This is a genomic window from Halococcus sp. PRR34 (genome assembly GCF_028617175.1).
GTDB lineage: Archaea > Halobacteriota > Halobacteria > Halobacteriales > Halococcaceae > Halococcus > Halococcus salifodinae.
In genome coordinates this window covers 166232-223902 of sequence record NZ_JAQJDA010000006.1, presented here as the reverse complement: position 1 = coordinate 223902, position 57671 = coordinate 166232, and the positions used below count along the sequence as shown (strand labels likewise).

The window sequence follows — 57671 nt, the reverse complement described above, 5'->3', positions numbered from 1 at the left end:
AGTTGTTCGTCCCGTCGATCGGGTCGACCACCCACGCCGGCCCCTCCTCGGGGATCGTCTTCGATGCACCTTCCTCTTCACCGATAACGGGGTCGTCGTACTCCTCGTGGATGGTCTCGACGACGCGACGCTGTGCGTCGCGGTCGATCTGGGTCACCACGTCGGTCTTGTCGGCCTTGGTCTCGACCGTGAGTTCCTCACGGAACGATTCGAGCGCGACTCGCGCGCCCGCGTCCGCCGCTCGTGCCACGAGATCGGCTCGTGCCTCGGTGTCGGTCATACGCCACCGTCTCGCCGCGCGGGCAAAAACCGTCGGGCGGATGGCGTTCGGCTGGACGAGTGATGACCGAACGAACCGATAGCGCCGTCGATTCGGTCCTCGTGGTGCTGTTCCGACCGAGCATGGTGGGTTCGTCTGATGGAACTCTGCACTCGTGCGGGACAAATGAGAACCGCAGGCCACGAGCCTCCCCAGCCGACTCCCTCGCTCCGTTCGCTCCGCTCACTCCGCTCAGTCATCCCTCGCGCGAGTCGCACCTTCGGTGCTCCCGCGCGCCAACCACAGCAGCCCACACGAGCCACAACCACCACTACCGCCACGTCATCACACCGAATCACCCTGCAGGATCGGACTCTCGCTCGAACTACCAAACCATTAGGCTGCGGGGGACGACACGCCGGCATGGCACTTCGAGAACCGCCGCTGGCCGCGGCCCACGACGCCCGCGGCGCACAGACGACCGAGTTCGGCGGCTGGGCGATGCCCGTCGAGTTCGATTCGATCCGTACGGAACACGAGAGCGTCCGCGAGTCCGCCGGCAAGTTCGACGTCTCGCACATGGGCGAGATCGAAGTCTCGGGGCCGGATGCCGCTGAACTGCTCGGGCGGCTCACGACCAACGACGTGAGCGCGCTCGATCCCGGCAACGCACAGTACGCGATGATCACCGACACCGAGGGCACGATCCTCGACGACACGGTGATCTACCGACTGCCCGAAACCCACGACGCCGACTTCCTGTTCGTCCCGAATGCGGGCCACGACGAGGAAATGGAAGACCGCTGGACGACCCACCGCGACGAGTGGGGGCTCGACGCGACGGTCGACAACCGCACCGAGGAATACGCGATGTTCGCGGTCCAGGGTCCCGACGCGGTCGATCTCGTCGCAAGCGCGGCCGACGACGCGAATGCAACCGCCGACGCGGACGAACCGCTCGCCGACCTCGGGCGGTTTTCGGCGACCGACGCCACCGTCGCCGATGTCGACTGCCTCGCGGCGCGCACGGGCTACACCGGCGAGGACGGCCTCGAACTGATCGTCCCGTGGGATGGAGCCGAAGCGGTTTGGGAAGCGTTCGACTGCCAGCCGTGTGGGCTCGGCGCGCGCGACACCCTCCGGATCGAGGCGGGATTCCTGCTCTCGGGCCAGGACTTCCACCACGAGGAGAACCCTCGCAACCCCTTCGAGGCCGACGTCGGCTTCGCCGTCGATCTCGACACCGAGTTCGTCGGCCGCGACGCGCTCGCCCAGGTTGCAGAATCGGGCCCCGACGAGCGCTTCGTCGGGTTCGAACTCGAAACCCGCGGCGTGCCTCGCCACGGCTACGACATCACCGACTCCGAGGGGACGACCATCGGCACGGTCACGAGCGGAACGATGAGTCCCACCCTCTCGACCCCGGTCGGGATGGGGTACGTTCCGACCGAGTACGCGGAGCCAGGGACCGCGGTTTCGGTCCGCGTCCGGGGAGAGCCGAAAGAGGCACGTACCCGGGCGCTCCCATTCCTCGAACGATGAGCTTCGAGATCCCCGACGAGTTGCGGTACATGGAGAGCCACGAGTGGGCCGACCGCGAGGACGGCACGGCACGCATCGGCATCTCCGACTTCGCCCAGGACGAACTCGGCGACATCGTGTTCGTGGAGTTCCCCGAGGAGGGCGAGGAAATCACCCACGACGAGGAGTTCGGCGTCGTCGAGTCCATCAAGGCAGTGTCCGATCTCTACTCGCCGGTTTCGGGTACCGTGACCGCGACCAACGACGCACTGCTCGACGCGCCCGAACTCGTCAACGACGACCCCTACGGCGAGGGATGGATGCTCGAAGTCGACCTCGACGACGCCGACGAACTCGACGACCTCCTCGACGCCGACGCGTACCGCGACCAGATCGAGTGATCGGCTCGGCAGTCTACCGTCCACGCGTGGTTTCGTCGCCACCGGCGCGAGATCAGCGCAGTCGATGCACGGTTCCGGCTCGAAACGGTGCAAACGATGGCCTGATATGGCCGCCACCGCAACATTTGTCAATGCCGTTCCAGTCCAGTGGAGGGCGGGTCCGTGAGTAGCGACGAGCACCGAGAGAACGGTCGCGGCAGCCCGTTCGCGCCGCATACGGCGGCCGAAACCACGGCGATGTTGGACGCGGTCGGCGTCGAGAGCGAGGACCACCTGTTCGACATTCCCGAGGAGATCGAGTTCGACGGGAGCTTCGACATCGAACCGCGGAGCGAGCGCGCGATCCGGGAGGAGATCGCGTCGATGCTCGGTCGTAACGAAGACCTCGTGGAGTTCCTCGGCCGGGGCCACTACGACCACTACGTCCCCTCGGCGGTCGACCACCTCGCCGACCGCTCGGAGTTTCTGACCTCCTACACCCAGTACCAGCCCGAGGTCGCCCAGGGGTTCCTCCAGGCACTCTTCGAGTACCAGTCGATGCTGGTCGAACTCACCGGACTGGAGGTGGCGAACTGCTCGATGTACGACGCCGCGACCGCGCTCGGCGAGGCCGCGACGCTCGCGGTCCGAGTGCGCGCGACGAGCGGCGATCGCGTGTTGGTCCCCGAACAGCTCCACGACGGCCGGCGCGCGGTGCTCGACAGCTACCTCGCCGGCACCGACGCCATCGTCGAAACCTACCCGATGGACGATGGGATCGTCGACCGTGACGCGCTCGCCGATGCGATCGACGAGGACTGCGTCATGGTCTACACCGAGAACCCCACCGTTCGCGGCACCATCGAGGAGGGTCTCGGGGCGATCGGCGAACTCACCGACGACCACGACGCACTCTTCTGTCTCGGTAGCGATCCCGTGGCGCTCTCCTTGCTCGAAGAGCCCGCGAGCGTGGGCGCCGACGTCGTGATCGGCGATGCCGCACTCGGGCTCGGTGCGGCCGACGGGATGGGGCTCGGGCTGTTCGCCACTCGCGAGGCGTTCCTCCGCCAGGTCCCCGGACGGCTGGTGGGTACGGGCGAGGACAGCGAGGAGCGGCGGGCGTACACCCTCACGCTCCAGACCAGAGAACAGCACATCCGGCGCGAGCGCGCGACCTCGAACATCTGCACCAACCAGGCGTGGGTCGCGCTCCGGGCCGCGATGCACGTCGCGTGGCTCGGACCCGATGGACTAACTGATCTCGCGAAGGAGAGCGTCACCCGCGCGAACGAGGTCGCCGAGCGGCTCGACGCGATCGACGGCGTCACGGCCCCGATCCACGACCGCCACCACTTCCGGGAGGTCGTCGCCCGCACCGATCGCGAGGCATCGGCCCTGAAAGAGGACCTCGAAGCCGAGGGGTACGCGATCCACGCGATCGACGATCACCTCGTGCAGGTCTGTGTGACTGAGACGAATGCCGACCGGATCGACGATCTCGTGGCGGCCGTGGAGGCGGTCGCATGAAATTTAATCAAGCCCGCTGGACGCGCGAGACACCCGAAGAAGGCGGCGAGGTCTACGAGCCGCTGCTCGTGGAGAAAAGCTCGCGTGCGGTCGAGACCGACGACGCACCGCTGCCCGACGATCTCACGCGGGACGGGATCGAACTCCCCGATCCTGCCGAGCCGGAGCTCGCACGCCACTACACCCGGCTCTCCCAGATGAACTACGGCGTCGAGAACGGTCCGTTCCCGCTCGGGAGCTGTACGATGAAGTACAACCCGTCGTTCACCGAGGACGTGGCGGCGCTTCCCGCGGCCGCCACCCACCCCGACCGATCGACCGACAGCGTTCAGGGGAACCTCGAACTCCGCCACAAACTCGCCGACTCCCTCGCGCGTATCGGCGGGATGGACGCCGTCACCCTCCAGCCGCCTGCCGGAGCCGCCGGCGAGTTCACGGGGATCTTGATCGCGAAGGCCTACCACGAGCAGAACGGCAACGACCGAAACGAGATCGTCGTCCCCGAGAGCGCGCACGGAACGAACTTCGCGAGCGCGGCGCTCGCGGGCTACGAGGTGGTCTCGCTCCCGAGCGCCGACGATGGACGAGTGGATGTCGACGCACTTCGGGCCGCGGTGAGCGACGACACGGCAGCGCTGATGCTCACCAACCCCAATACGTTGGGACTGTTCGAGCGCGACATCGAGGAGATCGCCGACATCGTTCACGACGCCGGTGGGCTGCTCTACTACGACGGCGCGAACCTGAACGCGCTCCTCGGCCGTGCTCGCCCCGGCGACATGGGGTTCGACGTGATGCACTACAACGTCCACAAGACGTTCGCGACGCCCCACGGCGGCGGCGGGCCAGGCGCGGGCCCGGTCGGCGTGGTCGAAGAGCTCGCGCCGTATCTCCCGACGCCCCAGGTCAGCGAGGTCGATTCGGACGAACCGGACGACGAGGAAGCGGCGAGCGACGATGCGAGCTACGAGCGATTCGAACCCGAGCACTCGATCGGGAAGGTCCACGGGTTCGCGGGCAACTGGCTCGTCCTCGTCAAGACCTATGCGTACATCGCGCGGCTCGGCGATCCTGGACTCAGGGACACGAGTGCGAAGGCCGTGCTGAACGCGAACTATCTCGCCAGCCAGATCGACTACGACATCCCCTTCGAACCGTTCCATCACGAATTCGTCGCGAGCGCCGACCGTGACGCAGCGAACGTCGCGAAACGGATGCTCGACTACGGGGTGCATCCGCCGACCACGAAGTGGCCCGAGATCGTCGACGAGGCGCTGATGACCGAACCCACCGAGTCCGAGAGCCGCGCCGCGCTCGATCACCTCGCGCGGGCGTTCGACCGGGCCGCGGCCGACGACGACGCGACCCTCGAAACCGCTCCGGAACGAACGGCAGCGCGCCGGATCGACCAGGCGAGCGCCGCCCGGAACCCGCGGCTGTCGTGGCACGCGCTCGACGACGAGTAGTTCACAATCGAATCGAGTGCGGCCCGATTCGTTGCTAACCTTTAGTATCGGCCCGGTCGTGGATTCACACATGACCGTCGTCAGCGTCTCGATGCCCGAAGAGCTCTTGGATCGGATCGACGAGTTCAGCGACGAACACGGCTACACCGGCCGGAGCGAGGTAGTCCGCGACGCCGCGCGCGAACTCCTCGGCGAGTTCGAGGACGCGCGGCTCGAAGACCGCGATCTCATGGCGGTCGTCACAGTCCTCTTCGACTACGAGACCACGAGCGTCGAGGAGCGGATGATGGGGCTTCGTCACGAGCACGAGGACCTCGTCGCGGCGAACTTCCACAGCCACGTCGGGAGCCACTACTGCATGGAGCTGTTCATCCTCGACGGCTCGCTCGAAGCCATCTCGGCGTTCGTCGGCAAGATCCGCGCGACCCGGGACACCCTCAGCGTGGACTACTCGGTGATGCCGGTCGACGACTTCACCGCGGCGGCTGTCGGGGACTGACGCCCACAGTGGCGGCTGGCTCTGCCGATGGTGGATTCGTCTACCCCGTCTCGTCGCGTAGTTTCCGATCGGTCCGTCGGAGCTCCGCCGGCGTGTTCACGTTGACCAGCCAGCCGTCACACCGGACGGCGGCGATGGTCGCGCCCGCCTCGATCCGGATGCGGATGGCGTCGCTCATCTCGTACTCGCCGCGCGGCGAGCGCTCGACCCGCCGACAGGCATCGAACAGCGCCGGCGTCGCCGTTTGAACGCTCGCGGCCACGAGGCTCGGATCGGGCGGGTCGTCGGGTTTCTGTCGACGCGCAACGATCTCGTCGCGCTCGTTCAGGACACAGACCATTTTCTCGCGCGCCGCTGCGGCCGAGACTTCCTCGACGAGGACGGTGCCGTCGATGCTGGGGTCGCGCTGGCGGTCGACCAGTTCCTTGAGGTCACAGCGAACGACGCTATCGCCGTCCATCAGCACGAACGGTCCGTCGACGTGGGCCTCGGCGGTCAGAAGCGCGTGGGCCATCCCCTCGCGCTCGCGTTGGTGGGTGTACGTGATCGGAACGCCCGCGAACGAATCGCCGTAGCGTTCGATGATGCGCTCGCCCTCGTAGCCGACCACCACGATCAGCGTCTCGACGCCGAGATCGACCAACTGCTCGAAACAGTGTTCGATTATCGGCTTCCCACCGACTTCGAGCACCGCCTTCGGCGTCTCGGCGGTGAGCGGACGGAGTCGCGTCCCCTCGCCCGCTGCGAGCACGACGGCCTTCATACGCCGGCGTGTGTCCGCTGCGGGCAAAGTCGTTGGGGCGAGCGTGATAGACGAGCACAGGCCGATCCGACGGTCGTCGGGGACAGCGTAGCGGTGGCCATCGACCGATCTCGGAACGACCCACGTGGTTGGTGTACCGACACGAGCAGTAATTTTATGTACTCTTAGCCACACCATCTATGGAATGAACTCGTGCCCGATCTGTGACGAGGGCGTTACCGAGGAGCGGCCCCGCCACCAGGTGATCCTCGAAATCGAGGACGAAACGCGCTCGACCAGCCAGTTCATGGGCGACGAGACGGGAATCAAGCGGGTGTCCATCGATCGGCAGCTCTGTGCCGACTGCTGGCAAGACCTCCGCGAGACGCTGTCGACGTAGCGCCCGATCGTCCCGCCCTCGGTCCGCTGCCCGCCGTTTCTTCTCCTTCAGCGCTAGTTTCGAAGCGTAACATCGGTGGCTAGCGCGACGAGCCTCCATCGCTGTTGTAATCGACGCTACTTCGATCGTATCTGGTAAGAACGAAATTACGGTGTCGGCTAACAGTGCTTTCAACGTCCACTGACGGTTGGTTTGTCCCAAATTCTCCCTACATCGTCTTTCTCACCGCTTAATACAGTAATAATATTTTTATTAGTAATATCGAATACCTTCGAAAATATTCATATTGAGTCCGCACATTGTGGGTAGTGTGATGTCCGACAACAACATCGACGTCCGATCCGAGCTCAAGAACCACCCGAAAATCCTCAGCGCGCTGTTCGGCCTGCTGGTCCTGCTGTCACAGGCAGGGACCGTGGCTGCCGGCAACAATGCTGGATGGGCCGGACCCTAATCAAAGATTATCAAAATTCATTCCAGTAGACCATAGTAGTTTCCCGTCCATCTTCACGGGTACGTTTTCGAGATTTAGAAATTCCTGTAGTTCATTTCCTGACAACTCCGAAAAAACAATCCTACCTGGTGACAGATGATATGTATCGTTTTCGATTAGCGGTATGACGATACTCCCGACTCCTCTTCGTGAGGTTGGGTATATTTCCATTTCAACACAGAATAATTCACTATTCCGTTCTATTTCCAGAAGATTCGGGTGAGCACCGGCTGGCTGCGCAATCGCAAGCCCACCATCACCGACCACGAGGTACTCGTCGCCCATGATGCTCTCGCCGCGAGCAATGTTGAGAGCAGACTGAAGCGGGAAGCCAGCATTGAGCAGGCGTGCGAGCGTCCGCCCCATCCGGACCGCCTCGGAGTTGAGTACGTCGGTGAGGGTGGCGATTCCGCCGATGGAGCCTGCCTCGATCAGCGCCATTCCCTGTCGGTAGGACTGGCAGGCGTTGAGCAGGAACGCGTCCACACCGACGGTGTCGAGGGTGTTCACGTCGAGAGCGCCGTTCGCACACTCGAAGCCGCCGTCGTCGACGTGGCCGATGTAATGGAGGAAGTCCGTCCGAGCCGAGAGCACGTCTTCGAGTTCGGCGGTCGTGAGATCGCGGTGAAGTGAGACGTCGAACGGCAGTTCGTCGCGGTCGCCGTAGACGTCCTCGATGAGGTCGCGCTCCTCGGCCATGTCGGCGTCGTTGCAGACCACCGTGATGTCGATGTCGCCGTCGACGGGCGTCCTGTCGAGGCGGTTCCGGTAGGCCTCGACCGAGGCCTTGCTCGCGCCGAGGGGCATCCCCGCCCCGACCCACGCCTCTTCGAGTGAATCGGTGGTCTCGGGACTCACGAACTCGAGGTCAGCGTCGGTGTTTGGGTCCGGGTTCGTGCTCCGCGTGGTGCTTGCAGTCGCGCTCGCTCCCCGAGTGAATCCCGCCTCTCGCCTGGCTGCCTCCACGCCGTCGTCGAACATCAGCGCGTTCGAACGTTCGACGGACTCCGTGCTCGCCGACCGAACAACTGCGAGATCGTCGACGACGAACGGGAGCGTTTCGACGCTCGTCGGCGTGGGTTCGACGTGGGAGGTGAGTTTCCACTCGGGGAGGTACTCCTCGATGGCCGCGAACGGCACGTCGAGGTACGCATCGAGCCGTTCGGCCAGCGGTCGATCGTAGAGCGCGGCGAAATCGAGACCGACGTCGGCCTCGACCGCTTCGCGCTCGTGGAGCGCCACGGGGTAGAGTCCCTCGGTCCGTGCGAGACAGTCGAGGAAGAACGTCTGCTTCAGCGTCCGTTCGACGGTCCGCTCGAAACCGCTTGGGCCGTCGAGCGAGTATTCGAGCCCGTGATCGGTCCGAATGCGGGGCTCGTCGCCGGGGCGAACGCGCGCGCCGAGGTAGTACGCCAGCGGGGCGACTACGAAGATCGAGCGGTACTCCGGCGGCACCTCGATCGTCACCCCCGTTTCGGGCGGTTCGAGCCCCGCGAGATCGAGTTCGTCACCGAGTTCGATCGTGGGTGGATGACCTCGAAGGGTGGGATAGGAGCGCTCGGGCGAGGTCGTCTTGAGCGCGGAGCCGAACGTCGAGATCGCGGCCATCAGGTCCTCGGGGTCGGTCGTGGCCGTGACCGTCGCGGCGGGGCGCTCGTGGTGTGAGCGCGCGCCCACCACGACCTCGGTCGCGTCGTCGAACTCGATCGTCATTCCCTCGATGTCGGCGCGCACCGAGACGGTGCTCTCGACCCGGCAGTAGAGCTTGATCGGCGCGCTCAGCTCGATCGTGTACTTGCCGTGTGGCAGCTCCTCACTCGCGAAGTGCTCGGCCTGGGCCACGATGGCCCCCGACTCGTCACGAGCGTGGACCGAGATCACGCTCGGCAGCGAAATGGCCGACGTCCGGATCGCGACCGCGTTCTCGACCGGGAACCGAAACCGATCGGTGTCGGCCGGTCGCGGCGCGACCGACTCCGGCGTCGTCAGCGCGTACCGATGGCGCTCTATCGAGTCCACCACCGCGATACCCGCGCCGCCGTCGACCGGTTCGAACGACGGGTTCATCCGCGATCCCCGCTCTGGGTCGGGCGTCCGTTGGCCATGTCTACGGTACTATCTATAGCCAACGCGCTCTAAAGTAAAAACCTATGGATGGTAGATCATCATATTTCCCGTCTCTGTATGTCTTCGATTCGCTGGCGGCGATGGGTGTGAAACGGACTGCTCACGACGGCCGAATGGGTCGATGGTGCAGCCGTGGTTGGTGTCGACATGGAACACTAATTAGCCGCTGGGGCTCCGTGCCGACCCATGGACGATCCGAGTACTACCCGTAGATTCGAATCCAAGCGCCGCTAAGCACGCGGCTGCCGACATCACAACCCTGATGGACGATGGTGTCGTACACCAGTTCATGGCACGAGCTTCCATCGTCGGTGCGGGAATGACGAAGTTCGGCGTTCACGAACGGCCGTTGCCGGACCTGTTCGCCGATGCCGCGTTCGACGCGTTCGACGATTCGGGGATCGAGCCGCCCGAAATCGAGGCGCTCTACTTCGGTAACGCGATGGGTGGGATGACCGAAAACGATACTCACCTCGCGCCGACGCTCGCCTCGCACATCGGCTGTACGGGCGTTCCCGCCCAGCGCTTCGAGGACGCGTGTGCCACCTCGGCGACCGCGTTCAAGCACGCGGTCGAGGCGGTCGAGTCCGGCCGTCACGACGTGGTGCTCGCCGGTGGCGTCGAACGCTGCACGCCCGAGACCGGACTCGACACCGGTGCGATGACGAAGGTGTTCGTCAGCGCCGCCCACCGCCAGTACGAACAGCCCGCCGGCCTCACCTTCCCTGGCGTGTTCGCGCTGCTCACGAAACGCCACATGCACGAGTACGGTACTACCGAGGAGCATCTCGCCGAGGTCGCGGTCAAGAACCACTACAACGGGACGCTCAATCCGCGCGCGCATTTCGGCCGCGAGACCAGTGTCGAAAAGGTGCTCGACTCGCCGATCGTCGCCGACCCGTTTCATCTGATGGACTGCTGTCCGTTCTCGGACGGTGCGTCGGCGGTCGTGGTCGCCAGCGAGGAGGCCGCCGAGAGCTTCGAGAACCCGGTCGATGTGGCGGGCGTGGGCCATGCGACCGACGTGGTGCCGCTCGCGGACAAGGACGATCTCCCGGCGACCCAGGCCGCCCGCGATGCGGCGAGCCAGGCGTACGAGCAGGCGAACACGACCGCCGATGCGATCGATTTCGCGGAGATCCACGACTGCTTTACGGGGGCTGAAGTGATGGCGACCGAGGCACTCGGACTCTTCGAGGACGGTGCGGGTGGCCCGGCAGCGGCGGCGGGGCGGACCGCCCTGGATGGCGACGTACCCGTAAACCCCTCCGGTGGACTGAAGGCGAAGGGTCACCCTCTCGGAGCGACCGGCACCGCACAGCTGGTCGAACTCACCGAACAGCTCCGCGGCGAGGCCGGCGATCGCCAGCTCGACGATCCCGAGCGCGCGGTCGCGCACAATCTGGGTGGCGACGCCGCGACCACCGTCGTCACGGTGATGGAGGCACGGCGATGAGCGGTCCCGAACCGAGCGCCGACCGGCTCGATTACGTCGAGTGGGCAGACCGTCTCCGCGACGGCGAACTCCTCGGCCAGGAATGTGCGGAGTGTGGCCACACGACCGCGGCCCCGAAAGCCGCGTGTGCGAAGTGCGGTTCGCGGACGATCGCCACCGTCACGCTGCCGACGACCGGCACCGTCCACTCCGAAACCACGATCGCGGTTGCACCCGAAGGATTCGAGGGCGAGTACCAGGTCGCCGTGGTTCGGCTCGGCGACGCCAAGATCCTCGGCCGGATCGACGGCACGATCGACATCGGCGATCGCGTCTCGTTCACCGACGTCGTGACTGCGGACGACCACCCGGCTCCCGTTTTCACCCCGGTCTGACGGCCAAGCGACGGTTCCACAGCTCGCTGCGTTTTCTGCCGTGTGATGAACTGGAACGGCGAGCGAGTTCAGAGCGTGTAGTCGTGCGTGCCGGTCTCGGTTTCGAGAAACGCCGTCAGAAGCGAGATCGTCGCTTCGATGTCGGCGTGGTGAGCGCTCTCGGTCACGGTGTGGAGATACCGGGTCGGGATCGAGAGCGCGCCGACCGGCGTCGCGCCGTTCGTGTTCTGAAAGCCCGCGGTGTCCGTCCCGCCCGCGGGCAGGATCTCGCGCTGGTGATCGATTCCACGGTCGGCGGCGAGATCCTGGAGTCGTCGGTGGACCTTGGGGGTCGTGATCACGCTCGAATCCTTCAGCTTGATCGCCGTGCCCGCGCCGAGTTCCGTGACGTGTTCGGCCTCGTCGAAGCCTGGGACATCGTTCGCGACGGTGACGTCGAGCGCGACCGCGAGATCGGGATCGAGATCGACGCCGAGGGCCTGCGCGCCACGGATCCCGACCTCCTCCTGGACCGTGGCCGCGAAATGCACGGTGACGTCGGGATCGTCGAGGCGACGGGCGGCTTCGAGCATCGCGAACACGCAGACCCGATCGTCGAGCGCCTTCCCCGTGATGTGCTCGCCGAGGCTCTCGGTCGTCTGCTCCATCGTCACGAGGTCGCCGGGCGTGACGCGTTCGTTCGCCGTCTCGCCGTCGAGACCCAGATCGACGTGGACGTTTTCTACTGTGGGCTCGGATTCGTCGTCGTCCTGCGTGTGGGGGGTGGTCGAGCCAATGACACCACGGAGATCGCCGTTGTCGGTGTGGATCCGGACTCGCTGGGCGCGGAGCACGCGGGGGTCCCAGCCGCCGAGTGCGTCGAGCCGGAGGAACCCGTCGTCGGTGACGTGACGTACCATGAACCCGATCTCGTCCATGTGGGCCGCGATCACCACCGAGTAGTCGCCGTCGCCGACGGTGCCGACGACGTTCCCCATTGCGTCGGTGTGAACTTCGTCGGTCGCGTCGTCGAGTTCACGCTCCACGATCTCTCGAATCGCGTCCTCGTACCCCGGGACGCCGGATTCCTCCGTTAGCTCCGTGAGAAGGTCGAGATCGAAGGCGTAGTCTGGATTCACGCCCACAGCGTGTGGCTCGGTACGCATATACTGTCGGGCAGCGGCAGCCCCGACCGCTCCGACCCCCTCGATCCCAACCGCTATGATCCTCACGACCCTACTCGGAGCACGCGTGAACACCGATCGTGTGGTGCTGGCGACGATGATCTTCGCGGTGCTGTTCGGGCAGGTGGCGCTCTACCCCGGCGTCCCGGAGCTCGTGGCAGCGCTCGGTGCAACCACGACGCTCGACGCGAGCACGTGGTTTCTCGCCGCCGAGTACGCCGGCTTCGTGCTCTTCGCTGGCGTCTGGGGTGCGCTGAGTGACGCCACGGGTCGGCGGGTCCCCTTCATCGTCGCGGGCGCGCTCGGCGGCGTCGTGAGCTACGCGGCGTTGATCGGTCTCGCCGCAGTCGCCGGGATCGGGTTCGGCACGATGCTCGTCCTCCGCTTCGTCGAGGGGAGCTTCACCATCGCGGCGTTCTCGCTCTCGATCACGATGCTGATGGATCTGGAGGGTGGCCACGGCCGGAACATGGGCGCGGCGGGCATCGCCATCGGCTCCGGGACGGCACTCGGCGCACCGCTCGGCGGCCAGCTCTCGTCGATCGGGCCGCTCGTGCCGATCGCCGTCGCCGCCGGCCTCCTCTGTGTCGTTGCGCTGCTGGCGACGCGGGTGACCGACAGAGTTCCCGAGAGCCAGCGCGGCGGTCTCGGGGCCGCGATCACCGGGCTCACCGAACGGCCCGCACTCGGCCTCCCCTACGCCTTCGGCTTCGCCGACCGCTTCACGGCGGGCTTTTTCGCGCTCGTCGGCACGCTCTACTTCCGACAGACGTTCGAGCTCGACGCGGGCGCGGCAGGTCTCGTGCTCGGACTGTTCTTCGCGCCGTTCGCGCTCGGCCAGTACCCGATGGGACGGCTCTCGGACCGCATCGGCCGTCTCCTCCCGGTCGTTGCGGGATCGGTGCTCTATGGGGCTTCGATCCTCGCGGTCTATCTCGCCCCCACGATCGAGATCGCGAGCGCGACGATGATTTTGCTCGGGATCGCCGGCGCGCTCGTCGCTCCGGCCACGATGGCGCTCGTCACGGACCTCGCTCCCGACGACCGGGGGACGGCGATGGGCGGGTTCAACGTCTTCGGCAGTCTCGGCTTCCTCGTGGGCACCGTCGGCGGCGGCGTGATCGCCGACAGCGTCGGCTTCGGCGCGGCCTTTCTCGCCGCCGCCGCGCTCGAAGCCGGGATCGTCCTCGTTGCGCTCCCGCTGCTCGTCCGTCTCGACATCCCCCGAGCGACGCTGTTCGGCGATCGAGAGTCGACCTGACGACGACTTCCACCTGTCGGCGGCTGTCTCGACACCTCGCCGCGAATTTCTCAACACCTGATGTCGGCTCGGTTGCCGATTGATGCATCCATCCGGCATTCATTTCGTCTATTTCGCAGTCATGATGATGGCTGGTGATTTGTTTCGAACCAATGGCGAGCTTCACTGCCGGATCAACGAGACATCAGACAACCGTTCGTTCCACGCGCGCCAGAGCGTCGATTGATTCGGGTGTATCTCGAAACCGAGATCATCGAAACCACTCAGTAGTGAAGCCCAGATTGTCTTTTCTTTGACTTATCATGAAATAATCAACATAGTTTATGTCTGTGGACGTTGTATGACAGGTCGAGATAAGAACATGAGTACAGAATCTAAAACCAATGAGAACAACCTACCAATCACCGAAAGCTGGCGAGTATTAGCAGGCATTGGAGTCCTTGTTTCAGTGTTCGGAATCATCGCGATCTTCTCACCGCTTGTGAGCGGGATTGCACTCTCGCCGATACTCGGTGTGTTGCTCGTCGCTGGTGGAATCGGACATGGCATTCACGTCTTTTCTGCCCGAGAATGGAAGGGCTTCATCTGGCAGGCCCTGCTCGCGGTAATCTATATCGTCAGTGGCGTCACATTGATCGTGAACCCGGTGATTGGACTCTTGACCCTCACGCTCCTCTTGGCAGCGTTCTTCTTCGTTGAGGGTGCCGTCGGGATCGTGATGGCGTTACGACTCCGTCCGGTGTCGGGGTGGGGCTGGCTGCTCGCCAGCGGCGTCATCGGCGTCATTGCTGGCGCACTGGTCTGGACCGGTTGGCCGATAACTGCGCTGTGGGTGGTCGGTCTCGTCTTCGGGATCAAACTACTCAGCACGGGTGCGGCAATGATCATGTTGGCCATCGGTAGCCGCAAAGCCGCACGCGACACCACCTCGTCCGGTAGCACTCCTCGCGGTGCCTGAACTGCGAGCAAGCTTTCAAGTCTTGGAGCGCGTCGGCTGGAAATACTTGATAATGGTTCAAAAGATCTGCTTTTGTATTTTGGAGTCGAATTCTCGCTTTGTCCATGGACGATCCACCTTGGCCCTCGCTCTGATCAAGGGGGGAGGACTGTGGTCGTAATTACCCTTCTCGTGCTCGCAACGCTGATCGGACTGTCCGTGGTCCTCTATTCGAGTCGCGTCCAGAATTCGGGACGCTACCAGGCCATGGTCCTCCCACTCGGCGATATCATGGACATCGGGTTCGTTGCGATGACGCCGATAATCGTGGGCATCACCGGAATCGATTCGCCGCTAACGATGGCCGGTCTCTGCACACTTGGCTACGCAACAGGGTGGGTCATGCGGTACAATATCCGGTATTTCGAGCCCGTTTCTACCGAGAAAGGAATTCTACGTAACTTGTCGAATACTTCTCAGGGAGCATTGATTGTGGCGTCCGTCGTGAACGTTGCCTATTATCTACAGCTAATGGGTGGTGTCGTCATTTTCATCGCCGTCGCCCCGTTTAATTTCGATGGTGGCGCTCTGTCCGGATCGGGAATTGCTGTCGCGGTACTCGTCGCTCTCGGTCTGATCGGCTTTCTCCGCGGTCTGGACAAATTCAACGAGTTGAGTGAGCGGACGACAGCCTTCAACCTCGCAGCTGTCTCTGCGATTATCATTGGATTCGCCGCGTACAACCTACAAGTAGCCGTAGCAGGGAACTGGGTGCTTCCCGACAACAACCCTCCGCTGACCACCCAAGGCGCACGACAGATTCTCGGGTTCTTCGCCCTCGTCCAAGGTTTCGAGGCCTCGCGGTACATCGGTCGAGAATACAGTGCGGAACGGCGTATTCGGACGATGCGAGACGCGCAGATCGTCGCTACGGTCGCATTCGTTCTCTTTCCTGCGGCAGCCCTTCTCCTCTTCGCTCAGGTTCGTCCGAATCTGGGGCCGACCGCGGTCGTTCAGATCGGTGCGGTGGCGAGCCCCGTCCTTCCGTTGCTCATACTGGCCTTAGCGATCGGCAGTCAGGCATCCGCCGCGATTACCACGATTTCCTCGCGCTCCGATGTCCTCTTGGACCTCTCGAACGAGGCGATTCCACGGCGTCTCACCTTCCCGATTCTTGCCGCGGGAGCAATCGCCGTCGTGCTGGTCACCGACGTGCTCACGGCTGTCGCAACCGCTTCACGGGTATTTGCGGTATTCTTCACGCTACAGTGTCTGATCGCGCTGATTCTCGCAAGCCGTCACGAACACTGGAAACAGGCCGTAGGCATCATCCTGGTCGGCTTGGCGATGGTTGTCATCGCGATATTTGGGCTCTCCACCTGAGTTGCGCCTCACGTCTGTTGGATCTCGTTATGAACGTGAGATTAACGTTTATCACTGAAAAATCAGTATTGGATCAGTTGAATCTCGTCGCCGCGCGACATCGAATAATTTAGCATTTTAATCATGTGTCAGAGTCCTCTCAGCCAACATACGATCGTCGAGCGCTTGATTCAGACGCTAATGGTTGCTGTAGAAGACGAGGGCAGCGCGTCAGCGCGTAGCGTTGACAAGCCACTGTCTTCGTTCGACGACAGCGGGCTCCTCGATCACCTCGACTGTTCGAATCCTCATACCAGAATTATTTCAATTTTGGCAAAAGTTATTGTCATTCAAGGTGTGTTATCGATACACTCCCGGGATCGGGGGCAGCGAACCGTGAATGAATGAGCGCTCTATGGTCTGAACGAACACACGACTCGGTTCGAGGCTCGGTCGGCGGGGGCAATGGGGAGCTACAATGGCAGATCAAGAATTTCACGGCCAAATCGGCCGTACGTACAACGAATCCGAACCGTGGTGGCCCGAAGAGACCCGGGCACCTGAAGACGCCCCGAACGTCTTGATGATCGTCCTTGACGACGTTGGATTCGGCCAGCTGGGCTGTTATGGCGGACTGATCGACACGCCGAACATCGACAGATTGGCCGAGAACGGTCTCCAGTACAACAACTTCCACACCACGGCGATCTGCTCACCGACCAGGAGCTGCCTGATGACCGGGCGGAACCACCACTCGAACGGAATGGCCGGAATCACTGAAATCACGACCGGGTTTCCGGGGTACGACGGTCACATTCCCCACGAGAACGGCTTCCTTCCGGAGATGCTCGGTGAACAGGGCTACAGCACCCACGCGCTCGGCAAGTGGCACCTCTCGCCCGTCGAGGCCAACAGCGCCGCCGGTCCGTACGACGAGTGGCCGCTCGGGCGCGGATTCGAGCGCTTCTACGGGTTCCTCGGCGCTGACTCCGACCAGTACACGCCGCCGCTCATCTACGACAATCACCAAGTCGAACCACCGGCGACGCCCGAGGAGGGGTATCACTTCACCGAGGACATCGCCGCCCGTGGCATCGAGTTCATGACCGACGCGAAACAGGTCAACCCGGACAAACCTCTCTTCACGTACTTCTGTCCCGGCGCGTGTCACGCGCCCCACCAGGTCCCACAGGAGTGGGCCGACAAGTACGAGGGCGAGTTCGACATGGGCTGGGACGAAGCCCGTGAGCAGATCCTCGAACGCCAGAAGGAGATGGGTGTGGTGCCGGAAAACACGGATCTCTCGCCACAGAACGAAGACGTTCGAGAGTGGGACTCCCTGTCGGAGGACGAACACCGCCTTTACTCCCGGATGATGGAGGTGTTCGCGGGCTTTCTCGAACACACCGACCACCAGATCGGGAAACTCCTCGACTTCCTCGACGAGCTCGGCGAACTCGACGACACGCTCGTGATGCTCGTCTCGGACAACGGAGCCAGCCCCGAAGGCGGCCCCACGGGATCGCTCAACGAGAATCGCTTCTTCAACAACATCGAGGAGAACGTCGAGGACAATCTCGACGCGATCGACGACCTCGGTGGTCCGGAGTACTACAACCACTACCCGTGGGGATGGACGTGGGCGGGGAACACGCCATTCCGACGCTGGAAGCGCGAGACGTATCGCGGCGGCGCGAGCGACCCGATGGTCGTCCACTGGCCGAACGGCATCGACGCCGAGGGGGAAATGCGCGATCAGTTTGTCCACGCCATCGACCTCGTGCCGACGATCCTGGAATCGATCGGGATCGAGGCCCCCGACGAGATCAAAGGCTACTCGCAGTCGCCCATCGAGGGCACGAGTTTCGCGTACTCGTTCGACGACCCCGACGCGCCGGAACAGCACACCACCCAGTACTTCGAGATGCTCGCGACGCGCGCGATCTACCACGACGGCTGGCGCGCCGTCCATCCCTGGCCGCTGGACGAACCGATCAGCGCGGAGGACCTCTCGGCCAGCAGTCTGGAGGACTCCGGCTGGGAACTGTATCACGTCGCCGAGGACTTCTCGGAAGCCCACGACGTCAGCGACGAACACCCCGAGAAACTGCTCGAACTCATCCAACTGTGGTGGTCTGAAGCCGGAAAGCACAACGTGTTGCCGCTCGACAGCCGCGGCGTGGCACGGCTCGCCGAACCGCGCCCCCAACCCGGCAAGCCCCGCGACAGGTACGTCTACCACCCCAGCGAACAGCACGTCCCCGAGAACGCGGCCGCCAAAGTGCTGAACCGCGACCACAGCATCACCGCCGATCTGTCGATTCCGGCCAGTGGGGCCGAGGGCGTCCTGCTCGCTCACGGCGCTCGCTCGGGTGGCTACTCGCTGTTCATCGAGGACGGTCGGCTCCACTACGTCCACAACTACGTGGGCGTCGAGGAGTACGAGGTCGTCGCCGACGAGCGAGTTCCCGAGGGCGGCGTCTCGGTTAGCATGGAACTCGAGACGACCGGCGAGCCCGATGCCCAGAACGGGAAGGGCGCACCGGCGACAGTCCGCCTCTACTACGGCGACGAACAGGTGGGCGAGGGTGATCTGCCGACGACGATCCCCATCAGCATCAGTATCGTTGCTGGACTGAGCTGTGGACGAGACGCCGTCAACGCCGTCAGCGACGAGTACCGGGACCGATCACCGTTCGCGTTCACCGGCGACATCGATCGCGTGACCGTCGACGTCAGCGGCGAACCGTTCGTCCATCACGAGGCCGAGATGGACCGCATCCTGGCGCGGGAGTGATGCGAACGAGCGTCCGGGAGTCCGCTCGCCCGATGGCCTCCGTGCGCCCCCGTCCGTCGGTCGGGGGGTCAGTCACGGGCTCGACACGAGAGGATTCACCGTGGCGGTAGTCCTCGAATCCCTCGCGCGGCTGTCGGTGCTGGTCTTCGTCGTGACGAGCATGCTTGCGATGGGGCTGAACCTGACGGTTGCACAGATCCTCGCCCCCTTGCGAGACCTGCGCCGAGTCGCGACGGCGCTTTTGGCGAACTTCGTTCTCGTGCCTGTCCTCGCCTACGCCATTCTCGTCGTGATTCCCCTTTCGCAGGCCCAGTCCATCGGACTGATACTGCTGGCGACCGCGGCCGGTGCCCCGTTTCTGCCCAAGCTCGTGGAGACCGCAAAGGGCAACCTCGCCTTCGGCGTCGGGCTGATGGTCCTGTTGATGGTAGTCACCGTCGCGTACGTCCCGGTGGTGCTCCCGCTGTTGCTGCCCGGTGTCGAGGTCGTTCCCCTCGACATCGCGAGTTCGCTCGTGGTCTTGATGCTCATCCCGCTCGCCATCGGTCTGGTTGTCAAGGCTCGCTACTCGGACGTGGCCGACTCCGTCCAGCCTGCAGTCAACCAGACGTCGAGTACGGCGCTGATCCTTCTGGTCGTCCTGATGCTAGTCCTGAACTTTCAGACGGTTCTGAGCGTGATCGGGACCGGCGTGATCCTCGCCCTGCTGTTGTTCATCGTCGCCTCGTTCGCCATCGGGTGGGCGCTGGGTGGGACGGAGGTCGACAATCGGTCGGTGATGAGTCTCGGGACGGCCCAACGCAACGTCTCGGCCGCGCTGGTCGTCGGCGCGCAGAACTTTGCTGACCCGAACGTGCTCGTCGTGCTGATCGTCGGCGCAATGTTGATGCTGGTCGTCCTGTTACCGCTCGGTGGCGAACTCGGCCGACGCACTGCTCCGAGCACCGAGAGCCCGGAGCGTGAGAGAATGACTGTCGAAGACTGAACCGACTGACCACACGACTGTTCGTTGTTCGGTCTTGTCGCTCCAATCCTTCTCGTGGTTCAGCGAGAGTCCCGTCGTTCACGGCACAGGGGATCTCACGATTCGAAAGCGAAAACCTGGTTCCAGTCGTCTTTCATGCTCGCAACGATCCAATCTTTCTCCTCGGCCGTTTCCATCAGCGACGGGGGAAATGCGCCGAGCATGGGGTCCGCCAGTCCTTTGGCCGAACCGTACGCATACTCGCGCTCGTCGTCGTCGTGGAACAGCAACATCATCAACCGCGGACCGCTGCCCGCACCGGTCCATTCGAGCATCTCGCGGTCTCCGGTGGAGTTACCGAACGCCGCGATCGGCCGCCTGCCGATGAACTTGTGGATGCCGATCGGCTTGCCGGCCTCGTCGTCGATGAAATCGATCTCGGGCAAGCGCATCAACACCGGTTCGCCGTCGCGGACCTCATAGCGGGTCTCGATCGTCGATCCCACCACTTCCTCGGGTGGAACCCCGTAGGCCGCCTCGGTCATCGGCCGCATGAACTCGACGCCACCGCCGGAGAAAATGTATGTCTTGAACTCGTTGGCCCGCAAAAACGCGAGCAGCTCGACCATCGGCTGATAGACCAATTCGGTGTAGCGCCGCTCGAAGCGTGGATGGCGCGCCTCGTCCTGCCAGTCGGTCACGATCTCCTCGAACTCGGCCGTGCTCATGCCAGCGTGCGAGGCCACGATCAGTTCGATCAGTCCTTTCTTCCCCCCCGCCGCCAACGCCTCGAGATCGTCGTCAAGCACCGCTTTGAATGGCTGTGTGGTCTTCCACTCCGGGTGCTGGGGTGCCAGCGCTTTGATCCGGTCCATCGCGAAGGCGAGTTGGGTGTACGTCGGCTGCTCCACCCACAGCGTGCCGTCGTTGTCGAACGTGGCGATGCGTTCGGCGGGCGGCACGAAATCGGGGGAGTCCGTCGTCGTCACCTTCTCCACGAACGTGAGGATGGACTGTTTGGCTTCGCTGTCATTCCAAGACGGAAGCGGACGTGTAGACTGATCGTTCATCTCGTTCGGTTACTGGTTCCGAAAGTTAATAATCACGCTCGATTTGTTTCGAACTAGTTATGGTGGAATGAAATACTTCTGATTCGGATTCGATACGTGGATCAGCACCCTTTCACGCCTCATCGCTGATATTGTACACTAGATAATTGTTCCACCGAACACACTAAGCCTCAACACAGTCATGGGTATTGGTACAGTATGGCGTCCGACCAAATCACTCTCAGCGAGGCACTCTCGATGGCCATTGGTGGAATGGTCGGCGGTGGGATCTTCGCTGTGCTCGGGGTCGTAGCTGTCGAAGCTGGTACCGCTACGTGGATCGCGTTCGTCGCGTCGGGCGTCGTCGCCATCTGTGCTGGCTACTCGGCGTTACGGCTCAACGCGCGATCAGAAGGCCAGTTGAACCCGATCGCCTATATCGAGCAATTCACCGGTAGCACGACGCTCGCGGGCATGACCGGCTGGACGTTCATCGCCGGATACGTCGGAACGATGTCGCTGTACGCCTACTCGTTCGGAGGATATTTCGCCGAACTGATCGGTGCGGACGCGGTCGCAGGCCTTCCGCTCCAACCGGTCATCACGCTGCTCGTTATCGTCGTGTTCGTCGGTCTCAACCTCGGCGGGGCACACGCGTCGGGACGCACCGAAAACATACTCGTCGGTCTCAAAGTGCTCATTCTGCTCGTTTTCGGTTTCGGCGGGCTCTATTATGGGTTCCAGCGAGGACTGATCAGTTCCGGTCTCGAGGACCTGCAAGTGAGCACGCTGCTGGCTGCCAGCATCGGCTTCGTCGCGTTCGAAGGCTGGGAGCTCCTGTTGTTCGACCAGGAAAACATCGAAAACCCCCAGGAGACGATCACGAAGGCGATCTACGGCTCGATCGTGTTCGTGACCGCACTCTACGTGATCGTGGCCGTCGTGACGACGAACCTCGTGAGCACGGAGGTCATTCAACGAAACGCAGAAACCGCGCTCGCGGTTGCTGCGGAACCGTTCCTCGGCCAGTTCGGCTTCGTGTTGATCTCGATCGCGGCACTGTTCTCGACCGGGAGTGCGCTCAACGCGACGCTGTTCAGTGCGTCCCGACTGACGCGGATGCTCGTTGCGGACGATCTGCTCCCGAGCCAACTCCGTGGCGTCGACGACGACCCGACCCGTCCGCTGCTCGTTCTCGGCGTACTGACGGCGTTGCTGAGCGGTCTCGGTGGTCTCGACGGGATCAGTTCGTTCGCCTCACTGTCGTTCATCACGATCTTCGGCGGATTTAGCCTGCTGGCGTTCCTCGAACGGACATCGTTCGTGTCGGCACTAATCCCCGCGATCGGCTGTCTGGGTGCGATCGCCACCATCGTCGGGCTACTGTATAACCTCGTCACAACCGAACCGGAGGTGTTCGTGGCAGTGGTCGGGATCTCGATTGCAGCCGTCGCCATGGAACTGCTGTATTTCGACCGGGAGCCGATTCTTGCTGAAGCACGGAATGTCAAGCAGCGACTCTGAGCGAGGTGCTGTTCTTCGGCAGGGTAGTTGCCCGCTATCCGTCGAAACACTCCAAACGGCACTATAACTGGCGTCTGTATGTGGTCTTGCTCCGTGCCATGGTGAAGAAGGCGACCACGTATGGAGCATCATTGATGACCCATGGAGAATCCACCGATGCGCTGCCAGCCGCCCCACCTATCCCAGAAGGCCGTTCAGGATGCTGGCGACGAAAAAGAGGATGACTACCTCGCTGACGATCCACGAGTTCGTGTTCATCCAGTCTCGAATCTTTGGGAGGATGGCTTCCGCGCGTTCTCCGAGCACTACCATACCGAGTGACGGAGACGCCAGCAACACCAGCGTGACGAGAACGAACGGAATGGCGTCCGTCAGCGGAAAGTCGTGGGCGGCGAGATAGGAGCCGACGGTGACGGAGGTGATGATGTCGGTTGGAAAGAATCCGAGCAGCAAGAAGCCGAGCCGGAACGAGAACTGCGGTGTGGCCGCCTGGAGTCGCCCCATCCACTTCGGGGGTTCCGATTGCCCACGCCCTAGGAACGTGCGGACCATGGCGATCAGGAGGAGCACCAAGATGATGACGTTGAGTGTTCCCCCCGACAGCCCCTGACCGGTAGCGCCGACCCCCAAGAAGAACGTAGCAGCGACCACGAGTGATATCGAGAGCGCTGCACCTAAGACGAACGCGCCGGAATTGCGCTGCCATCCCTCACTCGTGGCGAGGAAGATGGCGCTCAGAATCTGTGGGCCGGCAATCATCACGACCGCCAATGGGAGAACCGTGAGGAAGCTCACGACGGTACTCCCTCCTCGCGTCGCCACCGATCGATGGTCGACGCGATCGTCTCGTCCTCGCGGACGCCACCGAGTTCCTCGTTCAAGCCGACGGCATTTAGCATTTCCACGACCTGTTCGTTCGCACCCGCGATGCGGAGGTCGATCCCTTGGGAAGCGAGATCGCTCCGGAGATCGCCGAAGAACTCTGCGGCCGCGTAGTCCACGATCGGCGAGGAGAAGAGATCGAAGACGACGAGATCGACTGGCGAGTCGTGTGCTTCGATGCGCGCTTCGAGGTCGTTCTGTACGACGTTCGTGTTCGCGTAGAACAACTCGGCGTCGACGCGGTAGACGAGCACGCCGGAATCCTCGACCGCTTCGGGATGTCTCTTCGGGTTGATGAAGTGGTTGCTGTCCGGAAATCGACCGAGAGCCTCCGTCTTTGGGTTGCTGACGAGCGAGATCATGTGAAGCAGTGACAGACCGACGCCGATGAACACGCCCCAGACCATCCCCAGCGCGAGCACCCCCAACAGCGTCGCAGACGCGATGGCGAACTCGCTCCGGGTGACCTGTTGGAGTCGCTTCATCTCCGCAACGTCGATGAGACCGAGGACGGCGACGGTGACGACCGCTGCCAGAGTGGCGTCCGGGAGTGTCGTGAACACTCCCGTGAGAAACAGGAGAACGACGACGAGGACGGCGGCGACCACCGCGCTGACGACCTGGGATTTTCCGCCCATGGAGTCGTTGAGCGCCGACCGAGACATACTCCCGCCGACGGCGAACCCACCGAACAGGCCGGCGGCGACGTTCGCGGCACCGTCGGCCAGGAGTTCCTGATCGGGGTCAGCTCTGTACCCGTTCCGACGGGCAAACGTCTGGACGGCACCGATGCCCTGCACGTACGAGAGGATGAAGAGCGCGAACGCCACCGGAGTGAGTGCCCCCACGACCCCGACCTCGGGGACGGGCGGGACCGTGAGCGCCGGAAGCCCGCTCTGTAGGTCCCCGACGACGGCGACACCCTGTGCCTGAAGATCGAGCACCGACGACGTGACGATAGCCAGGATGACGACGACCAGGGCGGTGGGTACTCGCTGGAATCGTTCTCCCAGGAGCAAAAGGCCAATCGAGAGGAGGCCGACGATGACCGTCGTGGACTGTGCCTCGTTCAGGTGGCTGAGAATGAACCAGAATCGCTCGAAGAAAGTACCGTCAGCGCCCTCGATGCCGAAGAGTTTCCCGAGTTGTGTGGAGATGATGTACAGCGCCGCACCCGTCGAAAACCCGGTGAGCACTGACCCGGAGATGAAGTTGACGAGGTGACCGAGCCGGAAGACCCATGCGGCGATGCTGATGATGCCGACGAGGAGAGTCGTCACAGCGACGGCGGCGGGGTACGTGATCCCGTTCGACGCTGCGATGGGGCCGACGCCGGCCAGGAGGAGGATGGCGAGCGCCGAGGTCGGACCGACGATCACTTGCCGGGACGAAGCGAGGAAAACGTACGTTATGGCCCCCAGCAATGCGGCGTACAGTCCTGTCTGAGGAGGCAATCCCGCCAGTGAGGCGTACGCCAAACTCTCCGGAATGACCGCAGCCGCGACCGTGATTCCCGCCACGATGTCGAGTCGGATCCAGGACTGATCGTATTCCGGAAGCCACTCCATCATCGGGAGTGCCGACTCCACGGAGTGCTTCATTCGCTCCGGAAGACTATCGGTTGTCATGAGTCGAATCGAGCAACGAATCCGGTCGCCAGCCAACGCTAACTCGCGTGCCACGGTTTACGCCCTCATCGAAGAGTTTGTACCGTTCCCGCTCTCGGTCACGGCCGCTTGGCCCTTCGTGGAAGCCGCGGTCTCGTCTCATTCGATTCAGTATCTGAACCATACGAAGTGGTACGTCTTCCTAGCTGATCTATCCGTATCACTAGATTCATGAAATTCCAAATAGCGATAATTTCACTGCCGAACGGTTGAGCGGGCTGGATCGAGCAGTCACTCCTCGACTGGGGCGACACATCGGAATCCGACGTGGCTGGTCGAGGTATCGATTGGTTCCGGATACCGGGCGGCGGGTCGGTATCGGAAGCAGTAGTTCGGCGCACAGAGGTGCGAGCCACCTTTCAGCACTTTCCGAGGGATTTCGGACGGGTCTCTCGGATCGACACTCTGCTCCTCGGTGACGGTACGGAGATCAGCCGGCGTGCAGCACGATGCCTCGGGCTCACTGGTGGGAGGATCGGCACTGTACCAGTCTTGGGTCCAGTCCCAGACGTTCCCTGCCATGTCATACAGTCCGAATTCGTTCGCCGGAAACGATCCGACGGGCGAGGTGCGCTCGTAGCCGTCGAGTGCTTTGTTCTCGTGTGGGAACTCGCCCTGCCAGGTGTTCGCCATCAGCTGTCCATCGGGAACGTGTTCGTCACCCCAGACGAATCGCGTCCCCTCCAGCCTTCCACGAGCGGCACGTTCCCACTGGGCCTCCGTCGGGAGGGTCTTGCCAGCCCACTCGGCGAACGCCTCCGCGTCCTCGTAGGCGACGTGAACCACCGGATGGTCCATTCTGTCCTCGATGTCGCTGTCCGGTCCGAGCGGATGTCGCCAATCCGCACCCGGAACGTGCTCCCACCACTGGCTCGGGTCGCGACGGTTCACCGGTCCACCAGGCTGTCGGAACACCGCTGACCCCGCAACGAGGGCGTCCGGGTCTGCCCCGGGATAGTTCTCGGGGTTGGGATCGCGCTCGGCGACCGTCGTGTAGCCAGTGTCGTTGACGAACGCGGTGAACTCCCGGTTCGTGGTCGGCGTGCGATTCATCCAGAAGCCGTCGACCGAGGCCTCCCGGATCGGCCGTTCCTCCGGGTAGAACTCCTCGGAACCCATCAGAACGGTTCCGCCGGGTATCCACTCCATCTCCGGTTCCGGCGGCTCTCCCGGTGGCGTTTCGTCTGTTGCCGTTTTCGTTCGTGTGTCCGAATCGTGTGTCATCCTCGTCCTGTTCGTTTCGAACCAGCTTCAAGTTTTTCGCTGTCACGAATGTGTAACCCGTACGACCGCTGTCAGAGATACTGTGACAGCAACATCATCCCGATATGGGCCGGGATTCCGAGTGATCGCGGATCAGTAGTCTCAATCATACTTCGACTGAACACTACGAAGTTCCAAATCGACCGCGTTGGCACGCCGTATTCGGGGTTCTTCGACATATTCCGCGGTTGGGATGTTACAGCACTGATTCTTGTTCGAAACCTCGGGTCGAATCCGCTGGCGAATCACCGACCAGCCAGTCGATCAGCGATGCGTCGGACGGACGATTTTCGAGCTCGTTTCGTATTGCTTCATACGATTTATTAGGTGGATGCTGGCCCAACAATGTCCATTCGATCGTTCGCTCACCGAGCTGCGCGCTCGTCGTGTGTCGGCGCAACTGCCTCGGGCGGTTGTGGAGGAAACTACCGACCCAGCACTTCGACGGCCGAACCCTGGATCGATCCGATTACTTGCTTGTTCAATACGGATGGCGTCCGAGGAATGACAGGAAGAGGAGTGCCTGCTACGCTGTCGCGCTGGAGTCGACGTCGTCGCCGATGGTGACGAAACTGTACTCACAGTCCGGACAGCGCCACTTCACTTTCTCGCCGAGCCGGACCATCGTGCTCGCGGCGCGATAGAACGTTCGCTCCTCGTCACAGGTCGGGCAGTCGTGGTCGCGTTCGAGACTCATGAGGCCGGTTTGGGAACCATCCCCCCTCAATGTACTGGTTCGCCGGCCACTCACCGCGATACACTCCATTCTGATATACTGAACAGGTGGCGGCGTACGGTGAACCACAGTACTCAATTGGGTGTACGATGTGGGTGGTGACAATGGTCTCGGACGATCTCGCCGGCGCGCTCGACCGGGTGAACCAGCGATTCGACCTCAACGAGTACGAGACCGACGCCTATCTCGTGGTGCTCGAACACGGTCGATTGACCGCCTCGGAGATCGCCGACCGAACCGATATCCCCCAACCACGGGTGTACGACACCGTTCGGAGCCTCGGCGAGCGCGGTCTCGTCGAACTCCGGGAGTCTCGCCCCATCGAGGTGCTCGCGGTCGATCCCCAGACGGCGTTCGGGGGAGTCCACGACTCCCTCGACGCGCTCATCGACGACCTCCGGACCCACTACACCGCGCCCGCCCGTGACGCCGAGGCCGCCTCGCTCATCAAATCCCGCTCGACCATCCTCCGACACATCGAGAGCGTGATCGAGGAGGCCGAGTACGAACTCATCCTCTCACTGACGCCCGATCTCGTCGGCCGATTCGAGGATCGACTCGCCGCCCGACAGCGCGCGAACGTCGCCACCGAACTCCTCGTCACCCCCACTGCCGACGCCCCAGCTGCCGAAGAGTACGATTACGCGTCGATCGCCACCACCGTCCGGGCACGCGAGGGCGTCACGACCCCGGTGATCGCGGTCGGCGACGGCGAACACGCGGTCTACGCCACCCAGGACGCGATCGCGTGGAACCGCGAGCGGTACGGCGTGGTGTTCGACCGCTCGGAGCTCGGCTTCCTGGTCTCGGGGTTTTTCAACACGCTCCTCTGGACCACCGCCGAGCCCGTGCTCGACGACGGCGACGACCGGACGTTCCCCCGCCGATACGCCTCGATCCGGCGGTGTGTGGCGGATCTCGACGATGGCGAGGGACCGTTCACCGTGTCGGTTGAGGGCCGGGACACCGCTACCGGCGAGCCACGGACGGTGTCCGGAACAGTGCGCGAGGTCGCCCGCGACGAGACCGGCCTGACCGCCACCCTCACCATCGACACCGACGACGGCACGGTGACGGTCGGCGGTCGGGTCGCTGCCTTCGAGGACGTCGAGGCCCACGAACTTCGTGTCGAACAGGATTGATGGACGCAAGCTCTCCGCGTCGAACATTCGAATTCCTGATAGGATGTGGATCTCACGTTAGCTTCTGAAAATCGGTGCCTCTCCGCGACATATCGCGATAGTCTGTAGAGACGTTCGAAACTATCGTTCGACTGGAATGAATATTCCCCTGACCCGACCTCGACATAACCCGGGACCATCCACGACCATCGAACACGAACAATGTTGTTCGTGTAAGTTATTTGTGCCCATCAATAATGTTCACAAAAACACATAGAATTTATATGCCCCAGATCGGTGGTGTATCGGGAAATGCTCACAGGACTACCGCTGATACTGTTGCTGCTCGCAGCAGTTGCGTTCATCGTTTTCGCAACGGCGAAACTCAATCTCCACGCCTTCCTCACGCTCCTCGTCGCTGCGTACGCGACCGGCCTCATCGCTGGCCTCGATCCGACGAACGCGGCCACGCTCGTCACTGACGGCTTCGGTAACGTTCTCGGGTATATCGGGATCGTCATCCTCGCCGGCACCATCATCGGAAAGGCACTCGAACGCTCCGGTGCGGCGATCGTCATCGCGGACACCATCCTCGGTCTCATCGGCGAGGACAACACCGCCGAGGTCATGGCGGTTACCGGCAGCCTCGTCAGCATCCCCGTTTTCTGTGACTCGGGGTACGTCATCCTCTCCGGTCTGGGGCGATCGCTCGCGGAGCGCTCGAAGCTCTCGCTCGCGACCATCAGTGTCGCCCTCGCCAGTGGTCTGTACGTCACTCACGTGTTCGTTCCACCGACGCCCGGCCCCATCGCCGCCGCCGGCATTCTCGGTGCCGACGTCGGCCTCGTCATGCTCGCTGGGATCGCCGTGAGCGTCCCCATCACGTTCGTCGGGGCGAAGTGGGCGACGACCGTCGCTTCTCGCTACCACATCGATCCGGATCCGGACATGACGATGGACGACGTCAAGGAGGAGTACGGCACCCTTCCGTCGCCGGCGCGATCGTTCACCCCCATTCTCCTGCCCATCGTCCTCATCACGATCGGTAGTATCGCTTCGTACCCCAGCGCTGACGATCCCGCCTTCGTCGCCGGAGCGCTCCAGGACTGGTTGCTGTTCTTCGGCGACCCGGCCGTCGCGCTCATCATCGGTGCCTTCGCGAGCTTCGCAGTCGTCCCCGAGATCACCGACGAAGTCACGACGAGTGGGTGAGTGACGGTCTGACCGACGCTGCCGTCATCGTCGCGGTCACCGGCGCTGGCGGAGCCTTCGGCAACGTGCTCTCGGCGCTCCCGCTCGAGAGTTTCATCAGCAACACGTTCGGCGGACTCGGTATCGGTCTCTTCGCCGCGTTCGTCACCGCCGCCGCCCTCAAAACCGCGCTCGGATCGTCGACGGTCGCCATCCTCACCACTGCGGGTCTCGTCGCGCCACTCCTCGGTTCGCTCGGCCTCGCGTCTCAGTGGGGACGCGTCTTCGCCGTCCTCGCCATCGGTGCCGGTAGCATGACGGTCAGCCACGCCAACGACTCGTACTTCTGGATCATCACCGAGTTCTCCGACATGGAAACCGCGACCGCTTACCAGGCCTGGACGGCCGGAACGCTCGTCCTCGGTCTCTCGAGTATCGTCTGGATCGTCGTCCTCCAGAACATCGTCGGCATGCTCGGCTGATCGCCACTCGGGTACGGTAGGGCCAGGCGAACGGCCGTCACGAACTCGACTCAGTTCGTCGCATCGGTATCGTCGACGACGAGTACCCGCAGATCGTTCACGTTCGTTCCTGTCGGACCGGTTTCGACGAGCGCATCGGCAGCCTCGAGAAACGGGGCGGCCTCGTTCGAAGCCAGCGCTGCCCGTGCTTCTTTCGTCGTTTCATCGACTGTCTTCGCGTCGATGATGGCACCGGCCGCGTCGGACGCACCGTCGATCCCGTCCGTGTCGACGCTCCCGACGACGATACCATCGGCGTCGAGTTCGATCGCCGCACTGAGCGCGAACTCCTGGTTCGGCCCGCCGGCACCGCTTCCGGTGGACAGCGTCACCGTGGTCTCACCGCCCGAGAGGACGACCGCTGGTGGGTCGAGCGGGGTTCCCGTCGCGCGGATCTCCTCTGCGATCCCGACGTGGGTTTTGGCCGCCTCGTGTGCCTCGCCGCGCACGCGCGAACTGAGAACGAGCGGCGTGTAGCCGTGGTCGGCGGCCGTATCGGCGGCAGCCCGGAGTGCCGTGAGCCCGTTCGCGAGGACGTGTGTCTCCACCCGCACGAAAGCGTCGGCGTCGGGCGTTGGGGTCTCGGCGAGATCGGCCTCGGTGCCGCGTTCGAGGTGACGTTCCGCACGAGGTGGTAGTGTCACGTCGTAGCGATCGATGACGTCGAGCGCGTCGGCGTACGTGGAGCTATCCGGGACCAACGGACCGCTCGCGATGACGTCGAGATCGTCGCCAACGACGTCGCTGAGCAGGAGTCCCACGACGGTCGCCGGTGCCGCAGCCGCCGCGAGTCGGCCGCCCTTGATCGCTGAGAGATGCTTCCGTACGGCGTTGATCTCGTGAATCGTCGCACCGGTCCCGAGCAAGTCGTCCGTGACCGTTTGGAGGTCGGCGAGCGTGACGTCGCCGGCCGGTGCCGGAAGCAGCGCACTCCCACCGCCCGTGATGACGCCGAGAACGAGCGTGTCAGCCGTCGCGCCGGTGGCGTGAGCGAGAACTCGCTCCGCACCGGCGACTCCACGTTCGTTCGGCGTCGGGTGGCTGCCGGTGACGACATCGATCGTCGACAGCGGTTCCGGGACGTCGGTCACGACGACACCACCCGTTAGTCGGTCACCGAGTATCGATTCGAGCGCGGCGGCGACCTTTCCGGCGGCGTTTCCGCCGCCGAGAACGAGGACGTCGTCGTACGAGGCGAGATCGTAGACCGCCCCGTCGATCTCGAGGCCGTCTTCGGTGAGTGAAACAGCGTCTTCGACGACCGTCGCCGGGTGCGCCGCTTCGACTCCGGCGTCGATACACGACCGTGCGACCGCTCGTGGCGTGGCAGCTTCGATCGGGGCGTCATCACGAGTCATACCGCTGTAGTCCGACGGAATTCCTAAAGACGCTCCGACTCGATTCGCCCGTCACCGACCCCGCCTCCGGAAGCACCTCGTGGCAGCGCTGCTTCGTCGAGTTCTGGTAGTCGTGTGCGTTTTCACGCCACTCGGCGACTCTCGGCCCAACGTTGGGCCGAGAGAGTGCAGCCGTGGTCTGTGAGAACGGCGACTGTCGGCACGTCCTTCGTCGATCGATCTCCCTGGTGGTGGGACGTGTCGATGCGTGGGGTTCATCCGATGGCATCACGTACCTCGCTTCGAGTGTAGAAACGTCCGGAGAACCATGCATACAACGAAAATCGTCTGTACGCTCGGTCCCGCCTCGGAGTCGCGCGAAACCGTCGCGGCGCTCGCCGACGCCGGCATGGCGCTCGCGCGGTTCAACGCCAGCCACGGCTCGACCGACGACCGAGCGACCCTCATCGAGCGGGTCCGCGACGTCGACGCGACGAGCGACGCGTCGGTCGCCACGCTGCTCGATCTCCCCGGTCCCGAGATCCGGACCGCGCCGCTCGACGAATCGATCGAGCTCGCGACGGGATCGGAGATTCGGTTCGTCCCGGGCGAGACCGCGACCCCCGAAGAAGTCGGTCTCTCGACGCCGATCGCGGGCGTCGAGCCCGGCGATCGGGTGTTGCTCGACGACGGACGGATCGAGACCACCGTCGCGGAAAGCGAGGGGACCGCAGTGCGTGCGCGCGTCGATTCGGGCGGGCCACTCGGCGGGCGCGCGGGCGTCAACGTCCCCGGCGTGGATCTCGGGCTCGACGTTCCCACCGAGGACGACCGGCGCGAACTCGATCTCGCCGCCGACGCCAACGTCGATTTCGTCGCCGCGAGTTTCGTCCGGAGCGCCGACGACGTGTACGCCGTGAACGAGGCGCTCGAAGCACGCGACGCCGAGATCCCGGTAATCGCGAAGATCGAGCGCGCGGACGCGGTCGCGAATCTCGATGGGGTCGTCGAGGCGGCCGACGGCGTGATGGTCGCCCGCGGCGATCTCGGTGTGGAGTGCCCCCTCGAAGAAGTGCCGCTGATCCAAAAGCGGATCATCCGCCGGTGTCACGACGCTGGAGTGCCGGTCATCACCGCGACCGAGATGCTCGATTCGATGACGCACGCGCGCCGCCCGACCCGCGCCGAGGCCTCCGACGTCGCGAACGCGGTGCTCGACGGCACCGATGCGGTGATGCTCTCGGGTGAGACCGCGGTCGGCGACCATCCCGTGCGGGTCGTGGAAGCGATGGAGGGGCTGGTCGGCGAGATCGAAGGCAGCGCCGAGTACGCCGAGGGCGTCGAGCGGATGGTGCCCAAACCCGGCGACTCCCGGACCGGCGCGCTCGCACGATCCGCACGGTATCTCGCCCGCGACATCGACGCCGCGGCGGTGGTGGCGGCCACCGAGTCGGGCTATACGGCACGAAAGGCCGCGAAGTACCGCCCCGACGTGCCGGTGGTCGCGGTGACGCCCGACGATCAGGTACGTCGACGGCTCGGCCTCGTGGCAGGGGTGATCCCGCGGCACGCGCCGCTGACGGGACCGAACGAAAGCGTGGACGCCGTGATCCGCAATGCGGTCCAGACCGCACTCGACGCGGGCGTCGCCGATGCGGGCGACACGGTGGTGGTGCTCGCCGGGATGATGACCGATCTCGAAGGCGCGAACACCACCAACACGCTCAAGGTCCACGTCGCGGCCGAGATCCTCGCGACGGGCCGTTCGGTGGTCGATGGCCGGGTCTCCGGACCGCTCTCTCGTACTGTGGACGGCGATCTCACCGGGCTTTCCGAAGGGACGATCCTGTCCCTCTCCGCCGACTTCGACGACGAGTTCGACGGCGACCCCACCCGGCTCGGGGGGATCGTCAGCGCCCACGAGGGCGTCACGGGCTATCCGGCGATCGTCGCGCGCGAGGCCGGTCTCCCGATGGTCTCGAACGTCTCACTGTCCGACGTCGACGAGGGCGATCACGTTACGCTCGATGCTGGCCGCGGCGTCGTCTACGAGGGGAGCGTCGGCGGATAACTGCTCGTTCGTCGCGCAACACCGTTCGCCCGATCACTACGCTGCACGCGACCGTTCATCATGACACACGATACGACACATCTCACATTCGCTCGTACCGACCGACGACCGCCCGCCAGGGACGATCCCTCTCGCGGTGAACGATGATCGACGGCTCACTCGACGAGCTGTTCGACGGGTTCACCGCACGCGACTGGCGGTCGGACGCGTCTGGGACTGTGCGATTCGCGATGATCGGCCTCGGGTGGTGGACGAAGGAGATGGCGATGCCCGCCGTCACCGACTCCGAACTCTGTGAGACAACGGTCGTCGTCAGCAGCTCGAAGGAGCGCGCAACCGACCTCGCCGAGACCCACGAAACCGTCGAGCACGGCCTGACCTACGACGAGTTCCACGACGGCGCGGCGAGCGAAGCCTACGACGCGGTGTACATCGCCACGCCGAACGCGCTCCATCTCCAGTACGCAGAGACCGCGGCCGCCCTCGACAAAGCGATCCTGTGTGAGAAACCGATGGAAGCCACCGTCGAGCGCGCCGAGGAGTTGGTCGCGGCCTGCGAAGACGCCACGCTGATGATCGCCTACCGGATGCACACCGAGCCGGCGGTTCGGCGGGCGCGCGAACTCGTCAGATCGGGGTTCATCGGCGACGTCGTCGGGGTCCACGGCGCGATGACCCAGCGGCTCCTCGACATGTTCGACGACCCGAACCACTGGCGGCTCGATCCAGACCTCGCGGGCTACGGTGCGAGCGTGATGGACCTCGGGATCTACCCGCTCAACACCGCACGATTCGTCCTCGACGCCGATCCCGTTTCGGTGAGCGCGCGGATGCACTCGGCTCACGACGCGTTCGCGGATGTCCCCGACGAGCGCGCGAGCTTCCGGCTGGATTTCGGCGATGGCGTGACGGCGTCGTGTACCGCGAGCCAGAACGCTGCGCGATCGAGCCACCTCCAGATCACCGGGACCCAGGGCGAGCTCCGACTCGATCCCGTCTTCTTCCCCGACGAACCCCGCCGGCTCCGGATCCGCCGGGGCGACCTCGACGCCACCCTCGACTTCGACCAGCGCGACCAGATGACCGAGGAGTTTACCTACTTCGCCGATCGGGTGCTCGCGGGCGAGGAACCCCATCCCGACGGCGAACACGGCCTGGCCGACATGAAGATCCTGCGCGCGATCTACGAAGCGGGTGAAACCGGCGACGTCGTCGACGTGGCTGGCGAGCACTGATAGGGTTGGTGTAACTGGTCGGCCCCAACTCGAAACCGTCGGTACTTCACGAACTGATGTAGGTTACAACTCGTCGTGTGGTAGCCCCAACGGCGGCTACGCTGACACCAATTCCGAAGGCAAGAGCAAGGAGTGTGGGTACGAAACCAAACCCGGCTGGGTCATAACTCGGAACGAGATCAAAATAGAGCCAGATACCCAGTGAGAACTCCAGCCCGATTACGGCCATAACTGGCACCAATGCACTCACGAGAAGACCGTCGTTGAGGTAGGCAGTGACTAGCGCCACAGCGCCTGCTAACAGCGGAATAGAAGGCACAATCAACAGAAACGTGAACGGAAGACCTTCATATACCGGAAAACCCGTGTACACCACAAGACTTGCAAAGAAAGTAACCGCAGCGAGGACGAGAACCTGTCGGGTACGGTGCTGGTTGCGACCGAAGAGGATGGGGGCGTTGGCATAACTCATAGTAGCTCATTTACGCTCTTTCTATAAATAACTTGACCACCAATTCTAACGGGTTCTGCGGCGCGACCAACTGGTTACCGGTAGCCGCCGACTTTGTGTCGACGGCATACCGATATGACGTACAACGATTCCTATGAGCGTCCCGCCCGTTACCACTCCGCGACGCTGCCGTCGTCGTGCCGCCAGACGGGGTTGTGCCAGTCGTCGACTGCGTCGGCCTGCTCACGGACGTGCTCCTCGTCGATCTCGATGCCGAGACCTGGCTCCGCGGGGAGGTCGACGTACCCGTCGCTATACTCGAACACCGACGGGTCAGCGAGGTAATCGAGTACGTCGCTGCCCTCGTTGTAGTGGATCCCGAGGCTCTGTTCCTGGATGAGCGCGTTGTGCGAACAGGCGTCGACCTGGAGACAGGACGCGAGCGCGATCGGACCGAGCGGGCAGTGGGGTGCGAGTGCGACGTCGTGGGCCGCGGCCATCGACGCGATCTTCCGACACTCGGTGATCCCGCCGGCGTGGGAGAGGTCGGGCTGGATCACGTCGACGCCGCTGGCTTCGAGCACGGGGCGGAAGTCCTCGCGGGTGTAGTGCCGTTCGCCGGTCGCGATCGGGATCGTGGTGTGATCGGCGATCTCGGGGAGGTGATCGTCGTGTTCCGGCAGCACCGGCTCCTCGACGAACATCGGTTCGTGCGGTTCGAGCGCGCTCACGAGCCGTTTGGCCATCGGTTTCGCGACCCGGCCGTGGAAGTCGACGCCGATCCCGACCTCGGGACCGACGGCTTCACGCACCGCGGCGAGTCGGTCGCCCGCGGCCGCGACCGCAGCCGGCGTCTCGATCCGGCGGAACTCGGCGGTGGCGTTCATCTTGAGCGCGTCGAGGCCCGACTCGACTCGTTCGCGTGCGGCGTCGGCCACATCGGAGGGACGATCGCCGCCGATCCAGCCGTACACCTGCATCCGATCCCGGACCGGGCCGCCGAGGAGTTCGTACACCGGCGCGCCGAGTTGCTTGCCCTTGAGATCCCAGAGTGCTTGGTCGACGCCCGCGATCGCGCTCATGAGTATGGGTCCGCCGCGATAGAATCCGCCGCGGTACATCGCCTGCCAGTGATCCTCGATCGGGGCGGGATCCGCGCCGAGTAGGTGCTGCTCGAACAGTTCCTCGACGGCCGTTTCGACCGTGCGCACCCGTCCCTCGACGACGGGTTCGCCCCAGCCGACCCGGCCGTCGCTGGTCTCGACTCGCAAAAATAGCCAGCGTGGCGGGACGGCAAACAGTTCGTAGTCGGTGATTTCGCTCACGTTCGCCGATCGTGGCGACCGGGGAAAAAGCCGACTGTCGCGGCTCAGAGCTGCGGTTCGACCGTTTCGACGTCGTCGAGTTTCCGGTTGCGGAGCGCCTCGCCGGTCTCGGCGTCGAAGAGATGGATCGCGTCCTCGGAGAGTCGTGCGATCGCGGGCTGACCCGCCTCGACACGCCGGAGCCCGCCGATGGTCGCCACGAACGTGCGGGACTCGTCCATGTCGAGTTCGGACGCCTCCTCGGCGTTGTCCTCGAACGCGAGGTAGATGTTGTTGCCGCTGCCGACCGGTTCGACCACGTCGACCACCGTTCGGAAGTCGTGATCGCTCTCAGCCGTATCGACGAGTTCGATGTCCTCGGGCCGCACGCCGAGCGTCACGCGGTCGGAATCGCCGATCGAATCCTGGGTCTCCTCGGAAAGGGGGTACTCGAACCCGTCGCCGACCAACTGACCGTTCTCGACGGTGGTCTCGAAGAAGTTCATCGATGGCTCGCCGATGAACCCCGCGACGAACTGGTTCGCGGGTTCGTGGTAGGCCTCCAGGGGAGTGGCGACCTGCTGGAGCCGGCCGTCGTCGAGGATCGCGATCCGGTCGCCCATCGTCATCGCCTCGGTCTGGTCGTGGGTGACGTAGACGGTGGTGACGCCGAGATCCTCCTGGATGCGCTGGAGCTCGGTCCGCATCTGCGAGCGCAGCTTCGCATCGAGGTTCGAGAGGGGTTCGTCCATCAGGAAGACGGCGGGATCGCGGACGATCGCCCGGCCGAGCGCGACCCGCTGTTGCTGGCCACCCGAGAGCTCGCCTGGCTTACGATCGAGCAGGCGACCGATCCCCATCATCTCAGCGGAGGACTCGACGCGCTCTTCGATCTCGTCGCCGGGCATGTCCGTACTCTCTTCGAGCCCGAAGCTCATGTTCTCGCGCACGGTCATGTGTGGGTAGAGCGCGTAGCTCTGGAACACCATCGCGATGTCCCGATCGGCGGGCTGGCGGTCGTTGATCGCCTGGCCGTCGAGGGTGATCGCCCCCTCCGTGACGGTTTCCAGCCCCGCGATCATGCGGAGCGTGGTCGACTTGCCACAGCCCGACGGCCCGACGAGGACGATGAACTCGCCGTCGTCGATGTCGGCCGAGACGTCGTCGACCGCGACGATATCGCCGCCACCGTCCGCGAAGCGTTTCGTCACGTGATCGAGCGTGAGTTCAGCCATCCGTCGCCAACCTCCAGTCGATGTCGTGTGTCATGAGTGTCGTGAGTCGTGATCGCGTCATGTTCCGCCCCCGGCGACGCCGCGGGCAAACTGATCGCCGAAGATGATGAACACCAGCAGCGTCGGCAACGCGGTCAGGAACGCGCCGGCCATCCGGAGGCCGAAGTCGATGCCTTCGAGGCTCGCGCCCAATCCGACGAGCGAGAGCGTCACCGGGGCGGCCGGCGAGCCCGCACCGCCGATCAGGATCAGCGCGAACAGCAGCTCGTTCCAGATCTGGGTGAACTGATAGATCAGCGTCACCGCGAACATCGGGGCCGACAGCGGCAGCACGACCCGGCGGTAGATCCCGAACGCGCTCGCGCCGTCGAGCCGGGCCGCCTCGATCATCTCTTCGGAGAGCCCGACGTAGTATCCCCGAAATAGCACGGTACAGATCGGGATGCCGTAGGCCGTGTGGGTGACGATCAGCTCGATGAGGTCGGTCTGGTAGGGGTGGAAGAAGGGCAGCGCCCACAGCGGCGACAGCAGCTCTTCGAGCGGGATCATCGACCAGAACTGCGAGAGCGGCACCAACACCGCCTGGTAGGGGATGAACACGCCGGCGACGAACAGCGCGAGGATCGGGATCTGGCCGCGCCAGCTGATCTGGGTCAGCCCGTAGGCCGCGAGGCTGCCGAACAGCGCGCCGAGCACCGTCGCCGGCACAGTCATAATGAGACTGTTGACGAGGCCAGGCGCGAGCGCGTCGAACGCCCCCGCCCAGTTGTCGAGCGTGAACCCGCCCGGTCCCGGTGGCGCGTACGGCGCGGTCCGGATGACCGAGTCGCCGGTCTTGAACGACGTGACCAATCCTGCTTCGATCGGGATGAGGAAGTACACGCCGATCACCGCGAGCGCGGCGTAGAGCGCGATCCGCCACCAGCTGATGGAATCGCGCACGTTCGCGAGCGTCGAGTCACCCGTTGCCGTGCCACCGTCGGTCATCGCTGTTCCGTTTCCATCGTTTCGATCGGTCATAGCTCACCTCGCCGGTACTGACTGTAGAGATACGGGATCACGACCAGCAACGCGAGCACGTAGAGCACGATCGCGATCGCCGAGCCGTACGCCCAGTTCTGGTTCGAGTACGCTTCCCGAACCATGAACGTCGCGAGGATGTCAGCCCCCGCCGCCGGCCGGTACTGGCCGAACAGCGCGTAGAGGAAGTCAAAGGCCTTGAGCGCGGCGATCATCAACACGACGAGCGCGCTGATCACCGAGCCACGGAGCTGGGGGACGATCACCCGCCAGTACATTTTGACGGTGCTCGCGCCGTCGATGCGTGCGGCCTCGAAATGCTCGTCCGGGATGGTCTGGAGTCCCGCGAGGAAGACCACCATCGTGTACCCGCTGAACTGCCAGACCAGCGCGAAGATCACGGCTCCGAGCACCAGTTGGGGGTTGCCGATCCAGTCGGGTTGGAGCCCCACGATGCCCAGGATCGAGTTGATGATCCCGTTTTCGATGTCGTACATCCACGACCAGAGCTGGGCCGTCACCACGAAGGAGAGGCTGAACGGCAGGAGGTACAGCGTCCGGAACGTGTTCTGAAAGCGGATCGTCCGATCGAGCAGGATCGCGAGCACGAGTCCGAGCACGATACACAGGATCGTGAACGCGACGAGCAGCACGAACGTGTTGCGCGCGGCGTCGATGAACGTCTGGCTCGCGAACAGCTCGGTGTACTGCTCGAAATCCAGCGAGGTGTACTCGGGATCGCCGAACCCCTCCATGTCGGTGAGTGAGATGAGGAAGTTCCACCCGATCGCGCCGTAGACGAACAGCCCCATCAGGAGGAACGGCGGGAGCCAGAACGGCAGCGAACTGACGAACCCGCTCTTTCGGAGCGATCGGAGCCAGCCCGTCTGGCTCGTGGCGGTCGAACTGGAGCCGCCGCTCACGGTCGCACCGCCGTCGGTGCGCACCGCGTGCGCGTCGTCGTCGCTTGATCGGTCATCGGAGCCGGGGGTGAGCCGCTCGCCGAACCCACGAAGCCTCGATCGCACCGATCGATCGTCGTCAGTTCGATCCGGAGACGGCATCGAGCATCCCCTGAGTTGCGGCGTCGAGGTCTCCCGAGCCGAGGAAGGAATCGGTGATCACGCCGTCGATCTCGCTGTGGACGTCCGGCAGCACCGCGAGACCGTGAGCGATCGTCGGCGGCTTGTTCGAGACGTTGTTGTAGTCCTCGATGGTCTGGGTGAGGTAGGGATCGAACTCGTCGGTCGGCACGTCGGTCCGCGGCGGGATCGACCCCTTGAACTGGTTGAAGCGGACCTGCGCGTCGGGCGTGCCGACGTACGAGAGCCACGCCTGTGCGGCCCCGGAATCGCCCGCGCTGGCTGCCATCGGGAACGAGTCGAGATGCAGCCCGTACATGTCGTCGGTGCCGGGGAAGGAGACGTTGTTCCAGTCGGACTCGTACTCGAAGCCGTCCTGGTTGCGGTACGCACCGGCCACCCAGTTGCCCTGGTGCATGAACGCGGCCTCGCCGTTCATGATCAGCTGGTTCGCCTGGGTGAACCCGACGCTGGAGGCGTTCTGGTTGATGTGATCGAAGTAGTTGTTGACCATCTCGAACGCCGAGCGCACGGCCTGTTCGTCACCCTCGCCGTTGATGTAGTCCATGAACGGCTGGTAGCCCGCCTGGCCCTGCATGACGACCTCCCAGAGCTGGAGCGTGGTGAAGGGGGCTTGGAGACCTTGGGCCATCCCGACCGCGTCGGTCTCCTCTTCGACGGTCTTCATCGCCGCGAGGAGGTCCGCCGGCTCGGAGAAGCTCGTGGGGTCGACGCCGGCTTCTTCGACCACCGAGACGTTGTAGAACAGGTCGTTCATCCGGTGGGAGCCGATCGGGACCGCGACGTAGGGACCGCTCCCGATCGAGCCGGCTTCCTCGCCGACCTGGGAGTAGGTTTTGGCTTCCTGGGAGTAGTTGTTCCGGAGATCGTCGGTCCAGACGTTCTCGCCGACGTCAGCGAGGAGTCCGGCCTCGGTGAACGGAACGAGGTTGAGCCCCGGCCAGTCCGCCCACGACGTGGGGAGGTTTTCGTTCTGGGCGCGGTTGGAGATCGTGGTATCGAGGTTGGTGTTGCCACCGCCGCCGATCGCCTGGAAGTTCGCGCTGACGTCGGGGTTGGCTTCCTCGAACCCTTCGACGAGGTTTTCGAGGGCCGTCGCGCCGTCACCGCCGGTCCAGCCGTGCAACACGGTGAGGCTTCCGCTACTGCCGCCACTACTGCTTCCATTGGAGCTACTGCCGTTCCCACCGCTGCCGTTCCCGCTGCTTCCGCTCCCGCTGCTGGCGTTGTCACCGCCACTACCGTTGCCACCGCTCCCGTTGTCATCGCCGCCACCGCCGCCCGTACAGCCGGCGAGACCGGCCATGCCGACGGTGCTTGCTAGCGCTGCGCGCTTCAGGTACGACCGCCGTGACTGTCCCGGGTCCGAATCCTTCATCATCGTAAATCCGTACCATCGTCCGTAACAGAAGTGTAAAACGCTTTCGCAAGCTTTACTCACGCACGAGTTTACTCGCAAAAATCGCTCGACACGAGCCGTATCGCTGTCGATGCTCAGTGGAGCGATGGCGACTTTCCTCAGTAATCTACCAGAAATTCACAGAACTGACTGAGTCCGTTCGTCCTCCCGGAACTGATCGAGGATTCGATAGTTCGACCTCGCTTCGCTCAGTCGAACGTCGTGGAACGATGTTCCACGAGCTCGATGCGGCTACGCCGCATCGAACAGGGCAAATCGGAGATTTGCTGGCTCGACGAAGCTACGCTTCGTCGAACAGCTCCTCACCGTCGATCATGTGTGCTTCGACCGCATCGAGATCGAGCGTCAGCCCGAGGCCTGGCTTCTCGGGCACGTCGATCGAACCGTCCTCGATCACGGTCTCCTCGACGAGGTCCTCCCACCAGCCGAGCTGGTAGGAGTGGTACTCGACCGCGAGCGAGTTGGGGATCGCCGCGCCGACGTGCGCGCTCGCCATCGTCGCCACCGGCGAAGAGACGTTGTGCATCGCCACCGGGACGTAGTAGGTGTCGGCCATATCGGCGATCTTTCTGGTTTCGCGCATCCCGCCCACCTTGGGGAGGTCTGGCGCGATCACGTCGACGGCCTGTTCTTCGAGGAGGCGGCGGTGGCCGTGCTTGCGGTAGACGTTCTCGCCGGCGGTGATCGGGACGGTCGTGGACTGGCTGACCTCGCGCTGGACATCGTGGTTCTCCGGCGGCACTGGATCTTCGAGCCACCAGACGTCGTAGTCCTCGACCGCGCGCGCGATGCGCTTCGCGCTCCCGCCGGAGAAGGACCAGTGGCAGTCGAAGGCGGCGTCGGCCCGGCCGTCGAGGCGTTCGGTCACCGCACGGACGATCTCGGCTTTGTGGTCGATCTCGGCGTTCCGGAGGTGGCGGTTCGCCTTGTCCTTCTCGTGGCCCGAGGGCACGTCGAGGTCGAACTTCAGCGCGTCGTAGCCCAACTCCTCGACGACGCGTTCGGCCTCGTCGGCGTTCGCCTCGGGATCCGCTTCCTCGCCGGCGTGACAGTCGCAGTACACCCGGACCTCGTCGCGGTACTTCCCGCCGAGGAGCTGATAGGCCGGAACCTCGAGGATCTTGCCCGCGAGGTCGTGGAGCGCGATCTCGATCCCCGAGATCGCGGTGACGACCGTGCCCTCGATCGAGCCCTCGCCCGACATCTTCTGGACGAGGTGCTCGTACAGCCGATCGAGGTCGAGCGGGTTCTCGCCCACCACGAACGGCGTCATCCGCTCGATGACTTCCGGAACGCCCGCCCCCCAGTAGGCCTCGCCAGTGCCGACGATCCCCGCGTCGGTGTACACCCGCACCAGGGTCCACGGGAAGTTGCCGTCGACCATCGTGGTCTGCACGTCCGTGATCTCGACGTCTCGTCCGCCGCCGCGCTTCGCACGGACACCCATCGTTCCGGCCGAGAGATCGCGCATCGTGTACTCGGCGTTCGGATCGTGGAGCTGTGTGTAATCGACCGGCATACCTCAGCCTTTACTCGCATCCTAATAAATCGTGAGGGGACGGCACGCGAACAGTTATCGTTCGCTGTCGGGAACCACAACGACTTTGCCGAACCCTTCGCGCTCTTCGAGCATCTCGTGGGCACGGGCGGCCTCGCTCATCGGGAGCGTCTCGCGGATCTTCGGCTCGAACGTGCCGTCCCACACCAACGAGAGCACGTCGTCGACCTCGCCCAGCGAGGCCATCGTGGAGCCGAGGATATCGACCTGCTTCCAGAACACTCGGTTGATGTTGGTCTCGGCTTTCGGCCCGGTGGTCGCGCCGCAGGTCACGAGTCGGCCACCCTTGGCGAGACATTTGATCGAGTCCTCCCACGTCGCCGGTCCCACATAATCGACCACCACGTCGACCCCGCGGCCGTCGGTGGCCTCGCGCATCGCGGCTGCGAAATCGGTTTCTTCGTAGTTGACGGTGTGATCCGCACCGCACTCGCGCGCGTACTCGAGTTTCTCGTCGGTACTCGCGGTGGCGTACACCTCCGCGCCGATGTACTCCGCGATCTGGACTGCGGCGTGGCCCACGCCGCCCGACGCACCGAGCACGAGGATCGACTCGCCGGGACCGAGGTCCGCCCGCGTGACCAGCATTCGCCACGCGGTCTGGAAGACCAGCGGCGCGGCGGCCGCGGTTTCCCAGTCGATTCCTTCGGGGACCGGCACGAGGTTCTCGGCGGGGACGGCCGCCTGCTCGGAGTGCACGCCCTGAACGTGCTCACCGATGATGTGGTAACTCTCACAGAGCGAGTGTTCGCCGTGGCGGCAGAACTCGCATTCGCCACACGACCGGCCGGCGGTGACCGCAACCCGGTCGCCCGGTTCGACCCGGGTGACGTCCTCGCCGACCGCCTCGACCACGCCGGCGGCGTCGGAGCCGGGAACGTGCGGCATATCGAGATCGACGCCCGGCAGTCCGCCGCGGGTGAACACGTCGAGGTGGTTCAGCGCGCCGGCTTTCACGTCGACGAGCGCCTCGTTCCGATCGGGTTCGGGATCGGGATACTCGCCGTACTCGATGACGTCGCGGTCGCCGTGCTCGGTGAACTGGACGGCCTGCATGGGGCGTGGTGGGCGCGACGCCCGGATAGCGGTTTCGATGGCGGAGATCGACGACCACGACCGCCACGCGCCAGCGACCGCCACGCGGCCGCTGCCGATCGCCGATTCCGTGAGCAACGTACCCATGCGGAGAGTCCGGGCGGTAGCCTCAATCGGTTCCGCCGGCAGGGTTCACCCGCGATCGAGGTGACCCATGTCAGACTGCCCGATCTGCAAGACGACCGAGAACGTCCGGCCGAGCTGGACCACCGGCTACCAGCGCCGGTGCAACGAGTGTGGGGTCCTGTTCAACGAGCATAGTACGAGAGCCACGCTGTAACGCCGCCCCGTCGCTCCCGTCGTCACCCCGCCTGTTTTCAGGGAGCGTTCGCTGACCGACGAGGCGACCGACACGACTGCGCTGCGGCCGCGCGATCCGCCCGTTCATCCGCCGTCCTGACAGCTGCAGCGACGAAATCAGTACGGCTCGGGGTTCAGGTGGTCGGGAACGAACCAGCGCCGGACTGTGACCCCGATCGTGCCGCCGATCAAACCGGCGAAGGCGTACACCGGCGCGAGCAGACAGACAGCGAACAGCGCGAAAAACGGCGAGTAGAACAGGAAGGCGGTCCCGCTCGCGGCGAACCAGACCACGAACGAGGTGATCCCGAGTAGGAGCGCGAGCACGGCGATCCCGTAGCAGCCGGCCCGGAGCCCCGCCGACGCGCCGTCGTAGACGTTGGTGCCGAGGACGAACCCGGCGGCGAACCCGCCGGCAGCGCCGCCGAGATGACCGGCGGCACCGAGATCGATTCCCTGGCTGCCGGCGTAGAGCATCGCGAGCGCGTACACCGTCGTCGTGATCGCTCCGGCCGCAGCGACCCACCACGGCCGACCCACGAGGTTCGTCGCGATCTCGTGTCGCGTGTGCCGCCAGTTCATGTGATACTGTCGACATCGGGGCGTAATAAAACCTCGCGACCATCACGCGGCTGAACTAACGTCGGCGACGGACGAACGGAGCTACCGGATGGGTCGGGATCGTCCGCTCACAGCGTCAAGACGACCGCCGCTGCGAGCGACCCGGTGAGGAGAACGCCGCTCCAGAGCGCGACCCGCGTGGCGAACTGGCGACTCGGGCCGGCGGCAGTCAACGCGGCCTTGACGCCGATGCTCGACGCCGTGGCGAGCAACACGGCGATCACCGCGGTCTCGTAGCCGAGACTCCCCGTCCGATAGAGTGAGACGGTTGAGGCGGTCGCGCCGGCCGACGAGACCAGCCCCGAGAGGACGGCAGTGACGTAAAAGCCGACCTCGCCGAACTGGGCCTGGGCGAACCCGCCGGCGAGGACCACCACCGCGAACATCGCGCCGAACGCGAGCACGTTCCGGAGCGAGAAGGGGCTGTCGAGGTCCATACTCACCTGTTCGTTCCAGTCGGCGGTGATGGCCGCGATCGCGACGCTCCCAACGACCACGATCGCGAGCGGGACGACCGCGCCGACGAGCACGTTCGGGAGGGTGAACGCGAGCACGATCGCGAGGTTCCGGAGCGCCATCGCCGCGTCTGCGAGCAACACGGCGGCGACGGCGTAGGAGGTCATGTTCGGGCGCTGCCGAACCGAATCCAGCATCGTCCCGACCACGGCGGTCGAGGAGGCCAACCCCCCGAAAAAGCCCGTGACGGCGATCCCCCGCCCGCCGTACGTTCTGACGATGGCGTAGTTCACGATCCCGATGGCGGCGACCGCGACCACCATCAGCCACACCACTCGGGGTTCGATCGCGACCGCGAGTTCGCCGGAGCCGATCGTGACGTCGCCGGTCGGCAAGAGCGGGTAGATCACGAACGCGAGGATGGCGAACTCGGTGGTCGAGCGGAGTTCTTCGCGCGTGAGCCCGCCCGCGAACGTGTGGAGTTCGCGCTTCAGCACGAGGAGGAGCGAGGACAGGACGGCGACGGTCACGCCCTCGATGACGTACCCGGCGGCGGTCAGCGCACCGACGCCGTAGGCGACCAGCATCGATACCGAGGTGGTGAGCGAGAGTCCGAGGTCCTCGTCCCGGAGGCCCTGAACCGCGAGCACCGTGCCCTGAACGATGACGAGCAGGCCGCCGACCGCCAGCAACCCATCGCGATCGAGGACGGTGAACACCGCACCGAGAAGCGTGATAAGCGAGAAGGTCCGGATCCCCGCGGGCTTGTCCGACCACTCGCGTTCGAGTCCGAGGAACAGCCCGAGTGCGCCCGCGAGCGCGATCCTCGCGACGGGGCTGTCGAGCGAGACGGCCACTTGAGCGACGGGGGTCACGTCTCGGCGTTCCTCCGCCGACGTATAAACCTCCGTCGTCCTGTCGCTCGGATACAGTATCATCGCGATCATCGCTGCACCGCCGCTCGTCCACGATAGCCGCCACGCTTATCACTCGGTAGTATAATCTAGTTATCGATGGCACGAGCCCGAACGCAGCTTCGATCCGCCCGCGAGGGCACGATCACACCGGCGATGGAGCGGGTGGCCGAGCGCGAGAACCGCGACCCCGAGTTCGTCCGCGAGCAGGTGGCCGCGGGCGAGGCGGTGATCCCGGCGAACCACGCCCACGACAGCCTCGATCCGATGATCATCGGGCGCGAGTTCGCCACGAAGGTCAACGCCAACATCGGCAACAGCGAGACCACGAGCGACCGGACCGAGGAGCTCAGAAAACTCCACGCGGCGGTCCACTACGGCGCGGACACGGTGATGGACCTGAGCACCGGTGAGGACCTCGACACGATCCGCGAGGCGAACGTCGATCACTCGCCAGTGCCGATCGGCACGGTGCCGATCTACGAGGCAGTCAAGCGCGCGGAGAGCCCCGAGGCAATCACCCACGAACTCCTGCTCGACGTGATCGAAAAGCAGGCCGAGCAGGGTGTCGATTACATGACGATCCACGCGGGCGTCCTGATGGAGCACCTCCCGCTGACCGACGGCCGAGTGACGGGGATCGTCTCGCGCGGCGGCTCGATTCTCGCCCAGTGGATGGAGGAGAACGCGATGCAGAACCCCCTCTACACCGAGTTCGAGGCGATCTGTGAGATCTTCGCCGAGCACGACGTCACGTTCAGCCTCGGCGACGGGCTCCGACCGGGGAGCCTCGCGGACGCGAGCGACGAGGCCCAGTTCGCCGAACTCGACACGCTCGGCGAGCTCACTCGAACCGCCCAAGAGCACGGCGTCCAGGTCATGGTCGAGGGGCCGGGCCACGTCCCGATGGATCAGATTCGGGACAACGTCGAGCGCCAGCAGGAGGTCTGTGACGGCGCGCCGTTCTACGTCCTCGGGCCGCTGGTGACCGACGTCGCGCCGGGCTACGACCACATCACGAGCGCGATCGGCGCGACCGAGGCCGCCCGTGCGGGCGCGGCGATGCTCTGTTACGTCACGCCGAAGGAGCATCTCGGGCTGCCCGACGCCGAGGACGTCCGGGAGGGGCTCGCGGCCTACCGGATCGCGGCCCACGCCGGCGACGTGGCGAACGGGCTGCCCGGCGCGCGCGACTGGGACGACGCGCTCTCACAGGCCCGGTACAACTTCGACTGGCGCGAGCAGTTCGACCTCGCGCTCGATCCCGACCGCGCCCGCGACTCACACGACCAGACGCTGCCGGGTGACAACTACAAGGACGCCCGATTCTGCTCGATGTGTGGCGTCGAGTTCTGTTCGATGCGGATCGATCAGGACGCCCGCGACGCCGACGGCGAGATGGACGCGCTCGATGCGGGCGTGGACCTCGACGCCTCGCCCGCTGCGGCGGTCAATCTCCCACCGGTGGGGACTCACGATACGAGCGCGGTGCCGGAGCTTCCCGATCTCGGTGGAGAGGTCCATAGCGACGGCGAGCCGGCGGACGACTGACTGTTCCGTTTCGGTTCTCGGCCCGAGTCGCCGGGGATGCCGTGTCGATCGCTTCGATTGGCTATAAGTCGCTGCCGGGCGGAGGTCGTCCATGACGATCTACACGGGCCGGGGCGACGAGGGCCAGACCGATCTCCGGACGATGGACCGGGTCTCGAAAGCGAGTCCGCGGATCGAAGCCTATGGAACTGTCGACGAGGTGAATGCGACTGTCGGGCGGGTCCGGCCGACGGGCTACGACGACGTTGACGACCAGCTCCGCGCGATCCAGAACCACCTCCACATCGTCCAGGCCGATCTCGCGAACCCCGATCCGGACGCCGAGGACCCGCAGATGACCGACGAGCGCACCGAGCGCCTGGAGGAGTGGATGGACGCCTACGACGACGAACTCGACCCGCTCCAGTCGTTCATTCTCCCTGGCGGTGGCGACGCGGGCGCGCGCCTCCACCACGCCCGGGCGGTCTGCCGGCGGGCCGAGCGCCGCGCGGTCGCGCTCGCGAGCGAGGAGGAGGTGAACGAGGCGGCGGTGGTCTACCTGAACCGGCTCTCGGACGCGCTGTTCACCCTGGCGCGCGTGGTGAACCAGCGCGACGGGGTGGCGGAGGAAGCGCCCGACTACTGAAGACAACGTTTATACTTCGAGGTCGGGAATTAGGGGTGCGGGTCGGTGATCTAGGCCGGTTATGATACCTCCTTCACACGGAGGAAGTCGGCGGTTCAAATCCGCCCCGACCCATTTTCGCGCCGCAACACCGCGAGCGAAGCGAGCGGCCAGCGGCGCGAAAGTTGTCACGAAGGATTTGAGCCCAGAGGACGAGCGGAGCGAAGTCCTCGCGGTTCAAATCCGCCCCGACCCATGCGCTCGCTTACTGCCTGCAAATTAGCATACGAGAGAAGGAGTACTTACAAACTATTGATGTATACTGGTAGCTATTGGAGGAAGTTACTTACTCAATCAACGGATCCGATCGTTGTACTGACAGAAATGTAGTGCCACCAATAAATTTCCCAAACTGAGAATACATATCACGAACTGCGCTATCGACGGAAGATAGAGTAAATTTAATTATAATAAATAAACTAAATATCCAATGGCGACACACTGTTACTTAGCCATAAGGTGCTCCTGTTGGCCAGAGTTCTCAAGATGCTGTGTGACTTCTATAATATATGGATCCAGAAACCAGTAATATAGAATACGCCAGAACTCAACTGGAAGAGGCGCGTCGTCGTTTGGACTCTGTTCATGATAGGATAACCGAGGCGGAAGAACGATTAGTACAGAGAAAATCTGCTAAAGATGCAGTTGAGAATGGTGTGGTGGAAATGAGAGGAACAGTCATTGATGAAACTGAAGACACAATAACGACTGAGATAACTGAGGATGTGGATGTAGTGCAGATCGATGATCACATCCAGAATATTATAATTGACTGCCAGATGGTCATCGAATTATCTGTCAAGTCAATGTTCAAGAGTGTAGGTCAGAAATTCGATAAAGCCCATGATATTGGATTCGAATCGCACAATACCCAGGGTTTCAACAGTAAAATCCCGGCAGATTTCCACAGAAAGGAAGAGGTCATCCGGGCTATCTTTCTAACTCAACTCTGGGAGAAATTCTACGAGGTTGCGAAATATGGTGCGCCAGAATTGAACGTGGGGCCTTCAGTGATCTTTGAGAATGAGGATGGTGAAAGAGCACTCACTGATGCGACCTTCTGTGTAGAGTTAGCAGAGGAACTCATTGAGTATGTTGACGAATAGAGTTATGCGCATATGATAAACACATCCCGACTATGCGTCACTGCTTGTAGTTCCGAAGTCGCGATGGCTATACCGCTGCCGCGAACGCGCAGGTCCAATAACCTAATTTTGTTCATATTATTCTGGCTAGTCCGAGGACTTATATTATGGGGAGAACATCAAAACTAATCAATCAAAGTCGGTATCTTCTGGTACCTTGTCACTGTCTAAGCGAATCAACGCCGATTTTCGTAACCCCCTTACGCGATCCAATTGCCACCTCAGGTAATTATGTTCAGTAGACAAGAGTTCTCTATCGCTTAGTTCAGACTCCTGTGCCGCAGCGATCATATCGTTCAGAATTGTGACATTACTGTAATAGTTTACAACTGATTCGCGCTCTCTACTGTCAAGTAAACCTAATTCGAATGAATGGCTATTGTATAAGGAGGTGGCTGCTGCCAAGCCAGATGGGACTGGTGGTCTTTCATCCCCTTTCGGACCTTGGCCGTCGTTGTCAACATATGATGATATATGTTCTAGTCGCTCTGCCGACTCTATCTCTGTTCTGATTGCAGACCGAAGAGCATTTTCTTTGTCAGTTTGTTTCTTTGAATACAACGCATAACTTCCGACTAATGCAAGTATCGCTGGAAGAAACAGAGAAAAGAACTGAAGGAGCAACTCAGTTGTCGTTAGCCCTTGGACCATGTGTGGTGTGTTTTGTTCTACACAGATAATAATTTTTTAGCTTTCGTTACAACTGACAGAAGCACGAAACTACAGACGAACCTATCTCAAAGTGGCGTTTCGTCGACTTCCTCACCGGATTTGTACGGATCGACTACACCACGGTTGCGCTCCGCATGCCACGGCTCCCAGCTATCGTGCCACTCGCTGGTCGCATTGAGACCCTTGCCCCATGGCCATGTCCCTTCGCCCGATACGTCGTGCTCCAGTGCGACTTCAGTTGTCGGGACTACGACGAGGAGACTCCCGACTCCTCGATTCGCTCCTCGTATTTCTCCAGGCTGGCGTCGAGCGCTTCGCTGGCGTCGATGCCGGCCGATTTCCCCATCTGAAGGGCCGTGAAGAGGACGTCCCCGAACTCGTCGCGAGTCACGGTTATCTCGCCCGGTGAATCGTCGTATTCGGCGGATTCGATGGCGTCCTCGCCGATCTCGCCGATCTCCTCGACTAGGTTCTGGAGTCGGAATTCGGTACTCCTGTCGAGATCGTGTTCGTCCACGAACTCGGCGACTTTCTGCTGTTCGTCCATGGAGCCCTCGTCAGCGGCGATTGACAAGAACCCAGGGAGTTCGAGCCTGTATTTGGGGCAGACCGATTCTTAAACGGAGACCTCATCACCGTTTGAGAGGCCGTCTCCACGCTGCTTCTGGAAATGCGAGTAGCTGGGTTACAGCAACTCTTCGACGTTGTCGGCCACTTCCTCGGGCGTGTCGCCGACCGGGACGCCAGCCTCGCTGAGCGCTTCGATCTTGCTCTCGGCGGTGCCGGCCCCCGACCCGCTCACGATGGCTCCGGCGTGACCCATCCGCTTTCCGGGGGGTGCGGTCCGGCCCGCGATGAACCCCGCGACGGGGGTAGTCATGTTCGCGTCGATGTACTCGGCGGCCTCCTCCTCGTCAGTGCCGCCGATCTCGCCGCACATCACGATCGCGTCGGTCGCGGGATCGTCCTCGAACAGCGAGAGGGCGTCCACGAAATCCGTCCCGATGATGGGATCGCCGCCGATGCCGATGGCGGTGGTCTGGCCCAGCCCGCGGTCGGTGAGGTTGTCGACCACCTGGTAGGTCAGGGTGCCCGAGCGAGAGATCAGGCCGACGTTGCCTGACGAGAAGATGTTGCCGGGCAGAATCCCCAGTTTGGCCTCGCCAGGCGTGATGACGCCCGGGCAGTTCGGCCCGATGAGGTGGGTGTCGGTCTCGCCGAGGCGCTTGTACACCCGCGCCATGTCCTGGGCCGGAATGCCCTCGGTGATCGCGACCACGAGATCGACGGGCGAATCGAGCGCCTCGAAGAGGGCGTCGGCCGCGAACGCGGGCGGGACGAGCACCACGGAGGCGTCGGCGTTCTCGGCCTCTGCGGCCCGACTCACCGTATCGTACACCGGCACGCCGTGGACCTCCTCGCCGCCGCGTCCGGGGACCGCGCCGGCCACCACGTTCGTGCCGTACTCGATCATCTGGCCCGCGTGGAACTCGCCCTCCCCACCCGTAATTCCCTGGACCACCACGCGCGTGTCGTCGTCGACGAGCACACTCATTGGCTCTCACCTCCGGCGTGCTCGACGGCTCTCTGTACTGCGCCTTCGAGCGTCTCCTCCACGTCGAGCGCGTCAGTGTTCAGGATCTCCATGCCTTCCTCCGCGTTGGTGCCCGCCAGCCGCACCACGATCGGTTTCGGAAGCTCGTCGAACTGGGCGATCGCGTCGTTGATCCCCTGGGCGACCTCGTCGCCGCGGGTGATCCCGCCGAAGATGTTGAACACCACGCTGTCGACGTTCTCGTCGGCAAAGACCATGTCGAGTGCGTTCGCCACGCGCTCGGCCTTCGCGCCGCCGCCGATGTCGAGGAAGTTCGCGGGCGCTCCTCCATAATAGTCCACGAGGTCGAGCGTGGTCATCACGAGGCCCGCGCCGTTGCCGATGATCCCCACGTTGCCCTCCAGACGGACGTAGTCGAACCCGTACTCGTTGGCCTTCGCTTCGAGATCGTCCTCGGCGGCCGCCTCCTCCATCTCCGCGAGATCGGAGTGGCGAAAGAGCGCGTCGTCGTCGATGTTCATCACCGCGTCCGCACACACGACCTCGCGGTCGCTCGTCACCATCACGGGGTTCACTTCGGTGTCCTCCGCATCGCTGTCCGCCCAGAGGTCGTAGAGCGTCGAGAGCACGCCCGCGACGTCGCCCGCGACATCGCTTTCGACGCCGGCGTCGTAGACCGCACGCCGGGCCTGGTAGGGATGCATCCCGAACGCGGGATCGACGTGTTCGCGCGCGATCGCCTCGGGGTTCTCCTCGGCGACTTCCTCGATGTTCACCCCGCCCTCCGAGGAGACCATCGCGACGGGCTTGCCCTCGCCGCGGTCCATCGTCACGCCGACGTAGAGCTCGTCGACGAAATCGACCGCTGCCTCGACCAGCACGCGATCGACGGTGTAGCCCTTGAGATCCATCCCGAGGATCGAATCGGCGGCCTCGCGGACCTCGTCGTCGCTGTCGGCGATCTCGATGCCGCCGGCCTTGCCGCGGCCGCCGACGTGGACCTGGGCCTTGACCGCGACGGGATACCCGATCGAGTCGGCCGCCGCGAGCACCTCGTCAGTGCTCTCGGCCAACTCCGCATCCGGGGTCGGCAGTCCGGCCTCGGCGAAGACCTCCTTTGCCTGGTACTCGTGAAGTCGCATCGCTTCGAGAGGGGGGTGCCGGCCGCTTAAATCCCGTCGATTCGACTGCCGGTCGGCGGCACATGCCATCGGATTCCGAACGATCGCATCGCTGTCTCTCGACGGCGGAATCCCGTCATACGCCGCTGCCGACCGATAGTATCACTCCGCGATGTCGGCGTACAGCCGAATCAGCCCGCATTCTGGACAGAGATGGGCAGCAGTATCGGTGTGCTCGTCGATCCCGACTCGATCGAGCAGCCCGCCGTCCCGGTCAGTTTTCACGAACACGTCGTACTGGCCGCCAGCGGTGAGTTCGGTTTCCGTCATCGACACATCACAGTCCGGACAGCGACGCTCGCTCATGACGAACGCTTCTTCCCGTCGATAGGTAAAAGCCGGCGTCAGAGAACGTCCGGCGAGTCGGCGATCACGCCGTCGACGCCCGCCTGTCGGAGGCGTTCGATGGCGATCGAGGTGTCGATCGTCCAGACGTTCACGTCCATCCCCGCGTCGTGGGCACGCTCGATCGCGTCGGTCATGAGCCAGTGGCCCCAGTGGGGGTGGATGTACGAGCAGTCGAGCGCGAGCGCATCATCGAAGTCGTCGTCGGGCCGCAGCCCGATGAGACAGGCGAGTTCGACAGTTGGATCGTCGGTTTCGAGCGCATCGAGCGTCGGCGCGTCGAACGAGGAGACGATCACCTCGTTGTCGACGGTGGAGGCCGCCGCGGCCGCCTCGGTGGCGATACCGTGTTCCTTGCAGTCGATCACGATTCCCGTGTCCGCAGGGATCGCGCCGGCGGCCTCTGCGAGCGTCGGCACGCCGGTTCCCGTGTCGAGCACGTCGAAATCGGCGAGGTCGTCCGCCGAGAGCTCGTCGACCCGGCCGGTGACGTCGGTGACTCGGTCGACGGTCTCATCGTGGATCACGACGAGCTCGCCCGAGCCACACCGCCGGACGTCGAGTTCGATCATGTCCGCGTCCGAGGCCGCGCGCTCGATCGCTACGAGCGTGTTCTCGGGATGACGATCCGCAAAACCCCGGTGGGCGATCAGCCGCATCGGTTCCCGATCGGGGTGCGGGAGCCAAAGACCTGCCGAAGGAAGGCGGGCGACGGCAGCGGATCGCTCGGAGGTAGTTTTTTGCTGTGTGTCGCCGATTGCCACGTATGCGCGCCGTTCGTTTCCACGAGCACGGCGGTCCCGACGTACTGACAGTCGACGAAATCGACCGACCCGATCCGGCAGGCCATGAGATACTGGTCGAGGTTCGGGCTGCCGGCGTCAACCCCGTCGACACCTACTTCCGCGAGGGTTCGTACGACCCGTTCGAGCTGCCGATGACGCCCGGGGTCGATCTCGCTGGCGAAGTCGCTGCCATCGGCGACGGTGTCGAGAGCTTCGCCGCAGGTGACCGGGTCTACGCCACCGGTCTCGGTCGGAATCACCACGGCGGCTACGCCGAATACGCGACCGTTCCCGAGGATCGGATCGTCCGTCTTCCCGACGGGGCGGACGCGACCGCGGCTGGCGGCGCGGGCGTCGCCGTCGTCACCGCGTGGCGCGCGCTGGTCGACCACGCAACCCTCGAACCCGGTGAGACCTGTCTCGTCCACGGCGGGTCGGGCGGCGTGGGCCACGCCGCGATCCAGATCGCCGCCGCGACCGGGGCGCACGTCGTCACGACTGCCGCGCCGGAGTACCACGACCGCCTCCACGAGCTCGGCGCTGACGCGGTGTTCGATTACTCGCGCGACGATCTCGCCGCCGCCGTCTGCGAAGCGAGCACCGCCCGTGCCGGCGCTGCCGGCGAGGGTGTCGACGTGATCCTCGACCACCGCCTTGACGACTACCTCCAGTTCGACGCCGAGGTGGCCGCGACGGGCGCGCGGGTGGTCGGCATCGGCGAACACGATCCCGCGGTGGGGTTCGAGAACGACGGCGTCGCCCGGAGCAAGGACGTCAGATACCAGTTCATGAGCATGTTCAACACTCCGGATCTCCGGGTCCCGCTGCGCCGGCTGGCCTATCTCATGGAGCAGGGCGACCTGACCATCGACGTGGCCCGCGAGTACGGGCTGGACGAGGCGGGCGAGGCCCAGCGCGCGGTACTGGAGGACAGCTTCCTCGGGAAACTCGTGCTCGTTCCCTGAACCGGGACTGCGTTTATACCCTTCGCCCGCGTCCATCGAGCCATGTCGACCGACTTCGACGTCGACGATCGGGTCGTGCTCGTCACGGGCGCGAGCGGCGCGCTCGGCAGCGGGATCTGCGAGCGCTTCCAGGCCGCTGGCGCGACCGTCTGTGCGACCGATCTCGTCGCGCCCGACGACGATGACTCGCTGCTCGATGCCGACGGCGTGGAGTTCTACGAGGCCGACTTCACCGACGAGGCCGACGTCGAGCGCGTCGTCGAGGCGGTCGTCGACGATCACGGAAGACTCGACGCGCTGTGTAACATCGCGGGCACGTGGCGCGGCGGCCAGCCGATCGAGGAGACCGACGCCGACGAGTTCGGGATGCTGTTCGATGTCAACCTCAGAACGATGTTCCTCGGCTCGAAACACGCGATCCCCTACCTCCGGGAGAGCGATGGCGCGATCGTCTCGGTGTCGGCGAAGTCGTCGCTCGAAGGCGGCGAGGGCGATGGCCCCTATCGGGCGGCGAAGGCGGGCGTCCGGCTGTTGACCGAGACCATCGCCGAGGAGAACCGGGGCGAGCTGCGCGCGAACGCGATCATGCCGAAGGTGATCGACACGCCCGCGAACCGCGAGATGATGTCCGACGCCGACCACGAAAGCTGGCCCACGCCGGCCGAAATCGCCGAGGTCGTGCTCTTCCTGTGTAGCGACGCGGCCGGCGTCACGAGCGGTGCGGCGGTCCCGGTGTACGGGGAAGCCTAACGAGTCACACGGTTTCGCGCGTGATTCGCGGAGTTTTTGAACCGGGACGCGAAATCCCGCCAGTCATGGCAGAACGCGAAACGTGGGCGACGAGACTCGGCTTCCTCCTCGCGGCGATCGGTAGCGCGGTGGGGTTGGGGAACATCTGGCGCTTTCCGTTCATCACTTCCGAAAACGGCGGGGCGGCCTTCCTGGTCGTCTACCTCCTCGCGGTGTTGGTCATCGGGCTGCCGGCGATCCTCGCGGAGTTCGTGATCGGCCGGCGGGCGAACACCAGCGCGATCGGTGCCTTCCGCAAACTCGGCCGGCCAGGGTGGTGGTTCGTCGGCGCGGTCGGCGTGATCGCGGCCTTCTGGACCCTCTCGTACTACAGCGTGATCGGCGGCTGGGTGCTTCGATACATCGGCGGTAGCGTCACCGGCAACGCGCTCGCCGCGCCCGAGGGGTATTTCGGGGCGATCTCCGTGGGCCTGTCCTCGATCGGTACCCACGCAGTCTTCATGCTCATCACGATCGGGATCGTCGCGCTCGGGATCGAGGACGGGATCGAGCTCGCGACGAAGGTGATGGTCCCCGCAGTCGTCGTGATGCTCGTCGGGCTCGCGGTGTTCGCGGCGACGCTGCCCGGTGCGAGTGAGGGCTACGCCTTTTTCCTCAATCCCGACTTCGACGTCATCGTCTCGAACTTCGGGAGCGTGCTTCCCGCAGCGTTCGGCCAGGCACTCTTCAGCCTCTCGCTCGGGTTCAGCGTGATGATCACCTACGCCTCCTATCTCGGCGAGGACGACAGCCTCCCGGTCGACGGGTTCTCGATCGCGGTCTCGAACACCGCCATCGGCGTGCTCGCCGGACTCGTGGTGCTTCCGCTGCTGTTCGCTCAGGGTATCGAAGCCGGCGGGGGCGGTCCCGGTGCGGTGTTCGTCGCGATCCCGACCGCACTCGCGGAGCTGCCCGGCGGCGAGCTGGTGGGCCAGGCGGTCGGGATCGTCTTCTTTGGCGTCATCCTGATCGCGGCGCTCTCGTCGGCGATCAGCCTGCTCGAAGCCGCCGTCGCCTTCCTCGTCGACAACTACGGGTTCTCGCGGCTCCCGACCGCAGCGGGGCTCGGCGCGGTCGTCTTCGCGCTCGGGATCCCCTCGGCGTACGACACCGCGTGGCTCAACTGGTTCGACGGGATCGGCGTCACTCTCCTCCTCCCGCTCGCCGTCCTGCTCGTGGTGCTGTTCGTCGGGTGGGTGCTCGGCCGCGATGCGATCGACGAGCTCCGGACGGGATCGACGAGCGGCTCGCTCGCATCGATCTGGCTCTGGTGGCTCCGGACGGTGGTCCTCGCGGTGGTCGTGATCGTGGTCGCGCTCAACCTCTGGGACCTCTTCGCCACACCCGATACGGGCTATTACTTCATCCCTAGCCCGCTTCGATAGGTCGACCCGCACACTGCGACCACCCCGCATCCTCCACCGGAATCCCTTTTCGGGAGCCCTGCCACCGCCCGGTATGCACGGTGCCGAGGGCGTGAAACCATGACCGACGATCACGACGATCCCATCGAGGAGCTCCGGGCGCGAAAGCGCGCCGCCGAACTCGGCGGCGGCGAGGAGCGCATCGAGTCCCAGCACGAGAAGGGGAAGATGACCGCGCGCGAGCGCGTCGACTACTTCCTCGACGACGACACCTTCCACGAGTTCGATCAGCTTCGAACGCACCGCTCGACCAACTTCGACATGGACGAGCGCGAGATTCCGGGCGACGGCGTCGTGACGGGCTACGGCGACGTCGACGGCCGCACGGTGTTCGTCTTCGCCCACGACTTCACAGTGTTCGGGGGATCCCTGGGAGAAGTGTTCGCTCAGAAGGTCTGTAAGGTGATGGACGAGGCGATGGAAGTCGGCGCACCCATCATCGGCCTCAACGACTCCGCTGGCGCACGCATTCAGGAGGGGATCGACTCACTGGCTGGGTACGCCGAGGTCTTTCATCGGAATCAGCAGGCGTCGGGCGTCGTCCCGCAGATCTCGGCGATCATGGGTCCCTGCGCCGGCGGTGCGGTCTACTCACCCGCCATCACGGATTTCATCTTCATGGTCGAGGACACCTCGCATATGTTCATCACCGGCCCGGACGTCATCGAGACCGTCACGGGCGAGGAGGTCTCCTTCGAGGAGTTGGGCGGTGCGTCGACTCACACCGGCGAGAGCGGCGTCGCGCACTTTTCGGAGGCCGACGAGAAGCAAGCGCTCGACGACATCCGACGAC

At 64.0% G+C, this 57671-nt stretch carries 54 protein-coding genes and 1 tRNA gene (2 of these 55 running past the window's edge); 29 read left to right on the top strand and 26 right to left on the bottom strand.

Translation table 11 applies throughout. The annotated features are described in order from the left end of the window. Positions 1-280, bottom strand: partial view of an inositol monophosphatase gene (locus PHA81_RS10225; RefSeq protein WP_273836702.1) — the start only. 503 nt of this gene lie to the left of the window's left edge; the window shows 280 of its 783 coding nt (coding positions 1-280); the start codon lies at positions 278-280; its stop codon lies beyond the left edge, outside the window. A gap of 402 nt (positions 281-682) precedes the next feature. Here PHA81_RS10225 and gcvT point away from each other — a divergent pair, with 402 nt between their 5' ends. The 5 genes from gcvT to nikR all read left to right on the top strand — a co-directional run bounded on the left by gcvT (position 683) and on the right by nikR (position 5652). Further along, positions 683-1801 carry a glycine cleavage system aminomethyltransferase GcvT gene (gcvT, locus tag PHA81_RS10220; protein ID WP_273836700.1) on the top strand — a complete coding sequence of 373 codons (1119 nt, stop codon included), beginning with the start codon at positions 683-685 and terminating at the stop codon, positions 1799-1801. Next, positions 1798-2181, top strand: a complete 384-nt coding sequence (gene gcvH, locus PHA81_RS10215; protein ID WP_273836698.1) for a glycine cleavage system protein GcvH — start codon at positions 1798-1800, stop codon at positions 2179-2181. The genes gcvT and gcvH overlap by 4 nt, the downstream gene beginning before the upstream one ends. A gap of 147 nt (positions 2182-2328) precedes the next feature. After that, positions 2329-3687 carry an aminomethyl-transferring glycine dehydrogenase subunit GcvPA gene (gene gcvPA, locus PHA81_RS10210; RefSeq protein ID WP_273836697.1) on the top strand — a complete coding sequence of 453 codons (1359 nt, stop codon included), beginning with the start codon at positions 2329-2331 and terminating at the stop codon, positions 3685-3687. Further along, positions 3684-5153: an aminomethyl-transferring glycine dehydrogenase subunit GcvPB gene (gene gcvPB, locus PHA81_RS10205; RefSeq protein WP_273836696.1), complete on the top strand. Its 1470-nt coding sequence runs from the start codon at positions 3684-3686 to the stop codon at positions 5151-5153. The genes gcvPA and gcvPB overlap by 4 nt, the downstream gene beginning before the upstream one ends. Positions 5154-5223: 70 nt before the next feature. After that, entirely contained in the window at positions 5224-5652 is a 429-nt protein-coding gene (nikR, locus tag PHA81_RS10200; protein WP_005044052.1) for a nickel-responsive transcriptional regulator NikR, read from the top strand. A gap of 40 nt (positions 5653-5692) precedes the next feature. On the opposite strand, the gene PHA81_RS10195 is transcribed toward nikR, so the two are convergent. Further along, positions 5693-6415, bottom strand: a complete 723-nt coding sequence (locus PHA81_RS10195) for a sugar phosphate nucleotidyltransferase (RefSeq protein ID WP_273836695.1) — start codon at positions 6413-6415, stop codon at positions 5693-5695. 184 nt (positions 6416-6599) lie between these two features. Here PHA81_RS10195 and PHA81_RS10190 point away from each other — a divergent pair, with 184 nt between their 5' ends. Further along, on the top strand, positions 6600-6794 hold the full coding sequence (locus tag PHA81_RS10190; protein ID WP_005044058.1) for a hypothetical protein: 195 nt from the start codon (positions 6600-6602) through the stop codon (positions 6792-6794). A 313-nt stretch (positions 6795-7107) separates the two neighbouring features. Then, on the top strand, positions 7108-7248 hold the full coding sequence (locus tag PHA81_RS10185) for a hypothetical protein (protein ID WP_273836694.1): 141 nt from the start codon (positions 7108-7110) through the stop codon (positions 7246-7248). Here the strand turns inward: PHA81_RS10185 and PHA81_RS10180 are convergent, their stop codons facing one another. Continuing rightward, positions 7249-9354 carry a hypothetical protein gene (locus tag PHA81_RS10180; protein ID WP_273836693.1) on the bottom strand — a complete coding sequence of 702 codons (2106 nt, stop codon included), beginning with the start codon at positions 9352-9354 and terminating at the stop codon, positions 7249-7251. 349 nt (positions 9355-9703) lie between these two features. Between PHA81_RS10180 and PHA81_RS10175 the strand changes: the two genes are divergently transcribed. Further along, positions 9704-10870 carry a thiolase domain-containing protein gene (locus PHA81_RS10175; RefSeq protein WP_080510316.1) on the top strand — a complete coding sequence of 389 codons (1167 nt, stop codon included), beginning with the start codon at positions 9704-9706 and terminating at the stop codon, positions 10868-10870. Further along, entirely contained in the window at positions 10867-11244 is a 378-nt protein-coding gene (locus PHA81_RS10170; RefSeq protein ID WP_005044065.1) for a zinc ribbon domain-containing protein, read from the top strand. Before PHA81_RS10175 ends, PHA81_RS10170 begins: the two co-directional genes overlap by 4 nt. A 68-nt stretch (positions 11245-11312) precedes the next feature. On the opposite strand, the gene PHA81_RS10165 is transcribed toward PHA81_RS10170, so the two are convergent. Continuing rightward, the gene (locus PHA81_RS10165) at positions 11313-12389 is read right to left on the bottom strand and encodes a M20/M25/M40 family metallo-hydrolase (protein WP_273836718.1); all 1077 of its coding nucleotides are present in this window, start codon (positions 12387-12389) and stop codon (positions 11313-11315) included. A gap of 55 nt (positions 12390-12444) precedes the next feature. On the opposite strand from PHA81_RS10165, the gene PHA81_RS10160 reads away from it, so the two are divergent. The 5 genes from PHA81_RS10160 (at position 12445) to PHA81_RS10140 (ending at position 19749) form a co-directional block, all read left to right on the top strand. Further along, positions 12445-13668, top strand: a complete 1224-nt coding sequence (locus PHA81_RS10160; protein ID WP_273836692.1) for an MFS transporter — start codon at positions 12445-12447, stop codon at positions 13666-13668. Between the two features lie 361 nt (positions 13669-14029). Further along, complete coding sequence (locus PHA81_RS10155; protein ID WP_273836691.1) at positions 14030-14626, top strand: HdeD family acid-resistance protein; 597 nt, start codon at positions 14030-14032, stop codon at positions 14624-14626. A 246-nt stretch (positions 14627-14872) separates the two neighbouring features. Continuing rightward, on the top strand, positions 14873-15988 hold the full coding sequence (locus PHA81_RS10150; RefSeq protein WP_273836690.1) for a hypothetical protein: 1116 nt from the start codon (positions 14873-14875) through the stop codon (positions 15986-15988). A gap of 457 nt (positions 15989-16445) precedes the next feature. After that, entirely contained in the window at positions 16446-18764 is a 2319-nt protein-coding gene (locus PHA81_RS10145; protein ID WP_273836688.1) for an arylsulfatase, read from the top strand. A 100-nt stretch (positions 18765-18864) separates the two neighbouring features. After that, a complete protein-coding gene (locus PHA81_RS10140) occupies positions 18865-19749 on the top strand; it encodes a bile acid:sodium symporter (protein WP_273836687.1) in 885 nt (294 codons plus the stop codon). Between the two features lie 95 nt (positions 19750-19844). On the opposite strand, the gene PHA81_RS10135 is transcribed toward PHA81_RS10140, so the two are convergent. Next, positions 19845-20798 (bottom strand): HAD family hydrolase, encoded by a 954-nt coding sequence (locus PHA81_RS10135; protein ID WP_273836686.1) that lies wholly within the window; start codon positions 20796-20798, stop codon positions 19845-19847. 198 nt (positions 20799-20996) lie between these two features. Between PHA81_RS10135 and PHA81_RS10130 the strand changes: the two genes are divergently transcribed. Then, positions 20997-22301, top strand: a complete 1305-nt coding sequence (locus PHA81_RS10130; protein ID WP_273836685.1) for an APC family permease — start codon at positions 20997-20999, stop codon at positions 22299-22301. Positions 22302-22478: 177 nt separating this feature from the next. Here the strand turns inward: PHA81_RS10130 and PHA81_RS10125 are convergent, their stop codons facing one another. The 4 genes from PHA81_RS10125 to PHA81_RS10110 all read right to left on the bottom strand — a co-directional run bounded on the left by PHA81_RS10125 (position 22479) and on the right by PHA81_RS10110 (position 26810). After that, positions 22479-23096 (bottom strand): GAP family protein, encoded by a 618-nt coding sequence (locus PHA81_RS10125; protein ID WP_273836684.1) that lies wholly within the window; start codon positions 23094-23096, stop codon positions 22479-22481. Continuing rightward, positions 23093-24784, bottom strand: a complete 1692-nt coding sequence (locus tag PHA81_RS10120) for a SulP family inorganic anion transporter (protein WP_273836683.1) — start codon at positions 24782-24784, stop codon at positions 23093-23095. Before PHA81_RS10120 ends, PHA81_RS10125 begins: the two co-directional genes overlap by 4 nt. A gap of 297 nt (positions 24785-25081) precedes the next feature. Beyond that, a complete protein-coding gene (locus tag PHA81_RS10115) occupies positions 25082-26074 on the bottom strand; it encodes a formylglycine-generating enzyme family protein (protein WP_273836682.1) in 993 nt (330 codons plus the stop codon). Between the two features lie 565 nt (positions 26075-26639). Then, positions 26640-26810, bottom strand: coding sequence for a hypothetical protein (locus PHA81_RS10110; protein WP_005044095.1), 171 nt, complete (start codon positions 26808-26810; stop codon positions 26640-26642). A 143-nt stretch (positions 26811-26953) separates the two neighbouring features. Between PHA81_RS10110 and PHA81_RS10105 the strand changes: the two genes are divergently transcribed. The 3 genes from PHA81_RS10105 to PHA81_RS10095 all read left to right on the top strand — a co-directional run bounded on the left by PHA81_RS10105 (position 26954) and on the right by PHA81_RS10095 (position 29643). After that, positions 26954-27991 carry a TrmB family transcriptional regulator gene (locus PHA81_RS10105; RefSeq protein ID WP_273836681.1) on the top strand — a complete coding sequence of 346 codons (1038 nt, stop codon included), beginning with the start codon at positions 26954-26956 and terminating at the stop codon, positions 27989-27991. A gap of 291 nt (positions 27992-28282) precedes the next feature. Further along, positions 28283-29182, top strand: a complete 900-nt coding sequence (locus PHA81_RS10100; protein ID WP_273836679.1) for an SLC13 family permease — start codon at positions 28283-28285, stop codon at positions 29180-29182. Continuing rightward, the gene (locus tag PHA81_RS10095; RefSeq protein WP_273836678.1) at positions 29179-29643 is read left to right on the top strand and encodes a hypothetical protein; all 465 of its coding nucleotides are present in this window, start codon (positions 29179-29181) and stop codon (positions 29641-29643) included. Before PHA81_RS10100 ends, PHA81_RS10095 begins: the two co-directional genes overlap by 4 nt. A gap of 50 nt (positions 29644-29693) precedes the next feature. On the opposite strand, the gene PHA81_RS10090 is transcribed toward PHA81_RS10095, so the two are convergent. Continuing rightward, the gene (locus tag PHA81_RS10090) at positions 29694-31040 is read right to left on the bottom strand and encodes a DUF4147 domain-containing protein (protein ID WP_273836677.1); all 1347 of its coding nucleotides are present in this window, start codon (positions 31038-31040) and stop codon (positions 29694-29696) included. Between the two features lie 307 nt (positions 31041-31347). On the opposite strand from PHA81_RS10090, the gene pyk reads away from it, so the two are divergent. Both pyk and gfo6 read left to right on the top strand, forming a co-directional pair. After that, positions 31348-33090 carry a pyruvate kinase gene (pyk, locus tag PHA81_RS10085; protein ID WP_273836675.1) on the top strand — a complete coding sequence of 581 codons (1743 nt, stop codon included), beginning with the start codon at positions 31348-31350 and terminating at the stop codon, positions 33088-33090. 143 nt (positions 33091-33233) lie between these two features. Further along, positions 33234-34325, top strand: coding sequence for a D-xylose 1-dehydrogenase Gfo6 (gfo6, locus tag PHA81_RS10080; protein WP_273836674.1), 1092 nt, complete (start codon positions 33234-33236; stop codon positions 34323-34325). Positions 34326-34371: 46 nt separating this feature from the next. Here gfo6 and PHA81_RS10075 read toward each other — a convergent pair whose 3' ends face one another. From PHA81_RS10075 to PHA81_RS10040, 8 genes are all read right to left on the bottom strand, one after another. Further along, entirely contained in the window at positions 34372-34797 is a 426-nt protein-coding gene (locus PHA81_RS10075) for a hypothetical protein (protein WP_005044106.1), read from the bottom strand. A gap of 149 nt (positions 34798-34946) precedes the next feature. Next, positions 34947-36101 carry a galactonate dehydratase gene (gene dgoD / locus PHA81_RS10070; RefSeq protein ID WP_273836673.1) on the bottom strand — a complete coding sequence of 385 codons (1155 nt, stop codon included), beginning with the start codon at positions 36099-36101 and terminating at the stop codon, positions 34947-34949. A 44-nt stretch (positions 36102-36145) separates the two neighbouring features. After that, positions 36146-37315, bottom strand: a complete 1170-nt coding sequence (gene ugpC, locus PHA81_RS10065) for a sn-glycerol-3-phosphate ABC transporter ATP-binding protein UgpC (protein ID WP_273836672.1) — start codon at positions 37313-37315, stop codon at positions 36146-36148. Positions 37316-37372: 57 nt separating this feature from the next. Beyond that, complete coding sequence (locus PHA81_RS10060) at positions 37373-38335, bottom strand: carbohydrate ABC transporter permease (RefSeq protein WP_273836671.1); 963 nt, start codon at positions 38333-38335, stop codon at positions 37373-37375. Next, positions 38332-39399 (bottom strand): sugar ABC transporter permease, encoded by a 1068-nt coding sequence (locus tag PHA81_RS10055; RefSeq protein WP_273836670.1) that lies wholly within the window; start codon positions 39397-39399, stop codon positions 38332-38334. The genes PHA81_RS10060 and PHA81_RS10055 overlap by 4 nt, the downstream gene beginning before the upstream one ends. Beyond that, on the bottom strand, positions 39377-40816 hold the full coding sequence (locus tag PHA81_RS10050; RefSeq protein ID WP_273836669.1) for an ABC transporter substrate-binding protein: 1440 nt from the start codon (positions 40814-40816) through the stop codon (positions 39377-39379). Before PHA81_RS10050 ends, PHA81_RS10055 begins: the two co-directional genes overlap by 23 nt. Before the next feature lie 322 nt (positions 40817-41138). After that, entirely contained in the window at positions 41139-42377 is a 1239-nt protein-coding gene (locus tag PHA81_RS10045) for a mandelate racemase/muconate lactonizing enzyme family protein (RefSeq protein WP_005044118.1), read from the bottom strand. A gap of 54 nt (positions 42378-42431) precedes the next feature. Then, entirely contained in the window at positions 42432-43472 is a 1041-nt protein-coding gene (locus PHA81_RS10040) for a zinc-binding dehydrogenase (RefSeq protein ID WP_273836716.1), read from the bottom strand. 193 nt (positions 43473-43665) lie between these two features. Between PHA81_RS10040 and PHA81_RS10035 the strand changes: the two genes are divergently transcribed. Beyond that, on the top strand, positions 43666-43791 hold the full coding sequence (locus PHA81_RS10035; protein ID WP_273836668.1) for a hypothetical protein: 126 nt from the start codon (positions 43666-43668) through the stop codon (positions 43789-43791). 137 nt (positions 43792-43928) lie between these two features. On the opposite strand, the gene PHA81_RS10030 is transcribed toward PHA81_RS10035, so the two are convergent. Beyond that, positions 43929-44393: a hypothetical protein gene (locus tag PHA81_RS10030; protein WP_273836667.1), complete on the bottom strand. Its 465-nt coding sequence runs from the start codon at positions 44391-44393 to the stop codon at positions 43929-43931. Positions 44394-44500: 107 nt separating this feature from the next. Further along, positions 44501-45763, bottom strand: a complete 1263-nt coding sequence (locus PHA81_RS10025) for an MgtC/SapB family protein (RefSeq protein WP_273836665.1) — start codon at positions 45761-45763, stop codon at positions 44501-44503. Positions 45764-45901: 138 nt separating this feature from the next. Between PHA81_RS10025 and thiC the strand changes: the two genes are divergently transcribed. The 4 genes from thiC (at position 45902) to PHA81_RS10005 (ending at position 49123) form a co-directional block, all read left to right on the top strand. Next, positions 45902-47353 (top strand): phosphomethylpyrimidine synthase ThiC, encoded by a 1452-nt coding sequence (thiC, locus tag PHA81_RS10020; protein ID WP_273836664.1) that lies wholly within the window; start codon positions 45902-45904, stop codon positions 47351-47353. Between the two features lie 91 nt (positions 47354-47444). Then, the gene (locus PHA81_RS10015) at positions 47445-47978 is read left to right on the top strand and encodes a cob(I)yrinic acid a,c-diamide adenosyltransferase (RefSeq protein WP_273836663.1); all 534 of its coding nucleotides are present in this window, start codon (positions 47445-47447) and stop codon (positions 47976-47978) included. A 39-nt stretch (positions 47979-48017) separates the two neighbouring features. Further along, positions 48018-48092 (top strand) — tRNA-Val (locus PHA81_RS10010). Positions 48093-48526: 434 nt separating this feature from the next. Next, positions 48527-49123: a hypothetical protein gene (locus PHA81_RS10005; RefSeq protein ID WP_273836662.1), complete on the top strand. Its 597-nt coding sequence runs from the start codon at positions 48527-48529 to the stop codon at positions 49121-49123. Positions 49124-49291: 168 nt separating this feature from the next. Here PHA81_RS10005 and PHA81_RS10000 read toward each other — a convergent pair whose 3' ends face one another. The 6 genes from PHA81_RS10000 to PHA81_RS09975 all read right to left on the bottom strand — a co-directional run bounded on the left by PHA81_RS10000 (position 49292) and on the right by PHA81_RS09975 (position 53574). Beyond that, a complete protein-coding gene (locus PHA81_RS10000; RefSeq protein ID WP_273836661.1) occupies positions 49292-49813 on the bottom strand; it encodes a hypothetical protein in 522 nt (173 codons plus the stop codon). Between the two features lie 268 nt (positions 49814-50081). Continuing rightward, positions 50082-50381 (bottom strand): MazG nucleotide pyrophosphohydrolase domain-containing protein, encoded by a 300-nt coding sequence (locus tag PHA81_RS09995; protein ID WP_273836660.1) that lies wholly within the window; start codon positions 50379-50381, stop codon positions 50082-50084. 138 nt (positions 50382-50519) lie between these two features. After that, the gene (gene sucD, locus PHA81_RS09990) at positions 50520-51389 is read right to left on the bottom strand and encodes a succinate--CoA ligase subunit alpha (protein ID WP_005044132.1); all 870 of its coding nucleotides are present in this window, start codon (positions 51387-51389) and stop codon (positions 50520-50522) included. Then, positions 51386-52531, bottom strand: a complete 1146-nt coding sequence (gene sucC / locus PHA81_RS09985) for an ADP-forming succinate--CoA ligase subunit beta (protein ID WP_273836659.1) — start codon at positions 52529-52531, stop codon at positions 51386-51388. The genes sucD and sucC overlap by 4 nt, the downstream gene beginning before the upstream one ends. A gap of 141 nt (positions 52532-52672) precedes the next feature. Beyond that, positions 52673-52876, bottom strand: coding sequence for a hypothetical protein (locus PHA81_RS09980; RefSeq protein WP_273836658.1), 204 nt, complete (start codon positions 52874-52876; stop codon positions 52673-52675). Between the two features lie 38 nt (positions 52877-52914). Continuing rightward, positions 52915-53574, bottom strand: a complete 660-nt coding sequence (locus PHA81_RS09975; RefSeq protein ID WP_273836657.1) for a glycerophosphodiester phosphodiesterase — start codon at positions 53572-53574, stop codon at positions 52915-52917. A 107-nt stretch (positions 53575-53681) separates the two neighbouring features. Here PHA81_RS09975 and PHA81_RS09970 point away from each other — a divergent pair, with 107 nt between their 5' ends. From PHA81_RS09970 to PHA81_RS09955, 4 genes are all read left to right on the top strand, one after another. Further along, a complete protein-coding gene (locus PHA81_RS09970) occupies positions 53682-54665 on the top strand; it encodes an NADPH:quinone reductase (RefSeq protein ID WP_273836656.1) in 984 nt (327 codons plus the stop codon). Positions 54666-54707: 42 nt separating this feature from the next. Then, positions 54708-55415, top strand: coding sequence for an SDR family oxidoreductase (locus tag PHA81_RS09965; RefSeq protein ID WP_273836655.1), 708 nt, complete (start codon positions 54708-54710; stop codon positions 55413-55415). Between the two features lie 65 nt (positions 55416-55480). Further along, positions 55481-56839, top strand: a complete 1359-nt coding sequence (locus PHA81_RS09960) for a sodium-dependent transporter (protein ID WP_273836654.1) — start codon at positions 55481-55483, stop codon at positions 56837-56839. Positions 56840-56938: 99 nt separating this feature from the next. Beyond that, positions 56939-57671, top strand: partial view of an acyl-CoA carboxylase subunit beta gene (locus PHA81_RS09955; protein ID WP_005044148.1) — the 5' end (the start) only. It continues 824 nt past the right edge of the window; the window shows 733 of its 1557 coding nt (coding positions 1-733); the start codon lies at positions 56939-56941; its stop codon lies off the right edge, out of view.

Bases quoted from the DNA above. Each gene is read 5' to 3' on its own strand.
- gcvT (WP_273836700.1), top strand. From the start codon at position 683: ATGGCACTTCGAGAACCGCCGCTGGCCGCGGCCCACGACGCCCGCGGC.
- gcvH (WP_273836698.1), top strand. From the start codon at position 1,798: ATGAGCTTCGAGATCCCCGACGAGTTGCGGTACATGGAGAGCCACGAG.
- gcvPB (WP_273836696.1), top strand. From the start codon at position 3,684: ATGAAATTTAATCAAGCCCGCTGGACGCGCGAGACACCCGAAGAAGGC.
- nikR (WP_005044052.1), top strand. From the start codon at position 5,224: ATGACCGTCGTCAGCGTCTCGATGCCCGAAGAGCTCTTGGATCGGATC.
- PHA81_RS10195 (WP_273836695.1), bottom strand. From the start codon at position 6,415: ATGAAGGCCGTCGTGCTCGCAGCGGGCGAGGGGACGCGACTCCGTCCG.
- PHA81_RS10190 (WP_005044058.1), top strand. From the start codon at position 6,600: ATGAACTCGTGCCCGATCTGTGACGAGGGCGTTACCGAGGAGCGGCCC.
- PHA81_RS10185 (WP_273836694.1), top strand. From the start codon at position 7,108: ATGTCCGACAACAACATCGACGTCCGATCCGAGCTCAAGAACCACCCG.
- PHA81_RS10180 (WP_273836693.1), bottom strand. From the start codon at position 9,354: ATGAACCCGTCGTTCGAACCGGTCGACGGCGGCGCGGGTATCGCGGTG.
- PHA81_RS10175 (WP_080510316.1), top strand. From the start codon at position 9,704: ATGGCACGAGCTTCCATCGTCGGTGCGGGAATGACGAAGTTCGGCGTT.
- PHA81_RS10170 (WP_005044065.1), top strand. From the start codon at position 10,867: ATGAGCGGTCCCGAACCGAGCGCCGACCGGCTCGATTACGTCGAGTGG.
- PHA81_RS10165 (WP_273836718.1), bottom strand. From the start codon at position 12,389: ATGCGTACCGAGCCACACGCTGTGGGCGTGAATCCAGACTACGCCTTC.
- PHA81_RS10160 (WP_273836692.1), top strand. From the start codon at position 12,445: ATGATCCTCACGACCCTACTCGGAGCACGCGTGAACACCGATCGTGTG.
- PHA81_RS10155 (WP_273836691.1), top strand. From the start codon at position 14,030: ATGAGTACAGAATCTAAAACCAATGAGAACAACCTACCAATCACCGAA.
- PHA81_RS10150 (WP_273836690.1), top strand. From the start codon at position 14,873: ATGGTCCTCCCACTCGGCGATATCATGGACATCGGGTTCGTTGCGATG.
- PHA81_RS10145 (WP_273836688.1), top strand. From the start codon at position 16,446: ATGGCAGATCAAGAATTTCACGGCCAAATCGGCCGTACGTACAACGAA.
- PHA81_RS10135 (WP_273836686.1), bottom strand. From the start codon at position 20,798: ATGAACGATCAGTCTACACGTCCGCTTCCGTCTTGGAATGACAGCGAA.
- PHA81_RS10130 (WP_273836685.1), top strand. From the start codon at position 20,997: ATGGCGTCCGACCAAATCACTCTCAGCGAGGCACTCTCGATGGCCATT.
- PHA81_RS10120 (WP_273836683.1), bottom strand. From the start codon at position 24,784: ATGAAGCACTCCGTGGAGTCGGCACTCCCGATGATGGAGTGGCTTCCG.
- PHA81_RS10115 (WP_273836682.1), bottom strand. From the start codon at position 26,074: ATGACACACGATTCGGACACACGAACGAAAACGGCAACAGACGAAACG.
- PHA81_RS10110 (WP_005044095.1), bottom strand. From the start codon at position 26,810: ATGAGTCTCGAACGCGACCACGACTGCCCGACCTGTGACGAGGAGCGA.
- PHA81_RS10105 (WP_273836681.1), top strand. From the start codon at position 26,954: ATGGTCTCGGACGATCTCGCCGGCGCGCTCGACCGGGTGAACCAGCGA.
- PHA81_RS10100 (WP_273836679.1), top strand. From the start codon at position 28,283: ATGCTCACAGGACTACCGCTGATACTGTTGCTGCTCGCAGCAGTTGCG.
- PHA81_RS10090 (WP_273836677.1), bottom strand. From the start codon at position 31,040: ATGACTCGTGATGACGCCCCGATCGAAGCTGCCACGCCACGAGCGGTC.
- pyk (WP_273836675.1), top strand. From the start codon at position 31,348: ATGCATACAACGAAAATCGTCTGTACGCTCGGTCCCGCCTCGGAGTCG.
- gfo6 (WP_273836674.1), top strand. From the start codon at position 33,234: ATGATCGACGGCTCACTCGACGAGCTGTTCGACGGGTTCACCGCACGC.
- PHA81_RS10075 (WP_005044106.1), bottom strand. From the start codon at position 34,797: ATGAGTTATGCCAACGCCCCCATCCTCTTCGGTCGCAACCAGCACCGT.
- ugpC (WP_273836672.1), bottom strand. From the start codon at position 37,315: ATGGCTGAACTCACGCTCGATCACGTGACGAAACGCTTCGCGGACGGT.
- PHA81_RS10060 (WP_273836671.1), bottom strand. From the start codon at position 38,335: ATGACCGATCGAAACGATGGAAACGGAACAGCGATGACCGACGGTGGC.
- PHA81_RS10055 (WP_273836670.1), bottom strand. From the start codon at position 39,399: ATGCCGTCTCCGGATCGAACTGACGACGATCGATCGGTGCGATCGAGG.
- PHA81_RS10050 (WP_273836669.1), bottom strand. From the start codon at position 40,816: ATGAAGGATTCGGACCCGGGACAGTCACGGCGGTCGTACCTGAAGCGC.
- PHA81_RS10045 (WP_005044118.1), bottom strand. From the start codon at position 42,377: ATGCCGGTCGATTACACACAGCTCCACGATCCGAACGCCGAGTACACG.
- PHA81_RS10040 (WP_273836716.1), bottom strand. From the start codon at position 43,472: ATGCAGGCCGTCCAGTTCACCGAGCACGGCGACCGCGACGTCATCGAG.
- PHA81_RS10035 (WP_273836668.1), top strand. From the start codon at position 43,666: ATGTCAGACTGCCCGATCTGCAAGACGACCGAGAACGTCCGGCCGAGC.
- PHA81_RS10030 (WP_273836667.1), bottom strand. From the start codon at position 44,393: ATGAACTGGCGGCACACGCGACACGAGATCGCGACGAACCTCGTGGGT.
- thiC (WP_273836664.1), top strand. From the start codon at position 45,902: ATGGCACGAGCCCGAACGCAGCTTCGATCCGCCCGCGAGGGCACGATC.
- PHA81_RS10015 (WP_273836663.1), top strand. From the start codon at position 47,445: ATGACGATCTACACGGGCCGGGGCGACGAGGGCCAGACCGATCTCCGG.
- PHA81_RS10005 (WP_273836662.1), top strand. From the start codon at position 48,527: ATGGATCCAGAAACCAGTAATATAGAATACGCCAGAACTCAACTGGAA.
- PHA81_RS10000 (WP_273836661.1), bottom strand. From the start codon at position 49,813: ATGGTCCAAGGGCTAACGACAACTGAGTTGCTCCTTCAGTTCTTTTCT.
- PHA81_RS09995 (WP_273836660.1), bottom strand. From the start codon at position 50,381: ATGGACGAACAGCAGAAAGTCGCCGAGTTCGTGGACGAACACGATCTC.
- sucD (WP_005044132.1), bottom strand. From the start codon at position 51,389: ATGAGTGTGCTCGTCGACGACGACACGCGCGTGGTGGTCCAGGGAATT.
- sucC (WP_273836659.1), bottom strand. From the start codon at position 52,531: ATGCGACTTCACGAGTACCAGGCAAAGGAGGTCTTCGCCGAGGCCGGA.
- PHA81_RS09980 (WP_273836658.1), bottom strand. From the start codon at position 52,876: ATGAGCGAGCGTCGCTGTCCGGACTGTGATGTGTCGATGACGGAAACC.
- PHA81_RS09975 (WP_273836657.1), bottom strand. From the start codon at position 53,574: ATGCGGCTGATCGCCCACCGGGGTTTTGCGGATCGTCATCCCGAGAAC.
- PHA81_RS09970 (WP_273836656.1), top strand. From the start codon at position 53,682: ATGCGCGCCGTTCGTTTCCACGAGCACGGCGGTCCCGACGTACTGACA.
- PHA81_RS09965 (WP_273836655.1), top strand. From the start codon at position 54,708: ATGTCGACCGACTTCGACGTCGACGATCGGGTCGTGCTCGTCACGGGC.
- PHA81_RS09960 (WP_273836654.1), top strand. From the start codon at position 55,481: ATGGCAGAACGCGAAACGTGGGCGACGAGACTCGGCTTCCTCCTCGCG.